Genomic DNA, 57,671 nt, shown 5'->3' with positions numbered 1-57,671 from the left:
CGGCTCAGCGCGGCAGGTCGATGGCGCCGGTCTGCACGAGCTGCACCTCGCGCACCTCGCGGCCCATGAGTCGGTGCGCCAGGCGCAGGAAATCGTCGGCCGAATCGCCGGTGGCCTCGTAGCGGTGCGCGGGGACGGCATCCGGTCCCGCGAGCAGGTCCTGAGAGACCAACTGGCGGTAGACGTCCTTCGCGGTCTCGCTGTCGCTGGAGACCAGGCTCACCTCGGGGCCCATCACGTAGCTGATGGCGCCCTCGAGGAACGGGTAGTGCGTGCACCCCAGAACAAGCGTGTCGACCTCCGCGTGGCGCAGCGGCGCGAGGTACTCCTCGGCGACGGCGAGCACTTCGGGGGAATCGGTGATGCCCGCCTCCACGAACTCCACGAAGCGCGGGCAGGCCTGCGCGAACACGGTCAGCCGCTCGTTCACCTCGAGCATGTCCTGGTACGCGCGGGAGCCGATGGTGCCGACCGTTCCGATGACGCCGATCCTGCCGTTCCGCGTCGTGGACATGGCGGTGCGGACGGCGGGACCGATGACCTCGACGACCGGCACGTCGTAGCGTTCCCGGGCGTCGCGGAGCACCGCGGCCGAGGCGGTGTTGCATGCGATGACGAGCATCTTCACGCCCTGGTCGACGAGAGTGTCGAGCACTTCGAGCGAATAGCGGCGGACCTCGGCGATGGGCCGAGGGCCGTAGGGCGAGCGGGCGGTGTCGCCGATGTAGAGGATCGACTCCCGCGGCAACTGCGCCGAGACCGCGCGGGCGACGGTGAGACCACCGACTCCCGAGTCGAAGATGCCGATCGGCGCGTCGTTCATAGGCGTCCAGCCTACCCGGCGGGCCGGCGGCCACCCGGTCCGCAATAGGCTGGCGCCATGACGCGCAGCACGGCCCTGCACACCGACCGCTACGAACTCACGATGCTCGATGCGGGCCTCCGCGATGGCACCGCGCATCGCCGCTGCGTGTTCGAGGTGTTCGGCCGACGCTTGTCCGGCGGGCGGAGGTTCGGCGTCGTGGCGGGCACGGGACGACTCCTCGACGCCATCCGTGACTTCCGCTTCGGCGACGAGGAGCTGCGGTTCCTGCGCGACAACCGGATCGTGGATGCCACGACCCTCGACTTCCTCGCCGACTACCGCTTCACGGGCTCGATCACCGGCTACCGCGAGGGCGAGATCTACTTCCCCGGCTCGCCGCTGCTCACCATCGAGGGCACGTTCGCCGAAGCCGTCATCCTCGAGACCCTGGCTCTCAGCGTCCTCAACGTCGACTCGGCCGTCGCCACGGCCGCAGCGCGGATGAGCGTCGCCGCGGGCGACCGGCCCCTGGCGGAGATGGGCTCGCGACGAGCCGGCGAGGAGTCGGCCGTGGCTGCCGCCCGTGCCGCGTACATCGCCGGATTCTCCGCGACCAGCAACCTCGAGGCGGGGCGCCGATGGGGCGTGCCGACCATGGGGACCGCGGCGCACGCGTGGACACTGCTGCACGACAGCGAAGAGGACGCCTTCCGTTCGCAGATCGAGGCCCTCGGCACGGGCACGACCCTGTTGATCGACACGTACGACATCGCCGAGGGCGTGCGCACGGCGGTGCGGGTCGCCGGAACCTCGCTCGGCGGGGTCCGCATCGATTCGGGGGATCTCCCGATCGTCGCCGGTGAGGTGCGGACGCTTCTCGACGACCTCGGCGCCCGCGACACGCGCATCACCGTCACGAGCGACCTCGACGAGTTCGCCATCGCTGCCCTCGCCGCTTCGCCCGTCGACAGCTACGGCGTCGGAACGTCCGTCGTGACCGGGTCGGGCACCCCGACCGCCGGTCTGGTCTTCAAGCTCGTCGCGCGCGCGGCGACCGACGGGTCCTGGGTGCCCGTGGCCAAGGCCTCGGCTCAGAAGGCGTCCCACGGCGGACGCAAAGCCGCGTTCCGCACCCTCGACGACGGCACCGCCACGTCCGAATTGATCGTGGTGAGCGACGGGTTCGAGGACCTCTCGACGGCGGCCGAACACCCGGACGCGCGAGCCCTGCAGGTACCGCTCATGGTCGCCGGAGAGGCGGATGCCGCGGCGCTCGGTCCCGAGGGCGTCGTCGCCGCTCGCGCCCACCACGCCCGCGTGCGCGCAGAGCTCCCGGTCCGTGCGCTCGCGTTGAGCCGGTCGGACCCGGCCTTGCCCACGGAATACGTCGAGGCCTGACGCGCCGGGCGCGGGCTGCGGGTGAAAGCGTCGCCGTGGCGGGCGAGGATCAGCCGCGGGAACCCGTAGGAGGCTCGCACCTTCCTTAGCGTGGGAACCTCGCCGGGTCGAGGCCGTGCCGCGCGCCGGCTCCCCGAGCGTGCCGCACCGAACGGAGAGCCCCATGACCGACGATGCCCCGTCGACACCGCGATCAGCGCCCACGCGTCGCGCCATCCTGACGACCGCGGCGTGGGTCGTTCCCCTCGTCGCCGCCACCTCGGTGCCCGCGTCGGCGCAGTCCGGGGGCAGCGTCCCGGTGTCGAAGCTGCGCATCAACCCCGGATACACGGTGCAGAACGCCTCGAAGTACGACCCCGCCACCGGAACGAACCGCGGCCCGCTCGTGGTCTACGTGTGCGCGAACTACGACCAGGACATCACGTGGTGGCCGAACCCGGACCCGAGCGTCGCGGTGCTGCCGTACACCGTGCAGGTCACGGGCCCGCTGGGATCGTCGACGCTCAGCGGCGCCCTCACGATCACGATCGGCGGCTACGCACAAGACCTGCGGTGGTACCCGGGCGAGAACGACTTCCCGGTGCCGGCCGGCACCTACACGTTCACGCTGGCTCTGTACGGAAGCGACGGGTCGACGTCGTCGACGACGTCGATCACCATCGCGTGAGCGCCGCGCGGATCAGGTGTTGAGCGACTCGTAGATCTCTTTGCACTGCGGGCACACGGGGAACTTCTCGGGATCACGACCCGGGGTCCACTTCTTGCCGCACAGCGCTCGCACCGGCTTGCCCGTCAGTGCGGATTCGAGGATCTTGTCCTTCTTGACGTAGTGCGAGAACCGCTCGTGATCGCCCGGCTCGATGTTCTCCTCGCGGATGAGCTCTTCGAGCTCACGATCCAGGGTCGCAAGACCCCCGCTGTCCGGACGGTCGAGAGGCGTACTCATGATGAGTCAGTGTAGACGCGGACGGTCCGGCGGGGGTGGATCCGGCCGTCAGGTCGCCTCGGCGAACTCCATCAGCCGGGTGCCGCGGCGTTCGAACTGCGCGGCCCCGATCGCGATCCCCGCGATCAGGACGACCCCGCCGGCCGCCAGCCCTGCCCAGAGCGCCAGGAACGCGTCCGCGGTGTCGGAGGCGACCGCTTGCCAGGCGAACCAGAGCGCGGGGGCTGCGGCGACGAGAGCCCCCGCCATCACGAGGCCTTGGGCCAGGACCCCGCCGGACCCCGTGCGCTGCGGCTGCTGGAACGGGCTGTCGCCCGGCCGCGAGACGGCGTAGGGGGCGACGACGGAGGAGATGCTGGACAGCCCGAGCCCCGACAGGAACAGGGCGGCACACACGCCGACGAGCGCCGGAGCGAATGCCCACCGTCCGTGGACCGCGATCGCGAGCGGGATCGCCACGGCCAGGAGAGGAAGGGCGATGAGCACGACCGGGACGAGCCGCCCGAGTCGATCCGGAAGACCGCGCACCCCGCTGGCGATGTGCATCCACAGCGCCGTCGAGTCGTACGCGAGGTCGTTGTGCGGCAGCCAGCCGAGGAACAGCGCGATGATCGGCGCGGGCAGCAGCACCGCGAGCTCGATCGGGACGCCGGCGACGATCAGCGGAAGGGTCGATAAGACCGCGGCGATCGGCACGACGACGACGTTCACGACGTAGCGACGATCGCGCAGCCAGTACGAGAGACTGCGCGCCGCGACGGCTCCTCCGGGGGTGCCCGGCAGGAGCGCGAACCATCCGAGGCCCGCGCGCTCGCGCACCGTGACCGGACGCGGTGTGGTGGTCAGCAGGATGCGGACGAGCGCGAACCACGCCGCCGCGAGCAGGGCGACGGTCGCCAGCGCCACGACGACGCTGCCGATCGCCGCACCGGTGCTCGGCGCCAAAGCGATGCTCCATGCGGCGCCCACGGGCGTCCAGGCGAGCACCTCGGCGGCGGACACCAACTGTGTCGGCACGGCGTCCCGCCACTCGAGAGACCCGAAGAAGATGCCGACCGGCACGACCACCACGAGGACGGCGACGAGGTAGACGCCGATGAGCTCACGCGATTGGCGCGGCCGGCGCACGAGGGCCCCGAGCGCCATGCTCACCCGCGCAAGGAGGACGCACGTGACGATCCCGAGCACGATCGAGGCCACGCTCGCCACGACGGACGCGCCCTGCGCTGTCCACGCCACCGCGAGGCTCACGGCGAGGACGAGGACGACCAGCACCGGCACGCTGAGCAGCCCCGCCAGCAACAGCGAGGCCGCGAGGGGACGCGGCTCTGCGCCGACGACGGCGAAGCGCCGCGGATCGAGCGGATCGACGGATGCCGTCACCGGCGGGGCGATCGCGAAACCGAGCGTGACCGCGGAACCGGCGAGCACGGTCACCACCGCCGTCGTCAGCCGGTTCGCGTCGGCGAGAGCGACGACGTTGATGACGGCGAAGACCGTTCCCGCGACCAGCACGAACAGCCCGACCGCACGACGGAGAACGTGATCCCGGTCGCCCCGGAGGGCGCCGAGCATCATCGCGAGTCTTAGGCGGAGAACGTGTGCAACCACTCGAGCCCCTCCACGTCGCCGAGGCCACCCGCGAGCTCGAGGAAACGTTCCTCGAGCGTCGAGCCACCGCGCACCTCGTCGATCGTGCCCTCGGCGAGGACCTGACCGGACACGATCACCGCGACGCGCGAACACACTCGCTCCACGAGTTCCATGCCGTGGCTGGAGAGGATCACCGTTCCGCCGTGGTCAACGTAGGCGCGCAGGATGTCGAGGATCACCGCGCTCGACACCGGGTCCACCGCCTCGAAGGGTTCGTCGAGGACGAGCAGGCGCGGCGAGTGGATCATGGCCCCCGCGAGCATCACCTTCTTGGTCATTCCCGCCGAGTAGTCGGACACCGGACGCCCGAGGGCCTCGACGAGGTCGAAGGCGCGAGCCAGATCCGCTGCGCGGCTTTCGACGACCGGTGCGGGCAGCCCTCGCAAGGCGCCGTAGTACGACAACAGCTGGCGGCCTGTCAGACGATCGAAGGTGCGCAGACGATCGGGCAGGACGCCGATGAGCTTCTTGGCCGCGCGGGACTGGCGTGCCGCGTCGATCCCGTTGATCTCGACCGTGCCGCCGTCGGAGCGCAGGAGTCCCGCGATGATGGAGAGGGTCGTGGTCTTCCCGGCGCCGTTGGGGCCGACGAGCCCGTAGAACGAGCCGGCGGGAACGGTCAGATCGATTCCATCGACCGCGCGCACCTCCCCGAACGTCTTCGTCACGCTGCGCAACCGCAGTGCCGGGACGTCGGCGTCGGCATCGGGCGCCTCGACGGCAACGGCCGACGATGCCGTGTCGGATCGGTCGTCGGAGACCTCGGGCTCAGCGATCACCGACTCCTCGGCCGCCGGCTCTTCGACGACCGGCTCATCGAGCGGTGCATCCGCCGGCGCCGCGTCCTGACTGATCGTCGAGTCGGAGTCATCCGTCTCGCGCAACCCGAAACCGATGCTCCCGGCACCCGGCTCGGCAGCGAGCTCGTCAGACACCTCGGCCGCCGAATCCTCAGACACCGGCTCGACCGCCGGCTCCGCGGCCACGGGCTCGGGCTCGGAGACCGCCGCTTCGTCGGGCGCGGACTCGGAGGCCACCGCTCCGTCCGTCGCAGCGTCAGCGCCGACCAACGGTGCATCGGCGACCGGCTCCGCGGCCACCGGCTCGTCGGACTCGGTCATCGATTCCGTCGGGGCCACGGAATCGCCGGAGTCGGTCGTCGGTTCCGCGACCACCGGCTCCTCGACGGCCACATCAGCGGGGGTGGGATCGGCGGCGACGGGGGCGGACACCGCGCCGAGCTGCACGACCGACGGAAGCGGCGGGCGCGGCGGGACGACCAGATCGTCGGGAAGCGGGGGCGGAGGACCCGGGACCACCGGCGGGGTCTCGACGCCGGCCGGCTTCGCCGCGGGGGTGCGGGGCGTGGCGGGCTTCTTCGCCGCGAGGGTGCGGGGCGTCGCCGGCTTCTTCGCCGCGGGGGTGCGCGGCGTCGCGGGCTTCTTCGCCGCCGCGGCCCGTGGCGCTGCCGGCTTCTTCTCGCCCGTCGTGCGCGGTGTCGCGGGTTTCTTGGCGGCGGTGGAGCGCGGCGCGGCAGGTTTCTTCTCTGCGGCCGCCCCGGGTGCGGCGGGCTTCTTCGCCGCCGTCGGCCGAGGGCTGCGCGGCGAGGACGTCGTGGAGGCACTGCGCGGAGACGACGCGCCACGTGGGGCCGATTTCGGTGTCGTCGGCGTGTCGTCGCCCTCGGACTCGTCCGCGACGGCCGCGGCAGAAGACGCGGGTCGACGCGGGGCGCGGGGCTTGCTGACGCGCGGCTTCGCCGTGGGAGCGGCGTCGACGCTCGCCGCGTCGTCCTCCGACGAAGCGGGGGCGGACTCGGGGGGCTGCGGCAGCGACGCTGTCATCACTACAAACTAGCAACCCGCTCCGACACGAACCCTGGGGCGGGCCCAGGGAACGAGATTCGACGTCATCACGAAACCACAACGACCAGAGCGAATAATGCACCTTCTCAGGCCGTCTGGCTAGCATGAATTCGACACGAAGGCGTGACTTTCCGGTGAACCGGAAATGACAACTCATCCCCCAGGAGCCTGCCTTGACCCTTCAGATCGTCATCCTCGCCGCGGGCATGGGCTCGCGACTCGGTCGCAGTCTGCCCAAACCTCTCACCGTTCTGGCCGACGGCCGGAGCATCATGCAGCAACAGCACGACAACGTCCACGCCGCGTTCGGACGCGACGCACGCATCACGACCGTGGTCGGCTACCGTGCCGAGACCGTCGTCGACGCCTTCCCCCGGGTCGACTACGTCTACAACGACCGCTACGACCAGACCAACACGTCCAAGAGCCTCCTGCGCGCGCTCGGCGCAACGGGGCGCGGCGGCGTGCTGTGGATGAACGGCGACGTCGTCTTCGACCCCCGGGTCCTCGGGCGCGCGGTCGAACTCATCGATGCCGACCGGTCGTTCGTCACCGTCAACACCGCCAAGGTGAGCGACGAAGAGGTCAAGTACACCGTCGATGCCGAGGGCTTCGTGAAAGACCTCTCGAAGGTGGTCACCGGCGGCCTCGGTGAGGCCGTGGGCATCAACTACGTCTCGTCCCGCGACAAGAAGACCCTCCAGCGTCACCTCCAGCGCGTCGACGACCAGGATTACTTCGAGCGCGGCATCGAGCTCGCGATCGCGACCGAGGGCATGCGCGTGGAGCCGCTCGACATCTCCGATCTGTACGCCGTCGAGGTCGACTTCGCGGAAGACCTCGAGCGCGCGAACCTGTTCGTCTGATTCGCGGCGCGAGTCAAGACCCCGCCGATCCGTACCGCGCGGGGCAGGATGTTCCCATGGCCGAGAAGGTGCACCGCATTCATTCCCTGCCCGACGACGCGCCCTGGAAGGGCGGGCTGCCGCCGGAGGGATCCGATGAGCATCCGCGCACGATCCGGATGCTCGACCGTGTGCTGGCGGTACAGCGCCCCGCGGTCCTCGCTCACTTGCGCAGCATCCGACTCCGGCATCCGGATGCCTCCACGCAGCAGATCCTCCGGATCCTCGAGCGGCGCTATCTCGCTGCGGTCACGACCGGTGGCGCCGCCGTGGGCGCGACCGCGGTCGTCCCCGGCATCGGCACGGGCGTCACTCTCGCGTTGAGCGGGGTCGAGACCGTCGGGTTCCTCGAGGCGACGGCACTGTTCGCCCAGTCCGTCGCGGAAGTGCACGGGGTGGCCGTCGACGACCCCGACCGCGCCCGAGCGCTCGTGCTGACCCTGATGCTCGGCAAGGAAGGGATCGACCTCGTCTCGCAGCTGGCCTCCCAGGCCGCCGGGCGCGGCGGCAGCCGTTCCACCTATTGGGGAGAGTTGGTCACCAAGACACTGCCGCGTGCGGCGGTCGGCCCGCTCGTGGACCGGCTGAAGACCACGTTCGCCCGACAGTTCGCCGCCCGCGGAGGTGCGTCCTGGCTCGGCAAGGCACTCCCCTTCGGTGTCGGTGCCGTGGTCGGCGGGGCCGGGAACAACATCCTCGGCCGACGCGTCCTGGTCAATTCGCGCCGCGCCTTCGGTGCGCCCCCGCTGATCCTGCCGCGCGACATCGAACCGCGCCCCGGAGCGGAGCGACTCGAGCGTCGCGCCGCCGGCGGAGTCCAGCGCGTGGGCGGGGCGATCGCCGGAGCGGTCGGGTCGGCGACCCGACGCACGGGGTCCGTGGCGCGAAAGGCACTCCCCCGGCGCAAGGAGCAGCCCGACGACGACACGTCGACCGAGGCATCCTGACCGCCCTTCTCATCGACTCCGTCCGGACGCAAGACCTGGGCGCAAGCGCGCGGATGGCGTTAGCCTCGCGACATGGGCGACCTCCTCGATCTCCTCGCCGTCTGGATGCCGCGTCAGCGCTGGTATGGGACGAAGGGCCGTGATCCACAACTGACCCTCGTTGCCGAGTGGAAGCTGGATGCCGCGGCATCCCGGCTGCTTCTCGTGCGCGACGACGCCGCCACTCCCCCCGTGGTGTATCAGGTGCCCGTGTCACGGCGCGACCCCGAGGGTGTGCTGCCCGGGAGCCTGATCGGTCCCGCGGATGAGGGACGGGTCTGGTCGGATGCCACGACCGACGGCGCCTTCACTGATCTGCTCTTCGGCTTGGTGTCCTCGGCCGGAAGCGATGCCCTCGCTCCGGAGGGGCTCGTCGGGATCCCCCTCGCGACCCCGTCGACCGTGCCGGAGGTGTCCGTTCCCGCGCGTGTGCTCAGCGGCGAACAGTCCAACACCTCGATCATCTTCCGGCCCAAGGGTGGGCGTCCGGTCATCTGCAAGCTCTTCCGACAGGTCAATGCCGGGATCAACCCCGACGTCGAGCTGCAGTCGGCGCTCGCCAGCGGCGGGGCCACCTTCGTCCCCGCGGCGATCGGCGAACTGCGCGGCACGTGGACCGCGACGAACGGGGAGAGCGTGACCGGGTCGCTGGCCTTCGCGCAAGAGTTCTTCGACGGCGTCGAGGATGCCTGGCGCGTCGCCCTGCAGGCGGCGCTCGCCGGCGACGACTTCACCGCGTCCGCTCGTGCCCTCGGCGAGAGCGTCGCCGGAATGCACGTCGCGCTGGCCGCGGAGTTCCCCACGGTGGCCCCCGATGCCGTGGTCCGCTCCACCATCGCCGCAGCCTGGGAGCGTCGGCTCACGATCGCGCTGGCCGAGGTGCCCGCGCTGACCCCCTACGCCGAGCGCATCCGCGCCGTGTACTCCGCGGCAGCGGCAGCGGAGTGGCCGCCGCTGCAGCGGGTGCACGGCGACCTTCACCTCGGTCAAGTGCTGCACACGCCCACGAACGGGTGGGTGCTGCTGGACTTCGAGGGCGAACCGCTGCGTCCGATCACGGAACGGCGGAGCCCCGACCTCGCGGTCCGCGACGTCGCCGGCATGCTCCGGTCGTTCGACTACGTCTCGGGCGCGGTGGCGGAAGACGATGGAGCCGCCGTCCGGGCGTGGGTCATCGCCGCGCAGGAGGCGTTCCTCGACGGATACGCCGCGACCGTGGGGACGGGACCGGCGGCGCCCGACACGCTCCTCGCGGCCTTCGAGCTCGACAAGGCCGTGTACGAGGCGATCTACGAGACGCGCAACCGCCCCGACTGGATCGGCATCCCGCTCGCGGCGATCGGACGGCTCGCGCCCCTCGAGCGCTGACGCCCGTTCACCCGGCGGACGAGGCGTTCCGGTCGTCCCACCGTTCCATGAGCACGCGCACGGCATCGTGGAAGCGACGGGTCGAGGATCCGGACGCCGTGTCGCCGAAGTAGTGCCGCACCCAGTGGTCCAGGCGCTCGACGGCCGCGGGGTCGTCGAGCACGCGATCCGCCCGCTCCACGATGTCGCCCGAGTCCGCGGCATCCAGCCATTCGCACGCGGCGAGGTAGCCCGTGTCGTCCACGAGCGCCTCGGGGTCGACCGGCCGGGTGATGAGCAGCGGTTTGCCCGCGGCCAACCGGTCGTAGACCATCGCCGAGATGTCGACGACGGCGACCTCGGCCGCCGCGAGCTGCCAGCCGAGGTCGGGTGCGGTGTCGTGCACGTGCTGCGCGGCGGGGTCCGCGGCGTTGGCGGCGGCGAGCGCCGCCACGATCCGCGCGTTCGCGGCGCCGTACGCCGGATCCACGACGCCGGACCGAGGGTGGGGGCGGTACACGACGCGGTGGCGACCCGTGGCCAGCAGCGCCGAGACCAGCGCCTCGCCGTGTGTCACGATCGAGCCGTAGTGGGCCGAGGGCCGGTCCCCCTCCCACGTCGGGGCGTACAGCACGACGCGGCGGTCGTCGGGGGTGTAGGGCAGCGCGCCGGAGTAGTGGTCGGCCTGGGGTCGGCCGATCGCGAAGGTGCGCCGGTCGAGGTCGTAGTCCCACAGGGTGCGGGACAGCCGTGCGCGTGCGGCATCCCCGGCGACGAAGGCGTAGTCGTACGCCTTGAACTGGTTCGTGGTCATGTACATCTTGTCGGACTCGCCGTGGTTGATGAACACGTGCCACCGGCGGCCGTATCGGAACATCTGGAAGTTGCGGGTGTTCTGGTTGACGTAGAACACGATCCGGACGTCCTGCTCGTCGAGCACCTGTTCGACGTCGCGCACGGTGGGGGCGTAGGCGACCGGGAGCGCGTCGTCGCGCAGCAGCGCATCGGCACCGCGGATGGCGCGCGAGATCACCACGACGGGCCACTCGCGCGCCAGCTCACGCAGCGGGGCGTACCACTGACGCATCTGGTACATGTTGACCGGACCGTCGGCGAAGTACACGGCGATGCGGAAGCGGTTCCGCGGAAGGGGTCCGCGCTCCGCGAGCATGCGGCGCAGATCGATGCGCGCGCGTCGGGTGGCGAGGGCCTTGCGCAGCAGCCCGACGGCGAGGACGGCGTCGCGGGCGAGAGGCATCGTTCCAGGGTACCGGCCAGGTCGGCGTGAAAAGATCGCCGGATGCACCTCGCGACCCCCGGCCGTCGAGACGCGCCCGTTCCCCCCGACGACGCCGGCGTGAGCTTCGTCATGCCCGTCCTCAACGAGGAGCGGTATCTGCGCCGTGCCGTGGCGTCGACGCTCGCGCAGGAGGTTCCGGGGCCGGTGGAGCTCGTCCTGGCGCTCGGACCGTCGACGGATGCCTCGCAGGCGATCGCCCGCGAGATCGCCGCCGCCGATGCCCGCGTGGTGCTCGTCGACAATCCGGCTGCCGACATCCCGGTCGGCTTGAACCTCGCGATCCGTGTCAGCCGGTATCCCACGATCGTGCGCGTCGACGCGCACTCGGAACTCCTGCCGGGGTACACGCGACGCGCTCTGGCGACCCTCGCGCGCACCCGCGCCGCGAACGTCGGCGGCGTGATGCGCGCCGACGGCCGGTCGCCGTTCCAGCGGGCGGTGGCGCGGGCGTACAACTCCCGCGTCGGTCTCGGCGGCGGCGCCTACCACGGCGGCACCGAGGAGGGCGAGGCGGAGTCGGCGTACCTGGGCGTGTTCCGGCGGGCCGTGCTCGAGGAGGTCGGGGCGTTCGACGAGTCGATCCGCCGCGGCGAGGACTGGGAGCTGAACCTGCGCATCCGCCGCGCCGGGTACCGGGTGTGGTTCGATCCCACGCTGTCGGTGGTCTACTGGCCGCGCGAGAGCTGGCCGCGGCTGGTACGGCAGTTCCGCGCCACCGGCGCGTGGCGCGGCGAGTTGGTGCGCCGCTACGGCCGACGCAACTCGCTGCGGTTCTTCGCTCCCCCGGCTCTCGTCGTCGCGGCGGTCGCCTCGATCGTCGTGGGCGTGCTGCAGGCGACCGGGGTGGTGCGCGGGCGACGGGCCGGCCTCGTCCACGCGCCGGTGACGGCGTACGCCGCGCTCGTCGGCGCGGTCGCGCTCGGCCGCGGCGGGGGTCGCGGCTGGCGGGACCGGGCGTGGATGGCGGCGGTGCTGCCGTCGATGCACGTGCCGTGGGGTGCGGGGTTCCTGTGGGCGATCGCGCGCGGCGCCCGCGACACGGTCGACACCTCGCGGCTGGACGGACGCAACACGCCCCTTCCCTGAGCCCGCGGCATCCCGTCTCAGTCGCGGTCGACGAAGCCCTGATCCAGGATGCGGGCGACGACCCGCTCGGCGGCCCGGCCGTCCTCGCGCGCGACGAACACCCGCCGGAACCGCTCGTACCTTTCGCGGAAGATGTGCGGATCGACGTCGGCGATCGCGCGTTCGAGCTCGTCCTGCGTCCGCACGACGGGACCGGGGGCCGCCTCGAGCAGGTCGAAGTAGAACCCGCGCAGCTGTCCGCGGTAGTGCTCGAGGTCGGGCACGAGGAAGTACATGGGCTTGCCGGTGATGCTGAAGTCGAACATGACCGACGAGTAGTCGGTGATGAGGGCATCGGCCGCCGCGAACAAACGCGCGGCATCCGGATACCCCGTGACGTCGATGACACGCGGGCCGCGCGCGTCCTCTCCCGGCAGGAGCGTGCGCGTGTGCCCGCGGACGAGCACGACCGCGTCGGCCGCCCTCGCCAAGGCGGAAGGGTCGACGAAGTCGACGATCTCGTCGCGGTCGTCGCGCCAGGTCGGGGCGTAGAGAAGCACTCGTTCCTCGGCGCCGATCCCCAGGCTCCGCCTCGTCGCCGCGCCGTCGTCGGCCTGCAGCGAGTCGTTGCGCGGATACCCCTCGACCCAGATGGGACGCCGCCGGAACGCGTACGCCCGCGAGAGCACCCGCGCGGCATACGGACTCTGGGCCAGGAGCACGTCCCAGCGCCGACTCTCGCGCAGCACGGCGAGCATGCGCCGCGGGTCGAATCCCGGCCGGTGCAGCGCCAATCGCTTGAGCGGCGTCCCGTGCCACGTCTGCAGCACCGTCTGACCCGGCGTCCGGACGAACCGACGACGCAGCCAGTCGTTGACCACCAGCAGCCGCGCGGCGGCGCGGGCCCGCCACCACTCGGGGCTGCCCTCGACCACCGCGACCGCCCCATCGGGCACCGGCACCGACAGGTCGACGACGCTCCAATAACGAGTGACGCCGGGGGCGACGCGGGCGAGCTGACGATCGATCGCGTACGGGTTGCACCCCGCCGTCCGGCCGTAGAAGCTCTCGAAGAACACCGCGTTCTCGAGTGGCTGGCGCGAGGTGGCGTACCGCCGTTCCAGTGCGGCCTGCCCCTCGCCCGATTCGTACGCCGGGTCCACGGGCGACCCGACCCGAAGCCGACCGCCGTCCCATGCCGCGCTGAGGCCTGGCAGGACGGTGCGGGCGAGGGATGCCGTGGGAGGCTCGGCATCCTCGGCCTCCCCCGGGTCGATGTGCAGTCGGTACTCCCCCGTCGGGAGCGGAAGCTCGGGCCCACCCCACCGGGCGGCGCGCAGCGGCAGCACCGCGCGCCAGGTGCGTCCGCGACCGTGCAGGCGCGCCGCGACCCGCGCGCGGGGACCCTCCAGCGACACGGCCGCAGGCCGGGGGCCCGTGCCGGAGATCTCCAGAACGGCGAGGCCGTCCTCCTGGGTGAAGCGGGCATCGGTCATGGCGTCCTCTTCCTTCGGCTCCCCGCGGAGCGGCCGTGGCGGCGCGCCTCGGCGTCCATCCGCGCGCGGACGGCCCGGTGCACGCGCTCGGCATTGCGCCCGTCACGGTGCGCGTGCACGGTCGCGCTGCGCCGACGAGACGCGTCACGCGCGACGGACGGATCGTGCAGGATGCCGTCGAGCCGATCGATCGTCTCGTCCCAGGTGCGGGCGGGGTCGTCACCGGCGACGTCGGCGTAACGTCCGTACAACCCGCGCCGCGCCGTGTACTCCTCGAGGTCGGGCGCGAAGAACGCGACCGGCAGCGGCACGAGCGCGGCGTCGAAGGCCAGCGACGAGTAGTCGGTGATGAGCGCGTCCAGCCCCGGGAGCAGCGGCGTGACGTCTGCGACGACGTCACTGCCGAGCAGCCGGATGCGCCCGCTCGACGGGCGGTAATCGCCGGCGCCGAGCGGGTGCGGACGTACCAGCAGGACGGCGTCGTGCCGCGACAGCACCTCGTCGATGCGGCCCCACTCGGTCGCCGTGGGAATCGCGGGGTCGGGCGCACCGTCACGCCACGTCGGCGCGTACAGCACGACGCGGCGTTCGTCGAGATCGAGGTGCAGCGCCGCCGAGATCGCGTCGCGGGCCGCCCGTCGGCGATCCGCCGCGGACCCGCGCGAGAGCACGTCGACACGGGGTTCGCCCGTGACCGGAACACGGGAGTCGTCGAGGCCGAACGCGGTCTCGAGCCGACCGCGGACGAGATGCGACGCAGCCGGGATCAGCGAGATCTGCCGCATCGTGCGCCGGTACAGCACGGCGAGCAGCCGGTTCACGGCCCGCGATCCCGGCAGGAGCGCGCTGCGCGTGGTCTCGGGTGAGTCCAGCCCGATCCGCTTGAGGGGGATGCCGTGCCACAACTGCACGACCAGCGCTCCCGAGACCGCATAGCGCTGCACGTCACCGAAACCGTGCGTGACGACGATGACGCGAGCGCGGGCGGTGCGCCAGAGACCGCGGAGCGAATCGCGCCGCACCCACGGGATGCCGCGCGCCTCGGCATCCGCCGCCTGGACGTCGTCCGCAACGAGCCAGGTCGTTCGCTCGCCCGCCGCCGCAGCGACCTGCCACAGCGCGAGGGCGCCGTCGGCCACGCCGACCGCGCAGCCGAAGACCCAGCGCTCGCGCGAACGCGGGGCCACCGCCGTCAGCAGTCGCCCCGCCACGTAGAGCGGAATGCGCTGGAGTTTTCGCGCATTTCCCGCACCGAACGAGAAAGACGCCACCCCGCGAGCCTATCGCGGGGTGGCGTCCGGACCCGGAGGTCAGTTCTGCATGGCGCCCAGCGTCACCTCGGTGGTGCTCTGCTTCCCCCCGCGCACGTAGGTCACCTTGGCCTCGGCACCCGCGGCGAGCGCGCGTACCTGCGCCGTCAGATCGACCGAGTTGGTGATGGGGATGCCGTTGAACTCGGTGATGACGTCACCCTTCTGCACTCCACCGGCCTGCGCTGCTCCGCCGGCCGAGACGTCGGCGACGTAGGCACCGGTCGTGGTGGCACCCTGGATCGAGGCGGCGTCCTGGACGCTCGCGCCCAGCAGACCGTGGGTCGCCGCACCGGAGTCGATGATCTCCTGCGACACGCGCTTGGCGATGTCGGAGGGGATCGAGAAGCCGACGCCGATGTTGCCGGACTGGCCCCCGCCGGGCGACGAACCGCCCGCGCTGGCGATCGCGACGTTGATGCCGATCAGCTTCCCCTCGTCGTCGACGAGCGCGCCTCCGGAGTTGCCCGGGTTGATGGCGGCATCCGTCTGGATGACGGCGATCTTGATCGTCTGGGTGGCCTGGGGGCTCTGCTGGCCCTGACCGAAGTCGAAGAAGAACGGGCTCTCGCCGCCGGGCTCGCTGCCCTGGTCGGAGTCCGAACCGTCCTTCGGCGCCGCGGACGAAGCGACCTGGATCGACCGATTCAGCGCGCTGACGATACCGGTGGTCACGGTGTTGGGCAGGCCCAGAGGCGCACCGATCGCGACGGTGTTGTCGCCCACGTTGAGCTTGGACGAGTCCGCCCACTCGACGGGGGTCATGTTCGACGCGTTCTCGAGCTTGATGACCGCGAGGTCGTACGTGGGGTCGGTGCCGACGAGCTTCGCCGCGAACACACGACCATCGGACGTGGTGACCGACAGCTGCGCGTCCCCGGTCTTGCCGTCGAGCGTCACGACGTGCGTGTTGGTCAGGACGTAGCCGTCGTCGCTGAGGACGACACCGGATCCGGTGCCCCCGGTCTGTCCGCCGCGAGCGCTGATCGTGACGACGCTCGGAACGACCTTCGCCGCCACGGCGGCGGTGGCGTTGACGTTGCTCGGGTCGTTGACCGTGATCGCGGTCGGGCCCGACGCCGTCGCGCCATCCGAGCCGCCCCAGAGGGCGAGACCGGCATAGGTGCCGCCCAGACCGGCGCCACCCCCGACGAGTGCGGCTGCGACGAGGAGAGCCGCGATCTTGGCCCCGGAGCCCTTCTTCCGCGACTTCGCGGTCGCGTCCGACTCGGGCAGGGTCAGTGTGGGCTGCGTGCCGAGCGCGCCTCCGGCGGCGGGGCCGAAAGCCTGCCCGGTGGGGGCAGTGGCACCACCGGGAGCAGCGGCGTACCCGTGGGCGTGCGGGGCGGGGTGCTGGGGCGTGCCGAGGTGGGGGGTCGCGGGCTGCGCGGCAGCAGGCCCCGCACCGGGCGGCGGCCATGCGGCGGCGGCTGCGGCGGGCGACGTGGTCGGCACCGGCGGCATCGCCGGTGCGGCTGCGGCGGGCGCCGAGTCGGAGGCGGCGGCTGCGGGCGTCGGAGCCTCCGTCGGCGTGGTGCCACCGGTGGCGGCGGTTGTCTCGTGCGACGTGGGGGCCGCGCCGTGCGCGGCTGCGTCGCTGTTCGTGCGGTGCTCGGTACCCTCGGGACGGTCGTCCGTGGTGTCGCTCATGTGATGCTCCTTCTTCCAGGCGAGTCCCACCATGACCCCCGATGCTGTGGGCTTCCTATGACGAGGGTGAGTCGCGTCTATGGGTGTCACAGGAACGGAATGCGAGGTCATGATCGCACCCCGGGCGAAGCCCTCCGCTACGCTTCCGCATCATGCACGACCTCCCCGGCGCGTGGCGCCGCACCGCTCTCGGCGCCGGTCTCATCGCTCCCGACGGCACCTCCGTTCCCACGATCTTCGCCGAGATGACCGCGCTGGCGGCGTCCACCGGGGCGATAAACCTCGGGCAGGGCTTTCCCGACGAAGACGGTCCCGAAGCCGTGCTCGAGGCGGCGCGGCGCGCGATCGCCGACGGCGTGAACCAGTACGCGCCCGGGCGCGGCTTCCCCGAACTCCTCGAGGCGATCGCGGAGCACCAGCGGCGCTTCTACGCAAGAGACCTCGATCCTGAGCGCGAGGTCCTCGTCACCGTGGGCGCCACCGAGGCGCTCGCTTCCACTCTCCTCGCCCTCATCGACGGCCCGGACGACGAAGTCGTCGTGTTCGAGCCGTACTACGACTCCTATGCGGCGTGCGTGTCCCTGGCCGGCGCGCGTCTGGTTCCGGTCCCCCTGCGCTGGCCCGACTTCCAACCCGACCTCGAGGTGCTGGCATCCGCGGTGTCCGACCGCACCCGAGTGATCCTCGTCAACGATCCGCACAACCCGACCGGCACGGTGTTCTCCCGCGCGGTGCTCGACGAGGTGGTGCGGTTGGCGCACCGGCACGACGCGATCATCGTCACCGACGAGGTGTACGAGCACCTCGTGTTCGACGGGCCGCACGTGCCGATCGCGACCCTCCCCGGTGCCGCCGAGCGGACCGTGTCGATCTCGTCGGCCGGCAAGACCTTCTCGCTGACCGGCTGGAAGACGGGATGGATCACCGGTCCCGCCGACCTCGTGTCGGCGATCCTCACGGTGAAACAGTTCCTGACCTACGTGGGCGGGTCGCCGTTCCAGCCCGCCATCGCGACGGGTCTGCGCCTTCCGGACGAGTTCTTCGCATCGGTCGCGGGCGAGATGAAGGCCAAAGCCGACCTGCTGGGCACCGGCCTCCGCGCGGCGGGGTTCGAGGTGAGCAGCCCCGGAGGGTCGTACTTCACGGTGGTGGATGCCGCCCCGCTCGGCGCCGTCAACGCCGACACGTTCTGCCGCGAACTGCCCGCGCGCGCCGGGGTCGTCGGCATCCCGCTGACCGCCTTCGCGTCGCCCGACCATCGCGCCGACTACGCCACTCTCGTGCGATTCGCCGCGTGCAAGCGCGTCGAGGTGCTGACCGAGGCCGTGAGCCGGCTCGCCGCACTGTCGCCCGCGTAGGGCCGGGGCACGTCGTCATCGGGCCGCGGGCGCGGCATGGCGTGGCGTGCCGGATGCGGCCGGACCGCTCTCAGCGCGGCGTGACGCGGAAGCGGCGGAGGTCGAGGGCCGGGTTCACCCGCCGCACGCGGGCGATCGCGCCGGGGTCGATGTGCGCGACGGCGACGTCGGTGGCCGTGCCGATCGTCGCCAAGGCGACGCCCTGCGGGTCGATCACCATCGAGTGACCGACGCCGAGCGGAGGCGGGTGGTCGGCGCCCGCGACGAAGAACGTGTTCTCGATCGCCCGCGCCTGCAGCAGGGTCTGCCAGTGGTGTTCCTTGAGCGGTCCGCGCACCCACTCCGCCGGCACGAGGGCGACGTCCACGCGCGCGTCGGCGAGCGTGCGAGCGACCTCGGGGAACCGCAGGTCGTAACAGGTCATCAGGCCGAAACGCAGCCCCCCGGCCTCGAACGTCTCGGGCGGAGCGATCTCGCCGGGCTCCACCCAGTCCGATTCCCGCTGCCCGAACGCGTCGTACAGATGCAGCTTCCGATACACGGCCCGGATGCCATCTCCCGCGACGGCCACGACCGCGTTGCGCACGCGTCGGCCGTCGTCGGCGCGCTCGACGAGTCCCGCGACCAGGATGACGTCGAGCTCGGCGGCGAGCGCGCTCAGGGCGGTCGTGAAGGGTCCGTCGAGGTCTTCGGCGTTCTCGGCGAGCGACGTGTCGAAGGGATCGACGAAGTAGCTGGAGTACTCCGGGAAGACGATCACCCGGGCTCCGCGGGCGGCGGCTCGGCGGACGAGGTCGTCGATGGCATCCAGGTTGGTCTGCTTCGATGCGGTCGGTGCGAACTGCGCCACCGCCACGCCCACGCTGCCGTACGTCATCCGCGTCCTTCCCCGTCGCGGGCCCGTCGGAGGAAGGCCGGGCCCACGACCCACAGTACGAGGATCACCACCACGAGCACGACCACGGCGACGACGGCGGCCTCCATGCCGACCACCACGTCGAAGACGAAGGCGACGACACCGGTGAGCAGCACCGCCAGCGCGGCGATCGCGGCGATCAGGACTCGGTGGCCGTAGCGCACCGCGGACGGCTTGACGCCGCGATGGAACACGGCGCGGTGCAGGGCCACCGGGGCGAGGGCGAGGATCGCGGTGAGAGCCGACAGCCCGACGAGGACGAGGTATCCGGCGCGCTGGGGTGCAGTGAGATCGGCGAACGCCGGCTGGAATGCGAGGGCGAGCAGGAAGCCGGTGAGGATCTGGGTACCGGTCTGCAGGACGCGGAGTTCCTGAAGGACGTCGGACCAGTTGCGGTCGGCGCGCTGCGCGGCGCTCTCGGGGCGGCCGTCCTGCAGGTCATCGCGGGAGTCGCCGGTGGGGGTCAGCATCCCCGCATCATTGCCCGTCTGGGGGCCGTCGGCAACGCCTTCCGCGGCCCGTCTGCGGCGCCGATTGGACACGCCCCAAAACCCATGCTAGATTTATCTCTTGTGCCGCGGGGTGGAGCAGCTCGGTAGCTCGCTGGGCTCATAACCCAGAGGTCGCAGGTTCAAATCCTGTCCCCGCAACAAATGAAGGCCCCGGATCTACGGATTCGGGGCCTTCGCCTTTCCCGCCGGTCCTTCCGTTCCTGCACATGTGGACCGGGCTCGACGGGACGTCGCGTCTGGAAGCTTCGGTCCTCGCCGGCTTCGGGCTGCAGAGCGTCGGAGGGGGCGCAGACCCGCAGTGGATGCGGCCGTTCCCGGGCGAGGTCAGCGCCGTGCTGTTCGCCGCACTCCCGGTGGGGTGGATGGGTAAGTGGCACCCGTCTCCGCATCCGCAGTGGGTGGCGCCCCTGCGCGGGCGGTGGTTCCTGGAAACTCAGGACGGCGAGCGGGTCGAGATGGGGCCGGGCGACCTGCACTTCGGGCAGGACCCGGCGGACAGGAGCGAGGTGGGGCACCTGTCGGGAACCGTCGGCGATGAGCCGTGCCTGCAGCTGATCATCCAGTTCACGGTCTCCCCGGCCGCGCCCACACCGCATCCCTTTGGCGGCTGACTCCTGGGCCCGATGCCGTCAACCCGTCTCCCTCGGATCCTGGAAGCCGATTGACTGAGCACATGGACCGACAGACGAGACTGACTCGATTATCGACGGACGCGTCCTCCAGCCGCCTCGGGAACCCTCCCCCGTCGACGTCGCCCCGCCGCGCGTCTACGACGACCGCCTACGGGCCGTCATCGCCCCCGAAGCCAGGCTGCTCTCGCTCAACTCGGACGCCACGTGGGCCGAAGGGCCGGTGTGGTGGGAGCGCGAGCGGATGCTCGTCTTCAGCGACGTGGTGGGCCGTCGCACCCTCGGCTGGCGGGAAGACGGCAGCGTCGTGGCCGTCGTCGACCCGTCGGCCTTCTCCAACGGCAACGCAGTGGATGCCGAGGGTCGCCTGTTGCACGCGGAGCACGGCCGCCGCGCGCTCAGCCGCACCGACGACCGCGGCACCCACGTGATGGTCGACGCGTACGACGGCAAGCCGTTGAACTCGCCGAACGACCTCGTCGTCGACTCCGCAGGCGCCGTGTGGTTCACCGACCCGTCCTACGGCATCTCCGATCCGCGCGAGGGGTATCCGGCCGAATCAGCCCTCGGCCACCAGAGCGTGTACCGCTCCCGCGAAGGACACGCCCTGCAGCGCATGATCGACCTCGACGCTCCGAACGGCCTGGGTTTCAGCCCCGACGAGACGACCCTCTACATCGCGGAATCCCACCAAGACGGACTGCCCAGCGTCGTCGCCTGCAGCTGGGACGGAGAGACCCTCGGCGCCCCACGGACGTTCGCGACGGTGGATGCCGGCATCCCGGACGGGTTCGCGATCGACCACCGCGGATGGCTGTGGATCAGCAGCGCGGCCGGTGTCGTGATCGTCGACGACGCGGGCGCACGCCTGGGTCTCATTCCCACGCCGCACCTGGTGAGCAACTGCACGTTCGATACCGGGGAACGGCGCCTGTTCCTCACCGGCGACAGTGACCTGTGGATGGTGGAGCTCGGATGAACGACGTCGAGATGGCTCGGATTCCGGCGGGACGGGTCCTGCGGGGCGATCAGCGCGGGGCGGAACGACGCGAGATCGAGGTCGACGCGTTCGAGATCGCGGTGTACCCGGTCACCGAGGAGCAGATGGCCGAGATCGTGGGGGTCACGGCGCAGAACCCGCGTCGGCCCGCTGTCCAGGTCAGCTGGCTGCGCGCGGTGCGATTCTGCAACGCCCTTTCCGAGTGGGAGGGACTCGACCCGGTCTACTCCTATGACGGTGAGGTCGTCGACTGGGACACCGACGCCGACGGGTTCCGCCTTCCGACCGAGGACGAATGGGAGTACGCCTGCCGCGCGGGATCGACCGGCTCGACCTACGGGCCGATCGCCGAGATCGCCTGGACTGCGGGCGACGGGCTCCGCGGCCCCGTCGAAGTCGGCGGACGCCTGCCCAACCTCCACGGTCTCTTCGACATTCTCGGGAACGTCTCGGAGTGGTGCTGGGATCTGTTCGACCCCGACACGGGAGACACCCGGGTCTTCCGGGGTGGGGGGTGGAGCGATGCCCGGGCTGTGGTGCGCGCCGCGGCTCGACGCGGCGCGAGTCCGCGCGCGGTGTTCGACGATGTCGGCCTGCGCGTGGCGCGAGGCGCGCTTACTCGCGCTCGCTGATGGCGATGCCGAGCTCGTCGATGAACGCCGCGATCGTGGCCAGTTCGTCGTCGGAGTACTTCTCGGCGACATCGCGCATCGCCGCGAGGTGCCCGCCGAAGTGGCGGAAGAACTCCTTCCGCGACTTGGGCGTGAGCGCGACCACGCGGGCGCGGCCGTCCGAGGGGTGGGGCCGTCGTTCGAGGTGCCCCGCGGCGGCGAGACGATCTAGGAGCTTGGTCGTGGATGCCGTGGAGATGCGCAAGTGCGAGGCGACGTCGTGTGGGCTCACCATCTCACCGCGCTGCTCGCGGATGATCAGCATGCGCAGAGTCGCCAAGTCACTGGCGTTCATGTCCATGTCGCCCTTCATTCCGCTGTTCATGCGGTCGAGAGCATCACTCAGGGCCCGGACCGATTCCAGGGCGCGAAGCACCCCGGTTCTCGTACCAGAGAACGGGTTACCGGCGGGCGCGGTGGACACCCCCGTGGCGCTCTGGATATAGTCGGCAGACATCGCTAGCTAAACTAGCAAATAGGAGGCACGATGAGCGAGACCGAGTATGTCGTCCTCCTGGACGACCGGGGCAACGAAATCGGCACCGCTCCCAAGGCGAGCGTGCACGGCACCGACACGGCGCTCCATCTGGCCTTTCCTGCCACGTCGTGAACGCCGCCGGCCAGGTTCTGGTGACGCGTCGAGCGCTGGAGAAGAAGACCTGGCCCGGCGTCTGGACGAACTCCTTCTGCGGCCACCCCGCCCCCTCCGAGCCCGTCCTGCAGGCCGTCCACCGTCGTGCCGCCTTCGAGGTGGGTCTGACGATCCGCGACGTCGAACTCGCCCTCCCTCTCTTCCGCTACCGCGCCGTCGATGCCAGCGGCATCGTCGAGCACGAGATCTGCCCGGTGTATGTCGCCCGCACCGACGAAGAACCGCGCGAGAACCCGGCAGAAGTCGCCGAGTCCCGCTGGGTCGATCCCGCCGACCTGGCTGCGGCACTCGAGGCGACACCCTGGGCCTTCAGCCCGTGGCTCGTCCTCCAGGCCCAGCAGCTTCACCTCTTCGCGCCCCCGGCTGCCATCAGGGCGGCGTCATGATCGCACTCTCCACGACGCCGACCGCGCGCGCCGCCATCGACGACGCGATCGACACCGTGATCGCGCGACTGGCCCGGCGACTCCACGGACACGGAGACGGCGCCCGCGCCCTGGCATCCGCCATCGCCCGTTCTGCCGAGGGAGGAAAGCGCTTCCGGCCGCTGCTCGTCGTCGCCGCATTCGACACGCTGCGCGGCCGCGAGAGCGACCGAACCGCCGTCTACCAGGTCGCCGCCGCGTTCGAACTGCTGCACACGGCCTTCGTCGTCCACGACGACGTCATCGACCACGACACCGAGCGGCGCGGCGTGGCCAATGTCGGCGGCGAGTTCCGCGCGCGCGGTCGCGAACGCGGAGCGGACGACGTCGGCGCCGCACTGCTCGGGGACGCCGCCGGTATCCTCGCCGGCGACCTGCTGCTGCACGAGGCGGGGCGTCTCGTCGCCCTCGCCGATCTGCCGTCCGGGGTCCGGGGGGAGTTGCTGCGTCTCGTCGAGGACGCCGTCTTGATCTCGGCCGCGGGCGAACTCGCCGACGTCGAGAACGCCGTGTCGGCGGACGAGGTCGATGCCGACACGATCCTGCGCACGACGCACGACAAGACCGCGGTCTACTCCTTCTCGGCGCCGCTCGAGGCCGGGGCTGTGCTCGCCGGCGCCGACCGTCCGGTGCGCGCCGCTCTCGAGCGGTTCGGGCAGCGGCTCGGGCTCGCCTATCAGCTCGTCGACGACCTGATCGGCGCGTTCGGGTCGTCCGAGGTGTCCGGCAAGGACGAGGGATGCGACCTGCGCGAGGCCAAGAAGACGCACCTGATCGTCCTGGCACGCGAAACCGAGTCCTGGCCCGAAGTGAACGAAGCGCTCTCCCAGGCTCACACGGGGCCCGTCGCCATCCGCGCGGCGCAGCGCGCGTTGAGCGCGTCCGGTGCGCGTGCGCGACTCGAAGGCCTTGTGCGTGAGACGCTCGACGAAGCCCGCGCGATCGTCACGGCCTCCACGCTCCCCGACGAGTGCCGCGACATGCTGCACGACCTCGTCGACGCCGTCCAGGGGCGCGTCCCGTGAGCGCAAGCGCCACCGGGCTCGAACTGTATTCGCGCACGGCCGACGACGCCGCCGCTGCGGTCATCAACCGATACTCGACGTCATTCGCTCTGGCCTGCCGTCTGCTCGGCCCGCGCCCCCGACCCCACGTGCGGAACATCTACGCCCTGGTGCGGGTCGCCGACGAGATCGTCGACGGCCCCGCGCACGACGCCGGGCTCTCCCCCGCCCAGGAACGTGCGGCGCTCGACGCGCTCGAGGTCGAGGTGCGGGATGCCATCGCCTCAGGCTTCAGCGCGAACCTCGTCGTGCATGCCTTCGCCCGCACGGCGCGCGAGTGCGGCATCGGCGACGACCTCATCGCCCCCTTCTTCGCCTCGATGCGGACCGACCTGGACACCGCCGCGCACGACGACGCCTCGCACGACGCGTACGTGTACGGATCGGCGGAGGTCGTGGGCCTCATGTGCCTCCAGGTGTTCCTCAACGCCGGGATGTCGGCTCCGGCACGGCCCGCCGCCGACCTCGTCGACGGTGCCCGGCGTCTGGGGGCGGCGTTCCAGGACGTCAACTTCTTGCGCGACCTCGACGACGACGCCGTCCGCCTCGGCCGCGACTACCTCGACGGCGCAGCGGGTGACGAGCGACGCATCGCGGTTCTCGACCGGATCGACGCCGACCTCGCCGCCGCCGCCGCCACGGTCCCGTTCCTGCCGCCGGACTGCCGTCGCGCGGTGACCGCTGCGCACGACCTGTTCGCCGAACTCTCGCGGCGCCTGCGTCGCACTCCCGCGGGCGCGCCGCGCGTCCGTGTACCCGACGGTGTGAAGGCGACGCTCGCCGCGCGCGCCTTCCTCGGACGCCCACCGAAAGGGGCCCACGCATGACCTCGCAACGCATCGTCGTCGTCGGAGGTGGCATCGCCGGTCTCGGCACCGCCGCCCTGCTCGCCGACCAGGGACACGACGTGCACCTGTTCGAGGGGCGCGATCAGCTCGGCGGGCGTGCCGGCTCCTGGGAGAGCGAAGGTTTCCGATTCGATACGGGGCCGAGCTGGTATCTCATGCCCGAAGTGTTCGACCACTTCTTCCGCCTGCTGGGCACCAGCGCCGCCGAGCAACTCGACCTCGTGCGCCTGGATCCCGCGTACCGCGTCTACGGCCCTCCCGGAAAGGGAGAGCCGATCGACGTCGTGTCCGGCCGCGACGCCGTACGCGCCCTGTTCGAGGAGCACGAGCCCGGATCGGGCGACAAGGTCGATGCCTACCTCGACTCCGCGAAGGACGCCTACGAGCTGTCGACGTCGAAGTTCCTCTACGACACCTACTCGTCGACCCAGGGCCTGCGCGACCCCGCTCTCGTCAAGCGGCTGCCGACACTCGTCCCGCTGCTGACCCAGACGCTGTGGAAGCGCGTCACCCGCGACTTCTCGAACCCGCGGCTGCAGCAGATCCTCGCCTACCCCTCGGTGTTCCTCGGCGGTTCGCCGTTCGAGGTGCCGAGCCTGTACCACCTCATGAGCCACCTCGATCTGGGCGACGGCGTGCTGTACCCCCGCGGCGGGTTCACCGAGATCATCGCCGCGATCGAGCGCCTGGCGCGCGAGCGCGGTGTGCAGATCGAGACCAGCGCCCCCGTCGAGTCGATCATCACCGACGGCGGCATCGCGCGCGGGGTGCGGCTGGCGGACGGTCGGGTCGTGTCCGCGGATGCCGTGGTGTCGGGCGCCGACCTCCACCACACCGAGACGCAGCTCCTCGAGGAGGGCGATCGCCAGTATCCCGAGACGTGGTGGAAGGACCGCGTGCCCAGCCCGGGTGCACTGCTGCTCCTGCTCGGGGTCACGGGCGAGCTCCCCCAGCTCACGCACCACACACTCCTCTTCACCGACGACTGGCACACGAACTTCGACGCGATCTTTGGCGAGAACAAGCGCATCCCGGATCCGGCCTCGATCTACGTGTGCCGCCCCAGCGCATCCGACGACACCGTGGCTCCCGAGGGCTTCGAGAACCTCTTCGTCCTCGTACCCGTGCCCGCGGACCCGGTCAGCGGTCGCGGCGGCGTCGACCGCTCCGGCGATGCCCGCATCGAAGCCGCGGCCGACCGGGTGATCGCGCAGATCGGCGAGTGGGCCGGCATCCCGGACTTCGCCGAGCGCATCGTGGTGCGCCGGACCATCGCGCCCGAGGACTTCGCCACGGACCTGCACGCGTGGCACGGCAACTCGCTCGGTCTGGCCCACACGCTCGGTCAGAGCGCGATCTTCCGCCCGAAGAACCGCTCCCGCAAGGTGTCGAACCTGTATTACGCGGGAACGTCCGTGCTGCCGGGCATCGGTCTTCCGATGTGCCTGATCTCGGCGGAGCTCGTGGTCAAGCGGATGACGGGCGACCGTACCGCGGGGCCCCTGAACGAGCCGGCCCGCGCGGCGGTCTGAGGTGCCCGGGATCTACCTGGGCGCGATCCTGTTCTCGCTGGCCGGCATGATCGCGATCGATCTGAAATACGGCCTCGCGCTGCGCACCGCCCCGGGGCGCACCGCTCTCGCGGTGGGCCTGGGAACGGCGTTCTTCCTCGCGTGGGATGCCGTCGGCATCCTCACCGGGGTGTTCGTCAAGGGCGACAGCCCGCTGTTCGTGGGCATCGACCTGGCGCCGCACCTCCCCCTGGAGGAGCTGTTCTTCCTCCTCTTCCTCAGCTATCTCGCGCTCGTGCTGTGGACGGTGTTCGAGCGAGCGCGACGCCGGCGGGATGCCGCGCACCGGACCCGCGACGACGTCGAGGAGTCCGCCCCGTGACGTACCCCGTCATCCTCCTGCCGTTCGTGGTCGTGACCGTCGTCGTGACTCTCCTCAGCGCCCGTCGGCCGGGCTTCCGCCGCCGCATGCGCGCGTCGGCGTGGACGGCTCTGGCGCTCGTGCTGCTCACGGCCGTCTTCGACAACGTCATGATCGCGGTCGACCTGTTCTCGTATCCGGCGGAACACCTCAGCGGCCTCCGGATCGGTCTGGCCCCGCTCGAGGACTTCGCCTATCCCGTCTGCGCGGCGTTTCTCATCCCCGCGATCTTCACGCTCGTCTCCGCTCGGAGGGAACCCGCATGACCACCCCCGCTGCTCTCACCCCCGGTCGCATCCTGCGCGAGCTCTTCGTGTCGTCGCGCCCGGTCAGCTGGATCAACACGGCGTTCCCCTTCGCCGCCGCCTACCTGCTCACGACGCGTCAGCTCGACGCGGTGCTCATCGTCGGCATCCTATTCTTCCTCGTGCCCTACAACCTCGCGATGTACGGCGTGAACGACGTCTTCGACTACGAATCCGATCTGAGGAACCCCCGCAAGGGCGGGACGCACGGCGCCGTCCTCGCCAAGCGCATGCACCCGATCACGCTGTGGGCCTCGGCGCTGTCGTGCCTGCCGTTCGTGGTGTTCCTCGTGGTCGTCGGGTCGCCGGTGTCGTGGCTCGTGCTGGCACTGAGCCTGTTCTTCGTCGTCTTCTACTCCGCACCGCCGCTGCGCTTGAAGGAGCGGCCGTTCGCCGACTCGATCACCAGCAGCATCCACTTCTTCTCGCCCGCGGTGTACGGCCTCGTCCTGGCCGGTGCCGTGTGGACGTGGCAGCTCGTCGTCGTGATCATCGCCTTCGCGCTGTGGGGCATCGCCTCGCACGCCTTCGGCGCCGTGCAGGACGTCGAAGCCGATCGCGCTGCCGACATCTCCTCGATCGCCACCGCGCGCGGCGCTCGGTGGACCGTGCGGTTCGCTCTGGTCTCCTACGCTCTCGCGGGCGTCGCGATGCTCGCCACCGCGTGGCCCGGCCCCCTCGCCGCGCTGCTCGTGCTCCCCTACCTCGTGGTCTGCTGGCCGTACCGGAACGTGACGGATGCCACCTCCGACTCTGCCACCGCCGGATGGAACCGCTTCCTCTGGCTCAACCAGATCGCCGGATTCGGCACGACGATGCTGCTGATCTGGTGGTGGTTCCTGACCGCCTGACCCCGCGGCCGGTTCTCGGCGGGTGGCTCGCGGCCGCAAACGACGAGAGACGCCGGCGTCCCGAGGGGCGGCGGCGTCTCTGCATCGGCAGCGGGGGTCAGCCCGCCGGAGTCGGCTCCGGCGTGGCGCCTCCGCCCTGTCCCTGGTCCTGCAGCTCGATGAGGCGCTGCACGGCCGCGGTCAGTCGCGCGTCCTGCGTGGCGAACCCGGCGAGGTCGCCGCTGGTGAGGGCTGCCTGGCGCGCCGTGAGCGCCGCCTGCGCCTCGGCCAGCGCCGCCGCGTAGTCGCCCGCGGGTGCGGTCGGAGCCGTCGTGCCTCCCCCGCCCGGGTCGGTCTGATCGGTGGGGGTCACCGCCTCGTCTCCGGTATCGGCACCGGAGTCACCGCCGAACAGGGCGTCCAGCGCTTCGCTCAGGGTGTTCTCGAACGCGATCTTGTCTCCGAAGGCCACCAGCACGCGCCGCAGCTGCGGGAGCTGCGTGCCACCGGAGGACTGCACGAACACGGGCTGCACGTAGAGCAGACCACCGCCGACGGGGAGCGTCAGCAGGTTGCCGTTGAGCACCTGCGATTGTCCCTGCTGCAGGATGTTGATCTGCGACGAGACCGCGGTGTCGGAGTCGAAGGTGTTCTGCACCTGACCCGGTCCGGGCACCGTCGTGGCCGCATCGATCACGAGCATGCGCAATCGTCCGTAGTCCTCGCGCTTCGTCCCCTGCTGGTCGCCCGCATTGGAGTCGACGGCCAGGTAGCCCGTGAGCACGTTGCGCGCCTGACCGCCCTGGGATGCCGGGATGAAACTCGTGAACATCGAGTACGTCGGGGCGTCCTGACTCGGCATCTTCATGGTCAGGTAGTACGGCGGCTGCAGGGTGTTGGGGTCCTGCGGGTCGTTCGGCGTGGTCCAGCGGTTGTCCTGCTGGAAGAACGAGCGGGCGTCGTCGACGTGGTAGACGCCGAGCATCGAACGCTGCACCTTCATCAGGTCGGTCGGGTAGCGCACATGGCTCATCAGGTCGGCCGACATCTCGCTCCACGGCTGGAGGCTGGTCGGGTACACCTTCTGCCACGCCTGCAGGACCGGGTCCTGGTCGTCCCACGCGTACAGCGTGACCTTGCCGTCGTAGGCGTCCACGGTCGCCTTGACCGAGTTGCGGATGTAGTTGATGTTGTCGAGCGAGTACGTCGGCGAGGGGGTGTTCGAGTCGGTGATCGCCCGCGAGAGCGACACGCTCGAGGAGTAGGGGTAGTTCGCGCTCGTCGTGTACCCGTCGATGACCCACTTGATGCGGCCGTCCACGACCGTCGGGTACGGGTCGCTGTCGAGCGTCAGGTACGGAGCGACCTTCTGCACGCGATCCTTGGGATTGCGGTCGTAGAGGATCTGCGAGTCCTGGTTCACGTAGTCCGAGAACAGGATCTGCTCGGACTGGAACTTCAGGGCGTAGATGAGGCGCGTGAAGACGTTGCCGACGCTGGGCCCGCCGTCACCGCGGAAGGTCGTGCGCGTCTCCGTGCCGCCGTCGGCGCCGATCGGGTAATCCAGCTCGATGTCCTCGCCGCCCTCGGGGCCGCCGACGATCGAGTACGGCGGCGACTGCTCGCCGAAGTAGACGCGGGGCTCGTAGTTGAGGTCGGTCAGGAACCCGGTGCCCGGGATCGCCTGCTCGAGGAAGACGGGGTCGCCGTCGTCGGTGCGCTCGTTGCCCGCCGCAGCCACCATGCCGTAGCCGTGGGTGTAGACCAGGGTGCTGTTCTGCCACGTCGCGGCGTCGCCGAGCTGACCGATGTTCAGCTCGCGCAGGGCCACGACGGCATCCTGGGTCTGACCCTTGATCTGGTAGCGGTCGACGTCGAGCGGATTGGCGAACTGGTAGTACGCGCGGTACTGCTCGAGCTGACGCACCGTGGGACCGATGATGGCGGGGTCCATGATGCGCAGCTGCGCGGTCGAGGCGGCGTCGTTGCGCAACTGGCCGGCCTGGGCCGTCGTCGTCGCTTCGAAGTTCTCTTTCTCGACGCCGTCGATGCCGTAGGCGGCCTTCGTGCTGTCGATGTTGCGCTGGTAGTACTGACTCTCGAGCGCGAGCTGGTTGGGTCGCACCTGGAAGGTCGTGACGGCCCACGGGATGGCCGCACCGACGACGATCGCCGAGACCACCAGCAGCGCGGTGGCGATCAGGGGGTAGCGCCAGCGGCCGATGATCGCGGTGACGAAGAACGCGACGGCCACGATGACGGCGGCGATGGCAAGGATCGTCTGACCGGGGATGACGGCGTTGACCCCGACGTACCCGGGACCGGTGATGCGGTCCTCCTGGCTGATCAGGGTCGTGTAGCGGTCGAGCCACAAGCTCCCGCCCTGCAGCAGCAGGTACAGGCCCGCCAGCACGGCGAGCTGGATGCGTGCGGCCTTGGAGATGCGCAGCTCGCGCTGCCCGACGCGCACGGAGCCGTACAAGTACGACACGACCGCCGTCAGCAGCAGGCAGACCAGGACGACGGCCGAAGCGAAGCCGAGGGCCGTGGTGTAGAACGGCAACGCGAAGAGGTAGAAGCCGGTGTCGATGCCGAACTGCGGGTCGGTCGTCGACGTGGTGACCCCGTTGAACCACAGCCAGGTCGTCTCCCACTGCGCGGACGCGGCGAACCCGGCGAAGAATCCGAAGAACACCGGGATGCCCCACATCGCGAGGCGCCGCAGCGGCTCCACGACCTCTTGGTAGCGGTCGAGCTGCGAGCTCAACCGCGCGTACACGGGCCGCAGGCGGTAAGCGAGCTGGATCGCGCCCCACACCGGCACCGCCATCGCGAGGAAGCCCACGGCGAACATCACCGTGCGTGCGATCCACTGCGTGGTCAGCACCTCGGTGAAGCCCAGCTGCGAGAACCACATCCAGTCGGCGTAGAGGTTCGCGAAGACGAAGAAGGCCACGACCAGCACGGCGATGACCGCCAGCGAGATCGAGATGATTCGTCGAGAACGATTCGGGGGCGTGGCCTGGTTCGGCGCTGAGGTCGTGGTCACCCGTCCATCCTAGGCGTCGCCCTCTGGGGGAAAGCCGTGGATGCTACGAACCCGCGACACTCGTCGCGTCGCACGTCGGCAGGGCATCGAGGTCTCCCTCGTCGCGGATGGTCTCCAGGACCTTCAGGGAATCCTGGAGGGTCGAGACCGAGAAGACCCGGATGCCGTCGGGCACGTGCCCGACCACCTCGCCGCAGTTCGCCCGAGGCGCGAGGAACCAGGTCGCACCGGCATCCCGGGCTCCGTAGAGCTTCTGACGGATGCCGCCGATGCCGCCGACGTTCCCGGCGGCGTCGATCGTGCCGGTGCCGGCGATGTGCTGCCCCCCGGTCAGATCGCCGGGCGACATCTTGTCGATGATGCCGAGCGCGAACATCATGCCGGCGCTCGGGCCGCCGACGTTGTTGATCTGGATCTTGACGTCGACGGGGAGGTCGAAACCGAGTGACAGCCCGACCCCGAGCAGCCACTGCTGCTGACCGTTGACGTCGCTGAGCCGCGGGGTGACCGACACCGAGCTCTCGGCACCGTTGCGGTCGATAGCCAGGCTGACGGGCGCGCCGGCACCCGTCTGGACGGCGGACCGGACCTCGTCGACGGTGGTCACGGGCGTCCCGTCGACAGAGGTGATGATGTCACCGAGCTCGAGCATGCCCGCCGCGGCGCCGGCGTCGTCGACGGTCCCGACGACGATGTCCTGCGGCACGTCGTAATCCAGCGCACGCAGCGCGGCGGCGGAGGCCTCGAGTTGCGAGTCGCTCATGAGCGCTGCGTTCTCGGTGTTGCGCTGCTCGGTGGATTGACCCGACGGGAAGATGCGGTCCACCGGCACGACCGCCCGTGACGGATCGAACCAGGCCAGTGCCAGTTCGAGCCAGCTGGGGGTGCGTTCGCGGTTGCCGTTCACCTGGACGGTCAACAGGTCGAGCTGGCCCGCCGAAGGAGTGTCCTCTTCGTTCGGGACCGTGATGAGGGGAACCTCCTCGCCGTCCGCGTTGGGCGAGGTGCCGAGGGTGTTCAGAACGGGCCCCGGCTGCTGGATCACGTACGGCGACGGCAGGAAGGTGAGCACGAACAGGATGAGGGTGGCCACGGCTAGGGACCACAGCCCGAACACCGTCGATCGGCTCCGGCGCCGCCGCGGGGCGGGCACGACGGAGACGTTCTCGTCGAACAGGGTCACGGGTCCTACCTTTGCCGGGTCGTTCGCGCGCGGCGTAAGCGGCGTGGAGCCGAGCCGAGGGAAGCGAGGAAACGTGCGACTAGCGTAGATCGCGTTCCCCCTGACCCGGCTGAAAGGCGGCTGAAGTGGCAGACGACGACCGGAGCCCCGAGGAGGAGTTCCAGGAGCTCATGCGGCGCCTGATGTCCGGCGACACCTCGGGCTTGGATCCCGAACAGCTCTCGCGCCTGTCCGGGATGCGGATCGACCCGGCGATGATGCAGGCGGTCATGAATCAGCTGCAGGGCGCCTTCTCGGGGGCGCAGGACGGCATCGACTGGAGCCTCGCCGAACGGCAGGCCCTGCACATCGCCAACCAGGACGGCCTCGGCGTCTCGGCGGGTCAGCGCACCGACCTGGATCAGGCGTTCTCGCTCTCCGCCCTGTGGCTGGGCGAGGCGACGACGATCGCCGACCTTCCCCATCCCCCGAAGGTCGTGACGCGCGGCGCGTGGGTCACCGCCACGCTCCCGGTCTGGCAGGAGCTGGCCGAACCCGTCGCCACCAGCATCGCGGACGCGCTCACCGACGCTCTCGGTCAGCAAGCCCCCGACGACATGCAGGAGATGATCGCGGGCGCCGGACGCCTGATGCGCACGGTCGGCGGCTCGCTCTTCGCTACGCAGCTCGGCCACGTCGTCGGTCGCCTCTCCACCGAGGTCGTCGGCGGTGGGGATGTCGGCATCCCCGTCATGCCCGACGGCGACGCGGCGATCCTGCCGCAGAACTTCGCCGACTTCGGCCGCGACCTCGAGATCCCCGAGGACCAGCTGGCGCTGTATCTCGCCACTCGCGAGCTGGCCCACGCGCGCCTGTTCCGGCACGCCCGGTGGCTCCGCCTGCACGTCATCTCGCAGGTGCGCGACTTCGCCCACGGCATCCGCGTCGACACCGACGCCCTCGAAGAGATGGCGGCACGGTTCGACCCCTCCCAGCCCGAAGAACTGCGCAGCGCCCTTGAGAGCGGGGCGCTGCTGCCGCAGCGGTCCGAGGAGCAGACCGCGGCGCTGACCCGGCTCGAGAACCTGCTCGCGACGATCGAGGGCTGGGTCGACGTCGTCACCGAGGACGCGACGTCACGGCTGCCCTCGGCAGCTCGCATCGCCGAGGCCGTCCGCCGCCGCCGCGCCGTGGGTGGGCCCGCCGAGCAGGCACTCGGCTCGCTCGTGGGGCTCGAGCTGCGCCCGCGTCGCATGCGCGAGGCCGCGGCGATGTGGCGCGCCGTCACCGACGCCGTCGGCGTCGCGGGTCGCGACGCCCTGTGGGACTACCCCGACCTCATGCCCTCCGCCCAGGACATCGACGACCCCGCGGGCCTCGTCGCCCGGCTCACGGCCACGTCGCGCGGCGAGTCGGCCCCGTCGGATGCCATGGACGATGCCCTCGCCCAGCTCATCGCCGAAGAGACCGCCGCCGACCGGGATGCCGCGCGCGGCGACTCGCCCGATGCGGCGCCGCCGTCGAACACGTCCGGAACCGACGACGACGAGGACCCGACCCCCGGGGACCAGCGACCGGTCTGAACCCTCCTCCCCAGGGGGTTGCGCACGCACGCTCCCTGGGGAGAACGGTCGCGGACCTCGTCGGCGGTCCATCATCGGGGCATGCTCCGACTCGATCCCTCCGCTCCCCCGCTCTGGCGCGACGACGCCACCGTGCAGTTCGGTTCCCCGGCACGCGCGTACCTCACCGATTCCGCTCCGTGGACCGATGCCGCACTCACGGCGCTCGAGGCCGGGACGTCACGGGCCGCGCTGCGTGCGGTGGTGCGTCTGCACGGCGGCGCCGATAGCGATGCCGACGATCTGCTCGGGCGGCTCGCACCGGCGCTCTCCCGACGACGCCGGACACCTCCCCTGATCGTCCAGGTCGCCGACGACCTTCCGGGATCGGCCGTCCGCGCCGTGCTCGCGGCGCTCCCCCCGCGCACGCGCCGCCTCGACTGGGCCGGGCGGGACAGCCACCCGGTCCCGGCCGGGGCGCGCGTCCTCCTGCTGGCCGCCCACCGCGTGGATCCGCGGCGTGCCGTCGAACTCGTGCGCCACGATGTCGTGCACCTGCCGCTCGTCCTCGATGGCACCTCCGCCGTCGTCGGCCCCCTCATCGCCCCCGGCCGCACCGCGTGCCTGGCGTGCCTGGATGCCGACCGCCGGCGTCAGGACTCGTCCTGGCCGCTGATCGCCGCGCAACTGCTGGCACGACCGCGACCCGCGATCGACCCGGCCCTCGCGGCCGAGGCCGGGCGGGCCGCTCGGCATCTGCTCAGCGGCCCGATCGACCCGGTGACCCGGTCGTTGCTCCTCCGCGTCGACTCGCTCCAGCGGGTCTGGCGAACGCATCAGCCGAGCGAAGACTGCCGCTGCCGATCTCTCGGAGGAAGCGCGACGGCGTCCGCTCGGACCGGCCGCGACCGCGTGACCAGCTCACCGACAGGGTTCGCGCGGCCCGCGTGACACCGACGTACGCGAGTCGTCGCTCCTCGTCCACGGCTTCGAACGTGGTCGCGTACGAGATCGGAAGCAGACCCTCGCTCACCCCGATGAGGTACACGTGGTCCCACTCCAGCCCCTTCGCCGCGTGCAGCGTGGCGAGGGTCACGGTGCGCGTCGCCGGCTCGTGCTGATCTTTCGCGCGCGCTTGGAGGTCATCCGTGAACGCCCGCAGATCGGTGCCCTCCGGGGCTTCCTCGGCGAGCCGCAGGAGCGCCGCCCGGGCCTCCCACGCGTCGCGCAGGGCCCCTCCCGCCGCGGGCGGGTCGTCGCTGAGCCCGATGCTGCGCAGAACGTCGCGCACCGTGGCGAGGAAACCCGTCTCCATCGGTGCCACGGACGCGGCGCGCAAAGCCATCAGGGCTTGACGGACCTCGGGCAGGTCGAAGAACTTCCGGCCGCCGAGCACCGTGGCCGCGATCGAGTGCTTCGCCAGTGCGCTGAGGAGCACGGCCGATTGCGCGTGGGAGCGGTAGAGCACGGCGATGCTGCGCGGATCGGCGCCACCACGCACGCTCGCCGCGATCGCTGCCGCCACTCCCTCGGCCTCGGCCTCTTCGTCCTCGAAAGCGCGGACGGTGGGAACCGGGGATTCGTCGGTCGCCGCCGCCACGAGCTCGAGGGCCCCCGCCCGCCCGCGCATGAGGTCGTTGGCGACCGCCAGCACGGCGGGGGTCGAGCGATAGTTGCGTTCGAGACGGACGACACGTGCGTCCTCGTACGCGCGCGCGAAGTCGAGCAGATAGCGCGAATCGGCCCCCGTGAACGAGTAGATGGTCTGGCTCGCGTCGCCGACCACGCACAGGTCGCGCCGGTCGCCGAGCCAGAGCTCCAGCAGCCGGTTCTGGAGCGGCGAGACGTCCTGGTACTCGTCGACCGTGAAATGCCGGTACTGCTCGTGGACGGCCGCAGCGACGCGGGGCTCGGCCTCGATCATTCCGGCGCACGTCAGCAGAACGTCTTCGAAGTCCATCTGCCGTCGCTCGTCCTTGAGCTTCTCGTACGCGCGCTGCAGCGCCACGACCTGATCGACGTTCAGTCTCCCGACGCCGCCGGGCCGGTCGGTCGCGTACTTCTCGATGGAACGCATCGTGACTTTGCGCCACTCGATCTCGCCCGCGACGTCCCGAAGGGTCGCGGTGTCCGGAGACAGCCCGACGCCGTCGGCGGCGTGGGCCAGCATCCGGACCTTGTTGTCGATGATCGTCGGTGCCTGATCGCCGGCCAGGCTCGGCCAGAAGAAGTTCACCTGGGCGAGCGCCGCCGCGTGGAACGTCCGCGCCGAGACCCCCGTCACACCGAGCGCCCGGAGGCGACCACGCATCTCTCCCGCGGCCTTCGCCGTGAACGTCACGGCCATCACGCGCTGCGGCGAGTACGCGCCGGTGTCCACTCCGTGCGCGATCCGGCGCGTGATGACGCGGGTCTTGCCGGTACCGGCGCCCGCGAGGACGCACACCGGCCCCCGCAACGCGCGAACGGCCTCGAGCTGGTGCTCGTCGAGACCGCTCAAGGGCTCCACGGTCACGAGCGCTCCCGGTACCAGTCGTCGATGAGCCGGTGGGCGATGGATGCCGCTCCGGGCAGCTGCACGGCGGTCTCGCCGCGCAGAGCCGCACCGATCTCGTCGCGGTCGAACCAGCGCACTTCGACGATCTCGTCGCCGTCGGCACGTGCCTCGCCGTCATCGATCGCCCGCGCACGGAACCCGAGCATCAGCGATCGTGGATACGGCCACACCTGCGATCCGCGGTACTCGATGGCCTCAAGGCGGACGCCGGACTCCTCGCACACCTCGCGCGCGACGGTGTCCTCCAGCGACTCCCCCGCCTCGGCGAACCCGGCGAAGCAGGAGTACCGGTTCCCGCCCCACGCCGCATTGGCACCGAGGAGCACACGATCGGGGTCGTCCGCGGACGAGATGAGGACGATGACCGCCGGATCGGTGCGGGGAAAGTGCTCCCGTCCGCAGTTCGGGCAGTGCCGCGACCAGCCGGCCTGGCGCAGCACGGTCGCCGTCCCGCACGCCGGGCAGAACGCTGCGTCGCGCAGCCAGCCCGCGAGCGCGACCGCGGTTCCCAGGATCTCGGCCTCCTCGGCGGGCAGATCGCCACCGACCGCGCGCAGCGGCGCCCAGAGGGCGTCGGGTGGGAGGACGATTCCGGTCTCGTCCTCGACGACGGCCAACAGCAGAGCGGCACCGTCGGACGCGCGCCCCAGGAACGCCCACTCACGAACCTGGCCGAGGGACGGGACGGAGACTGTGGTCAGTCGCGAATCCCGTACCGGCGCCGCGTCGGCGTGGACGACGAGGACGCGTGTGTCGGAGGCGGCCCGCGCACGATCGAGCAGTCCGTCGACGTCGCGCTCGGCACCGGAGCGGTCCAACGCGCCTCCCGGCCATCGATCGGGCAGCGGCGGAGCGGGCAGCGGCATCGAACACCTCTCTCAAGGGCGTGGCGCGGGGGGATCGGGCGAGCGACCGACCTACCCTGGGGGCATGGCACGCTCGCCCCTCACTCTAGCCGCGTCCGCGACGACGGCCCTGCCCCGCATCGGTGTGACGAGTGCCGCGCCTCTGACCGAGAACGCCGGCGGTCGATTCGATTCCGCGCTCATCTCGCTCGAGGACGGGCGCACCGTCGTGGTCCGGATGCCGGCCACCGAGGACACCGCCGCCGAACTCGCCGCCGAGTCCCGGGCGCTGCACGCTCTGACGGCCGGCGTTCGCGCGCTTCTGCCGTTCGCCGCGCCCGAGGTGATCGGCGAAGCCGGCTCGGGCGAGAACCGCATCCTGGTCGTCGACGTCATCGACGGCTACCGGATCGATCCCGTCGAGCTGCCGAAGGGCCCCGGCTACGCGCCCGCCATCGGCGGCGCCCTCGCCGCCGTCCACTCCCTTCCCGTCTCCGTCGTCCGCACGGACGGGCTGCCCGTGCGGTCCGCAGAGCAGGTGCGCGACGACGTCGCCCGCCTCCTCGACCGCGCGGACGCGACCGGGCGCGTGCCCGACGGGCTCATGATGCGGTGGCGGCGTGCCCTGCAGGAGCCCGACCTGTGGCGCTTCGAATCCGCGGTGGTGCTGGGTGGCGCGACGAGCTCCTCCGTGCTCCTCGTCGACGATGCCGACGGTGTGCCCCACGTGAGCGGAATGCTCGACTGGTCGGGGCTGAGCGTCGGTGACCCGGCCGTCGACCTGCGCTGGCTCGCCTCGGCGCCCACCGCGACCGACGACGTGTACGACGGCTACGCCGCGGCCGGCGAACGCTCCCCCGACCCGCTGCTGCGTGAACGAGCGCGGCTGTACGCCGAGCTGGAGTTCGCGAAGTGGCTGGTGCACGGTCACGACGAGGGCGAGGCCGAGGTCGTCGCCGACGCCGTGGCCCTGCTCGAGGCGCTCGCCGACGGCGTCCGCGGCGACCACATCGTGCCCTCGACCCGCTCCGACATCGACGACGCGCTCGCGCTCGTCGAACGTGTTCCGCCCACCGCGGCCTCGGCGGTCGACACCTCGATGCAGACCGACGCCTACGACCCCGAAGCGCTGTCGCTGTACCTCTCCGCGGAACGCGACCGCGAGGCGGCCGCCGCCGCGCTCGCCGAGGCCCTGGCTCAGGACCCCGTGACCGCGGAGGGGGCGTTCGGTGTCACCGACGCCGACGCCGACGAACCCGGGCCGACCGCTCCGATCGACCTCGAGGGATGGACGCCCGCGGCACCGGCTCCGGACTCCGCGGACCGTGCGGACGGATCGACGACCGACCAGCCGGCGACGACGCGCGACGCCGCTCAGGCGGCGGGCGCGGAGGGCGCCGCGCACGACGCGATCGACGACGAAGAGGATGCCGCACGCGCGAGCCGCGCGGCCCTCCGCCGCTGGGGCGTCGCCCGCGACGGGGCCTGAGCACGCGAGACACCCTGCGGGGCGCGACCCACGGACGCGTCGCGTCGTCGCGCCACGGCGTACCCGCTCAGCCGCGCAGAATCACTTCGTCGCCGACGTAGAACAGTGTGACGTCGATGAGGTCGAACGGCACGCCGTGCTTGACGTGGCACGCCTCTCGATACAGCTCGAGCTGGACCATGCGCGAGCGCCGTTCCGCCTCGGTGGTCGGCGGTCGGCCGGTCTTCCAGTCCACGATCTCGTACCGGTCGCCTCGGCGATACACGGCGTCGAGCTTGCAGATGACGACGTGCGGACGTCCGTCGAGCCGGGTGGTGACGAAGTCGATCTCGGTCTCGACCTCGATGGGCTGCAAGCCCGCCCACTCGGAGCGCTCGAACTTCTCGCGCAACACTCGCAGCTCTTCGGCATCGGCGGCGGACGCGCCGTCGTCATCGTCCTCCCACAGACCCGCATCATCGAGCCCGGTCCCGGAGCCCACGATCCCGGATCGCTTCTCAACCCAGGCGTGGAAGAGCGTGCCCAACCGGGTCTGCCGGTAGGGCCTCTCGGGCATCGGGCGCCGCAGTCCTTCCACCGCGCCCGAATAGTCGGCCACGAAGTCCTTGAACCGCGATGCGGGGATCCGGGTCGGCGCGGGCGTGTGCGTCGGCCGCAGTCGATCGGCTCTCTCGGCGAGCAGCAGTTCGAGATCGGCATCCGGCTGCTCCGCGGGCCGCGATCGCGCGGCGGAGACCTCCTCGACCGCGGCTCCGACCGCGGTACGGCGTGCACCGAGCGGATCGAGCGGCCAGTGCATCAGCCGTCGTTCCCCGTCGTACGGATCGTCACCGGCGTCGTCGACGGCGAGGTCGATACCGAGCGCCTCCGTCGCCTCGTCCAGGAACACGCTCGGCCGGCGCGGACGTTTCGTCCCCGACCAGCTCGATCCCGAGAGCACGAGGTGATCGCGTGCCCGGGTGAATGCGACGTATGCCAGCCGGCGGTCTTCGTCGAGCTGCCGCGCGCGGTTCGCGTCGATGAAGGCGTCGATCGCCGCCTTGAGATCCTGCTGGGTCTCGGCGCCACGCCAGCCGAGGACCGGGAGCCAGGCGGAGTCGCCGCGGAACTCGGAGGGGAGAATGCCGAACCCCAACCACCCCTTCGTGTCGCGGGGCAGCGACGGCAGCTCGTCGGTGACCAGGCGCACCACGGCGACGGCATCCCATTCGAGACCCTTGGAGCCGTGGATCGTCAACAGCTGGACGACGTCGTCCTCGGGGGGCTCGGTCCGCGGCGCGAACTCGTCCGCCTGCTCGGCGTGGTCGAGCCACGCGAGGAGGCTCGTCACCGACCCGGACTCGTCTGCGGCGAGGAAGCCGCGGATCTCGTCCACGAAGGCGCGCAGCTGCGCAGAGGCGATGCGCGCGGGGCCACGGGACTCGTTGGCCGCCAGCTCGACGTCCAGCCGCAGCTCGGTCTCGATGAGGCGGATCAGCTCGGGGATGGGGGCGCCGATGTTCCGGCGGAGCCCGGCGAACACAGCGCCCGCTTCGCGCAGACGTTCGCGTCCGTCCGCCGTGATGTCGGAGAGCCAGCCGTGCCCATCGGTCTGGCGCGCGACGAAGTCGAGCGCGTCCACGAGCGAGGCCCGATCGGCGCCAGGGGTCGAGCGCAACCGATCGACGACCTCGGGAGCCAGGGGATGCAACCCCACGTCGTGCGTGGCCAGGCGCCGGGCGAGTTGGGCCAGGGCGCGCAGGTCGGCCAGCCCGATCGACCAGCGCGGGCCCGACAGCAGCCGGATCAGCGCCGAACCGGCCTCGGGATCGCTGATGACCCGGAGCGCCGACACGACATCGACGACCTCGGGGGTGGTGAGGAGTCCCCCGAGCCCGAGGATGCGGTGCGGGATGCCGCGCCGCCCCAAGGCGTCGCCGAACCGCACCATGTGCTTCTTGCTGCGGAAGAGCACGGCTCCCGTCGTCTGCCGGCCCTCGGCGGCGCGCGCCGCGCGCACCCCGGCGAACCAGGCCGCCACGCGATCGGCCTCGGCATCGAGGTCGCGCTCGAAGAAGGCCTCGACGATGCCCTCCGGCGCTCCCGGTCGTGATCGCAGCTCCTCGACGGCGACCGGGGAGTGGGTGGCGAGGGGCGCCAGGACGGCGTTCGCGGCGGTCAGGACTCGGGCGCTGTTGCGCCAGCTCGTCAACAGCGAGAAGGTCTGGCATGCCCCCTCGGGCGCGAAGGCGGCGGGGAACCCGCCCAGGTTGCCCGCGCTCGCGCCGCGCCAGGCGTAGATGGCCTGGTGCGGATCGCCCACGGCCATGACCCCCGTCGAGGCGAACAGGGTCGACAGCAGGTCGGTCTGGACGACCGAGGTGTCCTGATACTCGTCGAGCAGCACCACCCGATACCGGGCGCGGAGTTCGTCGACGACCGCGGCATGCTCCTGGACGATGCGGAGCGCCCCCGCGACCTGATCGGCGAAGTCCATGACCCCCAGGCGCGCTTTCTCGCGATCGTAGGCGGCGGCCAGAGCCGCCAGCAGGCCGAGCGCCGATACCCGTGACGCCGCGTCGGCCACGTCTTTGTAGACGGTCACGCGCGCCGAGGTCGAGGGGCGTTCGACGATCCGGGCGAAGTCATCGGGGAACGCGGCCAGACGATCGAGGTCGACGAGGTTGTCGACGCCGTCACGGGCGATCCGCAGCGCCGCGTCCACGAGCGTGCGCGGAGACTCCTGGCGCTCCTCCAACCGCGGATCGTCGGAGGTGAACACCACGCGTCGCATGAGCAGCCAGGCAGCCGACTCGGACAGGACCGCCGATTCGGAGTCCCGGCCGATGCGCAGTCCGTGCTCGCGGACGATCGCGTCGGCGAAGCTGTTGTACGTCGAGACCGTGGGACGGTGCAGCAGGTGATCGTCGATGCCCGCGGCGTCGTCGGCGACTCCGTACTCGTGCGCGAGGTCGTCGAGGACTCTCCGCCGCTCGGCATCGGCGCGGGCGCCGTCGAGTGTCGCGAGGTCGGCGAACACGGACAATCGCCCCGCCCCGTGAAGCGCGGGCAGCACGGGGAGCAACCCTCGAGCCTCGAACTCCGACAGTCGGTGCAGCCGCCGATGGATCCGCTCGGCGAGTTCTCCCGCCGCCTTCCGCGTGAATGTGAGCCCGAGGACTTCATCGCGCCGCACGAGCCCGTTCGCCACGAGCCACACCACGCGCCCGGCCATCGTCTCGGTCTTTCCGCTTCCGGCACCGGCGACCACCAACGCCGGCGAGAGCGGCGCCTCGATGACCGCCGTTTGCTCCGCCGTGGGCGGAAACTGGCCGAGGGCGGCCGCGATCGTCGCGGCGGACAGCAACGCCGTCACGACGCGCTCACCGCCGAGACGGTGTGGATGCGGCACAGTCCGAACGAGAACTCGTCGCGACAGTGCACCTCGTACGGCGCCGCGAACCGGTGCCCGCGCATGACGCCGACCGCGTGCTGGACGCGACCCACGAACTGCTCGCGCGCCTCGTCGTCGAACGGCGCCTGGCGCGGTTCGGCGTAGTCCTTGGTCGTGGCAGTGGGACGCAGAACGAGGAGTTTCGCGCCACCGGACGGCATCCCGCTCACGTGCTCGATCGCTCCCGACGAGAAGGCGAGCTGGTAGGCCGCGAGCTGCGGGTTGTCGGCGACCTTCGCGTCGGTCTGCGGTTCGTTCTTCCCCGTCTTGAGATCGACGATGACGACCTCGCCCGCGGGGGTGATCTCGACCCGGTCGATGTCGCCGCTCAGCACGGCGCCGTGCTCCCCCGCGTCGTCAACGGGAATCGCGACCTCGAAGTGCCGCTCGGCCCCGACGAGACGCCCGCCGGCGTCGTCGAAGCGTCGCAGATAGGCGGCGAGTCGTCGCACGAGTTCACGAGCACGGACCCTCTCGGCGCGCTCGCGCCAGGCGGCGTCGAAGAGGAGCTCGCCCCAGCGTTCTTCGACCACGGCCCACAGGGCGTCCTCGGTTCCCGATGCCGCGGTCTCGAGCGCCGCGTGGATGATCGTGCCGATGCCCGCCGTGGTCCCGCTGCGATCTCCGCCGAGGTCGCCGATCACCCAGTCGAGTTCGCATTGCTCGAGCGCGTGCAGACGCGAGGGCGACACCCGCACGTCTTCGCGGGCGAGGTCGCGCAACGGTGCCGTCGAGGTCGGCGCAGCCACGCCGTACCACTGCTCGGGGGCGGCTCCCGCGACCTCAGCGGCGGCGAGCAGCGCGAGCTGTCCCGCGGCGTGACGGCGTTCCCGACCGGACGAGCGCGACGCGGTGAGCGTCCGGCGGTGTCGAGCCACGAGACCCCTCAGCGACAGCGGGTGCTCGGGTACCGACGACGCCGGCTCGGGCGTCGGGAGCATCTCGAACAGCACGCTCGGGCCCGTGTCGTCGTCGTCCACGGCGGTGACGATGAGGCTCGAGTGCGCGCGGGAAAGCGCGCGCACGAACAGTCGGAGCTCGTCGTGCATGGCCGACCGACGACGATCGAGCATGCCCGCCGGGGGAAGGTCGGGGAACTGCACGGCATCGGCGAGGCGCCACGTCTCGAGGAGCCCTCCGCGCAACCGCGTGTTGGGCCACACTCCCTCTTGCACCCCGGCGACGACGACGGTGTCGAAGGCCGTGCCGGCCGCCGCAGCCGGGGTCAGCACACGGACAGCGTCGATGACGGCCGGCTGCTCGATCCGGTCTTCGGCGACATCGCTGTCGATCACCGACCGGAGGAACACCGCCGCCTCTCCGTCGGGCTCGCGCTCGGTGAAGCGTTTGGCGGCCTGGAACAGCGCCACGATGGCGTCCAGGTCGCGATCGGCCTGTTCGGCGAGAGCGCCGTGTCCACGCGCGGCCTCGCGCCACTGCCGCGAAAGACCGCTGCGTTCCCACGCGGTCCACAGCAGCTCGTGCGGGGTCGCCCGCGCATCGGCCTGCGCCCGCAGGGCCGCGAGGGTCTCGCCGAGCCGCGTCGCGCGACGCGCTTCGCGCGTGTCGATCGTGGCGAACTCGAGGGGGTGACGTAGACCCGAGGCCAACAGCTCGGCGGCGGACCGGGTGCCCCCCGCGGCGAGCTCCTCTTGGCGCAGCGCCGCGCGCAACCGTCGCAGCTCGATCGGATCGAGACCGCCATACGTTCCGAGGAGCGCGTCGACGACGGCCTCGGGCGCCCAGGCGGCGGGATCGCGCATGCCGAGTTCGACCAGGGCGACGAGGTCGCGCACGGTGCGCTGCACCCCGAGAGCGAGGCCCGGACCGCTCGCGCGCGCCGGCACTTCGCGAGCGGCGAGTTCGGCCTCCAACGACGCGACTTGCCGCGAATCGTGCGCGATCACCGCGCACGACCCCCACGGGATGCCGTCGAGGACGTGGCGCTCCCGCAGCAGACGGGCGATGGCGTCCGCCTCTTCGGCCGGAGAGCGGAGGAGGAACGTACGCACCGACCCCTCGGCCGCCGCGCCCGCCGGCGGACGGCGATGAGCCACGACACCGGCGGCCCCGATCCGCGCGGCGACACTGCGCACGAGATCGATCTGCTCGGCCGTCCCGCGGTGCGGCTCGCCCAGCGCCGCCAGCGTGCCGAGCTCGGCCGCGAGCCGCGCGAAGTTCTCGGGGGTCGCCCCGCGGAACGCGCCGGATCCGACGTCGGGGTCGCCGAACGCGACCACTCCCATGCCGAGATCCCGGCACGCGCGCAACAGATCGATGCCGCCGGACGTGAGCTCTTGCGCGTCGTCGACGAGGATGCAGCGTACCGGGGCGAAGCGTCCGAGCAGGGCGCGATCCGCGGCGGCCTCGTGCAGGACGGCGACGGCCTCGCGGGTGAGGTCGGCGGCGTCCCGGTGGGTGCCGCGCATCTCGGCGCGGACGGCACGGTATTCGGCGGCGAACGAACCGAGGGCGGCCCACACCGGGACGTCGTTCTGGCGCGCGAGATCGGCGAGGTCGTCGGGCGCGATCGCGAGATCGGTGCACTCGGCGAGGAAGGCGCGCAGGTCGCCGCGGAACCCCCGTGTCGCGCGAATGGACGGGCCGAGCCACTCCGGCCACCGCGACCGTCCCTCGGCCTCGTCGATCGCGTCGCCCTCGAGGAGCTCGCGGATGATCTGGTCTTCGTCGCCACCGGTGAGCAGTTGCGGGGGCTCGGCGCCGCGGCGCACCTCGGCGCCGCGAACGATCTGGAAGGCGAAGGATGCCACCGAGCGCGCGAGGGCACCCGAGGTCGCACGGCCGACGGCCAGGGCGAGCGGGTCGCGCAGGGCGGTTGCCGCCGGACGCGTGGGCGTCAGCACGAGGACGTGATCGGGGTCGACGCCCGCGGCGACGAGGGCCCGGACGCGGGCGAGCAGGGTCGAGGTCTTGCCCGACCCGGGAGCCCCGACCACCGCGCCGCTGGCCGACGGCGCCCAGTCGACGACCACACGCTGCTCGGCATCCAACTCGTCGGTGCCGAGGGCGCGCACGGCACCCGCCGGGACGACGCCCGCGGCGTCGTCGACGGCCGCGACGGGTGCGCCCGCCCCCTCGCGGGAGAGGGTCGCGGCATCCGGCTTCTGCATGTCGTCCACGCTAGCCGCGGCCTCCGACACGCGCCGGACGACCCGCGCCGTTCGCCGTCCGCGAAGCCGCTCCCCGCACGCGGCTCCGGCTGTCCGCGCTGTCGTAGAGTCGGAGCATCGCGCCGGGACGATCGAGAGCCCCGGGCGGAAAGGACGCAACGTGGAGATCCGCATCGGCATCACCAACACCGGCCGCGAGCTGAACTTCGAGACCAGCGAGGGCTCGGACGCGGTGAAGGCGTCGATCGCCGCGGCCTTCGACCAGGCCGCGAGCCACGTGTCGTTCGTCGACGTGAAGGGCAACTCCTACATCGTCCCCACCGCGAACATCGCGTTCATCGAGCTGGGCACCGAAGAGGCCCGCCGAGTCGGCTTCGTCGCCTGAGGCCACGGCCGTGCAGATCCTGCTCGGGCTGATCATCGGCGCGGTGGTCGGCCTCGCCGTCCACTTCGCCCTCCCGCACCGCGACCTGCGCGGCACGGCCCTGGCGCCGTTCGTCGGCGCGGCGGCCGCGGGCGTCTCGTGGACGGTGCTCACCTGGGCGGGCGTGGGCGCGGACTCCTTCGTTCCGTGGCTGGTCGCGGTCATCGCGCCAACGGTCACGACCTTCGCGCTCGTGCCTCTTCTCACGCGCGCCCGACTGCACAGCGACGCGACCGAACGCGCGCGACACGGCATCTGAACGAGGGCGAACCCCGCATCGGTGTCGCCGCGCACGCACGGCGATCGGTGGGATCAGGCCGCGAGCCCCATGGCATCCATGCGACGGGCGTGAGCGCCCATGAGCTCGGTGAACACCGGCTCGACCGTGGCCTCTTCGGTGCGGTCCAGGCGCGGGTGGGCGAGCGCGGCGCGGGCGACGAGCAGGGTGTCCCCCACCAGACGGCGACCCCAGAGGGCGAGCAGCCACCGCCACTCCTCGTCGCTCGAGATCGCGGCACCCAGGATCTCGACGATGGCCTGTCGGTCATCGTCGGCCTGCAGGATGCGGGCCACGCGCCGACCCGTGTCGCCGTAGCTCGACGACAGCGCGAGGTAGAAGTCGTCCAGCATCCCGGCCGTGATGTGCACCGAGAGCATGGTCTCTTGCGGGCGCACGCCGTGCGTGTTGCGCCGGAACGCGTCGAGGGACTCGCGGAAGGGCAGCATGAGCTGCGTCGGATCCGTTCCCCGCTCGCGGATCAGGGCGACGATCTCCTGGTGCTTGATGAGCGCGGCTCCGGCGGCGCGCGAGAGCGATTCCTTCTCTGCGAGCTCGGGCGTGGATGCGATGAGTTCGCTCAGCGTCTCGAAGAACCCCAGCTGCAGGTAGGCCGCCTGACCGAGGAAGGTCTCGATGTCGGGCGCGAGTTCGGCGAAGTCGACGCGCATGGCGTCGCCGAGGTCGCCACGGGAGCGCAATTGCAGCGTGCGACCGACCGGTCGACGACGACGGAACCACTCGAACACGCTCTACAGCCTAGGCGTCGGACCCTCGAAACACCCGCCGGGTAGAGTGGACTCGCCCCGGCGATGGATCGGGGCCCCGCGCCTGTGGACGAGTGGAGGGCGTGGATCCGACTCCCCAGGCGGTCTCTCACCGCCGGAACAGGCACGCTCATGACGACTTTCGCCGAGCTCGGCGTCGACCAGGACATCGTCGACGCCCTGGCATCCAAGGGCATCGTGGATGCCTTCCCGATCCAGGAACAGACCATCCCCCTCGGCCTTCCGGGCCAGGACATCATCGGCCAGGCCAAGACCGGAACCGGAAAGACCTTCGGCTTCGGCATCCCGGTCGTCCAGCGCCTCGGCCTGAACCCCGAGCCCGGAGTGAAGGCGCTCATCGTCGTGCCCACGCGCGAGCTCGCCGTCCAGGTCTACGAGGACATGGACATGCTGACCCAGAACCGCGCGACCAGCGTCGTGGCGATCTACGGCGGCAAGGCCTACGAGGGTCAGATCGATCAGCTCAAGGCCGGCGCGCAGATCGTCGTGGGAACGCCCGGACGCCTCATCGACCTCAGCAACCAGCGTCTGCTCGACCTGTCGGGCGCCGTCGAGGTCGTCCTCGACGAGGCCGACAAGATGCTCGACCTCGGCTTCCTCGCCGACATCGAGAAGATCTTCCAGAAGGTCCCCGCCGTCCGCCACACGCAGCTGTTCTCGGCGACCATGCCGGGACCCATCGTGGCCCTCGCTCGCCGGTTCATGTCGAACCCGATCCACATGCGGGCGAACGACCCCGACGAGGGTCTGACGCAGGCCAACATCAAGCACCTCGTGTACCGCGCGCACTCGCTCGACAAGGACGAAGTCATCGCTCGCATCCTGCAGGCCGAGGGCCGCGGCAAGAGCGTCATCTTCACGCGCACCAAGCGTGCCGCCCAGAAGCTCGTCGACGAGCTGGGCGACCGCGGCTTCAACGCCGCCGCGGTGCACGGCGACATGAGCCAGGAGGCGCGCGAGCGCTCGATGGCCGCGTTCAAGGCCGGCAAGCGCGACGTGCTCATCGCGACCGACGTCGCCGCCCGCGGTATCGACGTCAACGACGTCACGCACGTCATCAACCACACGATCCCCGACGACGAGAAGACCTACCTGCACCGCGCGGGCCGAACGGGTCGCGCGGGCAAGACCGGCATCGCGGTGACGTTCGTCGACTGGGACGACCTGCACAAGTGGGCGCTCATCAACCGGGCACTCGAGTTCGGTCAGCCCGAGCCGATCGAGACGTACTCGTCGAGCCCGCACCTCTACACCGATCTCGACATCCCCGAAGGCACGAAGGGGCGTCTGGTCACGGCTCCCAAGGCCGCCGCGGCTCCGAAGGTCGAGAAGGCCGAGAAGACCGGAACCGCGGATGCCGCGGGCGAAGACGGCCCGCGCCGTCGCCGTCGCCGCCGTGGGGGGTCGTCCGACTCCCCCGCCGCGAGCGAGGGCGCCGCGGCCGCGACGCCGCGCGCCGAGGGCGCCGGCACGCACGACGGTGGAGGCAGCGAGCACCACGACGGCAACTCCGCTCCGCGTCGCCGTCGCCGCCGCCGCAGCGGCGGGTCGGGCGCGAACGCCGCTCCCGTGGCCTGAGCCCAGAGAATCGTCCGGCGCCGACCCCTTCGAGGGGCGGCGCCGTTCTCGTTCCTCGTGCGGACGTCCGTCAGGGGAAGACGGGCGACGCCCCGCTGCCGGCCGCGATCAGACGCGCGACCATCTCGTCGTCGGTAGTGTTCTCGCCCGGCACGTTGGGCTTGCCGAGGCCGTGGTAGTCGCTGGACCCGGTGACCAGGAGGTCGCGCTCAGTGGCGAGCCGCGCCAGGGTGGCCGTGGCATCCGGGAGGTTCTCTCGGTGCCGGAGCTCGAAGCCGGCGAGGCCCGCCGCGAGCATGGCCTCCAGCACCGGGTGCGGCAGGAGCGCGCGCCCGGCCGGATGGGCCACGATCGGCACTCCCCCCGCGTCGACGACCAGCTCGACCGCCGTCACGGGGTCGGGGGCGTACAGCGCGACGTAGTACTCGTTCGCGGGGTGCAGGATGCCGGCGAAGGCCTCGGTGCGGTCGGCGACGATGCCGCGGGCCACGAGCGCGTCCGCGATGTGCGGGCGGCCGACGGTAGCGCCGTCGGTCGTCTGGGCGACGATGTCGCTCCACGCGATGTCGAAGTCGCGCGAGATCCTCTCGGCCATGATCTGCGCGCGGTCCAGCCGCGAGGAACGGATGCGATCGGTCATGGCCCGCAGCGCCCCGTCGTCGGGGTCGACGAGGTAGGCGAGCAGATGGACGCTGCGCCACTCGTGCCGCGCCGAGAGCTCCATGCCGGGGAGGAACGTCATCCCGAGCGACGACGCGGCCTCGGCGGCTTCGGCCCAGCCCGACGTGGTGTCGTGGTCGGTCAGGGCGACGGTGCGCAGCCCGTGGCGGTGGGCGGCCGCCATGACGAGGGCGGGTGACTCGGTGCCGTCGGAGTGGGTCGAGTGGAGATGAAGGTCACTGGGTCCTTCGAATCGACGATCGCGCGGCACCCGTCGAGCGTACCGCCCGCCTGCGTGGCGCCGCGGTCGTGGAGCCGTCGGCCAGGCGGCATCCGTGGATCTCCCAGGCGCCTCGCCTAGGGTCGGATCCGTGCGTCGGCTGTTCGGGATCGTGTTCGCGCTCGCGTGCGCTGCGGCGGCCGTGGCGCTCACCTGGCCGAGCGCGTTCGGCATCGAGCGGACCTTCCCGCTCGCTCAGGTCATCTCGTTCCGCCTCCCTCTCGCGGCCGGCTTCGCTGCCGCCGCGCTGGTGGCGCTCCTGTTCGCCCTGATCCGTCCGGTACGCGCGCTCGCCCTGACGTGCGCCGTGATCCTCGTCGCCGCCGCGGGCGTGAACGGGGCCCTCGTCTTCCAGCGCGGCTCGGGGACCGACGCGCTCCCCGAGAAGACCGACACGAGCCTGCGGGTCATGACGTGGAACACCGCGGGCGAGGCGACGTCGGCCGAGTCCATCGCGCAGTTCGCCGTGGGCATGAAGGCCGACGTGGTGACGCTCCCCGAGACGACGATCGACACCGGCGCCCGCGTCGCCGAGATCATGCGCGATCTGGGCCAGCCGATGTGGGCGCACCACGCCGAGTACGGCGAGTACGGCATCACGGGCTGGGATGCCACGTCGACCACCGTCCTGATCCGACCCGAGCTGGGCGACTACAGCGTCATCCAGTCCTCGCTCGACGGTTCGAGCAACACCTCGACCGTGCCGAGCGCCGTGGCGATGCCCGTCTCCGGGAACGGCCCCATCATCGTCGCCGCCCATGCCGTCGCCCCGCGGCAGGAGTACATGGCGGAGTGGAAGTCGGACCTGCAGTGGCTCGCCGACCAGTGCGCGACCGACAACGTCATCCTCGCCGGCGACTTCAACGCGACCCTCGACCACATGACCGGTCTCGGCGTCGACGGCGGCACACTGGGGCGCTGTCACGACGCCGCGTCCGAGAGCGGCAACGGCGGCGTCGGGACATGGCCGACCGACGTGCCGGCGCTCCTCGGCGCACCGATCGACCACGTCATGGCCACCCCCGACTGGACCGTCACCGGATCGGTCGTCATGCGCTCGCTCGACGGGTCGGGCACCGACCACCGCCCCATCGTGGTGCAACTGGAGCGCACCGCCGGCTGAGCCGTGCGCCCGACGGCCGGTGGTGGGACACTGGAGAGATGGACTCCCCCGCCGAACGCGACACGATCGCCCCCGCAGAGCAGAAGCCCGTCGAGACCACGACGAACCGCAAGGCCCCGTTCCCGCGCGGCTTCCTCGACACGATTTCGACCGGCTGGGCCGAACGCCCCGAGACGCTCCCGTCGCCTCGCGAGCAGTCCGCGTGGACGGCCCGTCGCCGCGATCGCGTGTCGCAGGCGTTCCCCGGTGAGCGCCTCGTCGTGCCCGCGGGTTCGCTCAAGGAGCGCAGCAACGACACCGATTATCCGTTCCGCGCCCACTCCGCGTTCGCGCACCTCACCGGATGGGAAGCGGATGCCGAGCCCGATTCGGTGCTCGTCTTCGAGCCGCGCGAGAACGGCCACGACGCGGTGCTGTACTTCCGCGAGCGCGCCGACCGCACGACCACGGAGTTCTACGCGGATGCCACGATCGGCGAGTTCTGGATCGGCCCACGGCCCGCGCTCGCGGGTGTCGCCGCCGACCTCGGCCTCGCGACAGCACACATCGACGAGTTCTCCCCCGCCGACGACGACCGCGTGGTCGGCGTGGACGACGATCTCACGCGCTTCGTCTCCGAGCTGCGGCTGGTCAAGGACGACTTCGAGCTCTCCCAGCTGGCCCTCGCCGTCCAGGTCACGGCATCCGGATTCGACGACATCGTCGCCGAACTCCCCCTGATCATCGAGCACCCGCGCGGAGAGCGCGTGGTGGAGGGGGTCTTCCACCGCCGCGCGCGCGCGGACGGCAACGCCGTCGGGTACGACACGATCGCCGCCTCGGGTCCGCACGCCTGTTACCTGCACTGGACGCGCAACGACGGCGCCGTCGTCCCGGGCGACCTGATCCTCATCGACGCCGGTGTCGAGGTCGACAGCCTGTACACCGCCGACATCACCCGGACCCTCCCCGTGTCGGGTCGCTTCACCGACGTCCAGCGTCGCGTGTACGAAGCGGTGCGCGAGGCCGCCGACGCCGCCTTCGCGGCCGCACGGCCCGGTGTGCCGTTCCGTCGCGTCCACGAGGCCGCGATGGAGGTCATCGCCGCACGCGTGGCCGAGTGGGGGCTGCTCCCCGTCACGGCCGCTGATGCCCTGGATGCCGAGCGCGGCGGCCAGCACCGTCGGTACATGGTGCACGGCACCAGCCACCACCTCGGCATCGACGTGCACGACTGCGCGCAGGCCCGTCGCGAGATGTACTACGACGGTCAGCTCGAGCCGGGCATGGTGTTCACGATCGAACCCGGGCTGTACTTCCAGATCGACGACCTCACGGTCCCCGAGGAGTACCGCGGCATCGGCGTGCGCATCGAGGACGACATCGTGATGACCGCGGACGGACCGGTGAACCTGTCCGCGGGGATCCCGCGGACGGCCGACGAGGTCGAGGAGTGGATCGCGCGGCTCGCCCGGTGACGTTCACTCCGCCCGCGTCGTTCACGACGCGCCCGACCCTGCGCGGCTCGTTCGGCATGTCGGCATCCACCCACTGGACCGCGACGGCGACCGCGCAATCGGTCCTGGAACGCGGGGGCAACGCGTTCGACGCCGCCGTGGCGGCCGCCTTTGTGCTGCACGTCGCCGAGCCGCACCTCAACGGTCCGGGCGGCGATCTCGTCGCCCTGGTGCGTCCGGCCGGAGCTTCCGAGCCGACGGTGCTGATGGGGCAGGGCCCTGCTCCCGCGGGCGCGTCGATCGACGCGTTCCGGGAGCGCGGACTCGATCTCGTCCCGGGTGCCGGCGGCCTCGCAGCTGCGGTGCCCGGAGGCGTCGACGCGTGGCTCCTGCTGCTGCGCGACCACGGCACCTGGGACGTCGCGGACGTCCTGGACTACGCCATCGGCTACGCCCGCGACGGGCATCCGCTCGTCCCGGGCGCCGCCGCGACGATCGGACGCGTGGCGGAGCTCTTCCGCGAGCATTGGCCCACTTCGGCCGATCTGTGGATGCCGGACGGCTCGGCGCCCGCACCGCACACGGTGGTCCGCAATCCCGCGTATGCGGCGGTGCTGGAAGAACTGGTCGGCGCCGGCTCCGGCGCGGATGACCGCGTCGAGCGAATCGAGGCGGCGCGGAAGAAATGGGCGTCCGAGGTATTGCCGCGGGCCGCGGAGTTCCTCCGCACCCCCCACCGGCACTCGGACGGCGGCGACCACCCCGGTGTCCTCGACACGCACGACCTCGCGTCGTGGCGCGCGGGCTTCGAACCCGCGGTGTCGGTACCGTTCCGCGGCTGGCAGGTCTTCAAGGCCGGAGTGTGGACGCAGGGACCCGCCCTGCTGCAGGCGCTGCGCCTCCTCGACCCGTTCGACGACGCGCGACTCGACCCCTCGTCGTCGCTCGGCGCGCACACGCTCCTCGAGGTGCAGAAGCTCGTCTACGCCGACCGCGACGCGTGGTTCGGCGACACCCCGGACGCCGTCGACGTCGAGGCGCTGCTCGCGGACGACTATGTCGCCGCTCGACGATCTCTCCTCGACGACGGCGCCAGTGCGGCGCTCCGCCCGGGAGCACCCGAGGGGCGGGCTCCGTTCCTCCCCGACGTCCGCCCCGCGACGGGCGACGGCACCGGCGCGACCGGTGAGCCCACGGTCGATCGCCGCGGTCAGACGCGCGGAGACACGTGCCACCTGGACGTCATCGACCGGTGGGGCAACACGGTCTCGGCCACGCCCTCGGGCGGCTGGCTGCAGTCCTCGCCCACGATCCCCGACCTGGGGTTCTGCCTTGGCACGCGTCTGCAGATGACGTGGCTCGTCGCCGGGCATCCGGCATCCCTCGTTCCGGGGCGGCGTCCGCGCACCACCCTCACGCCGACGATTCTCACCCGAGGCGACGAGATCACGGCGCTCGGTTCCCCCGGCGGCGATCAGCAGGACCAGTGGCAATTGCCCATGCTGCTGCGCATGCTCGTGGGCGGATACGAACCGCAGCAAGCCATCGATGCGCCGACCCTGCATACGACGGCGGTGACCGACTCGTTCTGGCCGCGCTCGTGGACTCCCGCGGGGGCGGTGGTCGAGGATCGGCTCGGCGAGACTCTCATCGCCGATCTCGAACGGCGGGGGCATCGGGTGCGCAGGGCCGGCGATTGGGCTCTGGGCCGGGTGAGCGCCGTCGGGCGGGATGCCGCGGGCGTGCTCTGGGCGGCGGCCAATCCGCGCGGGATGCAGGGCTACGCCGCCGGGCGCTGAGGCCGGCTGTCCACAGGGTGAAAAAGCGCCCGGCGCGGTTTCTCTACGATCCCGCGCATGTCGTACTCGATGGATCCCCCACACCTGCTCGGCATCGCCGAGCGCATGCGCCGGTCGTTCGACGAGGTGCACGAGGGCACGATCGCCCTGCAGCGGGCGGTGGATGCCGTTGCGCGAACCCTCGCGCGGGTGGTGCCGGCGCACTCGGCGTTCGTCGAGGTGGCCCAGACGCGCGTCGACCTCGCGCACCGCATCGTCGCGCGCGGACGAGCCACGGTGTCCGCGCTGCAGACCGCCGTGCTGGCGTACCTCTCGGCCGACGACGAGATGGCCGTCACGACCGACGCGCGCGCCGCGGCCGTCGGGGGCGGCGACGGCAACCCGTTCGACCCGGTCGTCTTCGGGAAGAGGCGGCTGTGAGCGTCGGCGTGACGGTGCCCGACCCGCCCGCCGATCCGGCGCGGATACGGTCCGCCGTCGAGACGCTCCGGCAGAGGTCGACTTCGTTCGAGACCGCGGGGCAGGACGCCCTGTTCGCGTGGAGCCTCGCGCCCGGTCTGTATCGCGCCCCCGAGGCCGACCTCCTGCATCGGGCTCTCGGCACGACAGGGCCGGCCGCCCACGAGATCACCGCCGGGCTCGTGTCCGCGGGGCGCGCCCTCGAGCACTACGCGGACGATCTCGATCGACTCTCGCACGACAGGAATCTCCTCCTCACGGCGCAGGCCCTCGCCGCGCCACCGCGCTCGGTCTGGCAGACCGGCTCCGAGACGGCCGCGCACGCGATGAACGAACTGGCTCGGGCCGAGGCAGAACACGATGTCGCCCGCGACGTCGCCCGACTCGCCGAAGCGTACGAAGACGCCACCCACCGGTGCGCGGTGGCCCTGCGCGCGATCCCGGACATCTCCTGGTCGTCGCTCGCCGCGTGGAGCGGGCCCGAGCACCCCGGCGCTGTCCCCTCATCGACGGATGCCGCGGGACTCGTCCTGCTCGACCGGCTCGCCGTCGCACGAGACCCCGGCCGGCTGATGTCCGTGCATCCCGAGTGGAGCCACCTCCTCCACGGGACGGCTCCCGAAGAGATCGCGCGGTGGTGGTCGAGTCTCGATCCGACGGTGGCGGCGCATCTCGTCACCGCCGTCCCCGCCCTCGTCGGCACCCTCGACGGCGTGACGGCGAACGACCGCGTGGCCGCGAACCGCCTGCGCGCGGAGGACCATCTGCGCGCGCTGCGAGCGCAACGCCAGGCCCTGCACGAGCTACGGATCCCCCACCGACGCTCGACGGCGACCGAGGTGCTCGACCGTCGAGCGGAACGCACGCGTCTCGAGCGCGAGATCGCCTACTTCGAGCAGGTGCGGGACGGGACGAAGCTGCTGTACGCGTGGGATCCCGACCGGGGTTCGCTGATCGAGATGGCCGGCGACCCGTCCACGGCGAAAGCGGCCCTGTTCGTCGTGCCGGGAACCAACACCGACGCCGACGCGTTCATGACCGAGCATCCCGTGACGGATTTCGCGGAGTGGCAGGTCGGCTCGTCCGGGGCGTCGGTGGTCGCCTTCACCGTGATGACCGGGCCGATGCCTCAACTCGACTCCCTCCTCGAGAACGGTCCCCAGTGGAACCGCTTCGCGGAAGAGCGCGGCCCCGAATACGCACGGTTCCTCCGGGGCGTGGATGCCGCCCACCCGGGGCTGTGGACCATGAGCTACGAACACTCGTATGGCGGCGGTGTCGGCAGCGAGGCAGAGAAGCACGGTGGCACGGTCGACACCCGGTTCCTCGCGGCGAGCGTCGGTGCCATCGGCCCGTACGAGCCGCACGCCGGAACCGAGTACTACGCCACCCAGGCCGTCGACGACGTCAACCGCTACTACGCCGGTCTCGGCGCCGGCGGGATGGGTTTCACCGTCGCCCCCGAGACGATCCCGGGCGTCCACCTCGTCGATCCGGGGCTCCCCGGCCCGAACATGCCCTCGATCGTCGCCTACGGCGCGACGACCAACCCGGCCTATCTGCCCCGCCTGATCGCGGACAGCGTCAGTCACCACACGGCGCTCATGAGCGGCGACGAGAGCGTCAACGGAAAGGTCCTGAGGACAGTCCGCGATGCTCTTCTATCCATAGGAGAAGACGAATGAGGTTTCGCGTCGTTGCGCTGACGATGACGTTGATGCTTGCGACGATGTCGGCAGGGTGCGCCCCAACTCGGCCAAGCTACAGCGAAGTTCGCGATGAGGCCGTCGCAGTCCTTGAGCAGGTGACGGACCTGATGCCGTACGGCTCCACTCCGCACCCAAGGCCCGAGATGAAGCCGTATGGGTGCGGGAGTGACCTACTGTCCGGCAAGGGAAGCGATAGCGCCTTCTACACCGGGTACTGGGAGGTCCAGGTCACGGAAGAGACGAACGTGTCGGGGTTCATCGACGCCCTCCCGGCAAAGCTCGGAGATCAGTGGGAGGTCGAAGACCTCGGCATCCCCGTTTCGTTCGCGCAAGTGCACCTCATTCGCAAGTCTCCATATCTGAGTCTTACGGTGGAGGAGTCGGATCGGGACGGCAAGAAGGGCATCGACCTGCTCGTGATGTCACGATGCGGGGTGCTCTCCGACGCCGACGACGACCAGGGTTGAGGCTGCGGAGAAATCCCCCACAGCCCTAGACCACCTTCAGCCCGCGCACGAACTCCGCCACGACCGGCGCGAGCCCGGCCCCGATGTCGTCCGCCGGTCGCCGCTTCCCCTTGACCTCGAAGGAGTGGTTCGCATCGGGCACCCAGTGCACGTGCGCGTCGTGACAGGTCGAGACCACCTCCTCGAACTGCACGCGCGGGTGGATGAAGGGGTCGTTCTCGCCCTCGACGAACAGTTGCGGCACCGTGATCGCCGGCAGGTGCTCGGCGCGGGGCTTGTCGGGTCGGCCCGGCGCGTGCAACGGATACCCGAGGTACACAAGTGCCAGAGGAGAGAGCGCACCCTCCGCCGTGGCGACGGATGCCATCCGGCCCCCGTACGACTTCCCGGCGGCAACGAACGGACCCGCGCCCGCACCCACCAGCCACGCCTGCACCCCCGCCCAGGTGGCGACCGCCTGGGCGGCGGGTCCCGGCATCCGTCGGCCGGCCTCGACGTACGGGAACACGAAACGCAGCACCGAGACACCGGCATCCCCGAGACCGGCGGCGAGGCCCTCGAGGAAGGGATGTGTCATGCCCGCTCCGGCGCCGTGCGCGAGAGCGACGGTCGCGCGGGCGTGCGGTGCGAGGGACCACAGGCCCGACACCTCCGTCTCGCCCGCCGGGAGGGCGACGGGGATGCGGACGGGGTCGGCGATCACCGGTCGTCGCGCTGCGCGTCCGATTCGGGGGCGCCGTCCGAGGAGGGCTCGGGATCTGCGGCGGGCGCCACCGGGGGCGCGATGCGCTCACCGTAGCGCGGGGGCTCGTCGTCCGCTAGACGCGACGGCACGGGCGGACGCGGCGGCACGGCCGGCGCGGGCGCACCCGGCGTCTGCACGCGTTCGCCGTACTGCGGCGGTGCCGCGTCGGTCGGGGTGGCCGGGCGAGCGACGACCGTACGCGCGGCAGCCGCCGGGCCGAGGACGTCACGGGCCTTGGTCAGGCTCGCCGCGGCGACGCACACGTCGTAGTGATCGGCGGTCACCTGCATGACCGACGCGAAGTCACGGCGACGGCGCACGATCGAGTACGTGCCCAGGCTCAGCAGCATGCCCAGCGCCATGCCCACCAGGAGCACGCCGATGAACGCCGAGATCTCGACGGTCGGGGTCCCCAGCACGAAGATGAACGCGAAGAGCAGGCCGAGCATCAGACCGTTCAACGCACCCGAACGCGCGGCGGTGGCGTACCCCAGTCGACCGGTGATCCGCTCGATGGAGCGGAGTCCGCTGCCGACGATCGCGATGTCACGCGCCGGAACCTCGCCGGCGATGAGCGAGGACACGGCCTTCTGAGCCTTCTCGTACGTCGGGAACGACGCGACCTTCTCGCCGACCTCGTCTCGACCCGCGCCCATCGAACCCGCGAACATGCTCATTTCACCATCTTGTCACGCGCCCCTGTGCGCCCGGTCGGGTCCGGCGCGGGTTCGCGGACTACGCTGGGACGGTGAGCACGCAGAGGGTTTTCGTCGCCCGCTTGGCGGGCTGCACGGTGTTCGATCCCGCGGGCGACCGCCTCGGGAAGGTGC

At 71.2% G+C, this 57,671-nt stretch carries 50 protein-coding genes, 1 tRNA gene and 1 pseudogene (1 of these 52 only partly in view); 31 read left to right on the top strand and 21 right to left on the bottom strand.

The genetic code is table 11. The features are described from left to right. Positions 1-4: 4 nt before the first annotated feature. Positions 5-823 (bottom strand): glutamate racemase, encoded by an 819-nt coding sequence (gene murI / locus AC3E6M_RS07465; RefSeq protein WP_490529482.1) that lies wholly within the window; start codon positions 821-823, stop codon positions 5-7. Positions 824-880: 57 nt separating this feature from the next. Between murI and AC3E6M_RS07460 the strand changes: the two genes are divergently transcribed. After that, positions 881-2,203 (top strand): nicotinate phosphoribosyltransferase, encoded by a 1,323-nt coding sequence (locus AC3E6M_RS07460; protein WP_490529481.1) that lies wholly within the window; start codon positions 881-883, stop codon positions 2,201-2,203. 163 nt (positions 2,204-2,366) lie between these two features. Further along, a complete protein-coding gene (locus tag AC3E6M_RS07455; protein ID WP_138175131.1) occupies positions 2,367-2,870 on the top strand; it encodes a hypothetical protein in 504 nt (167 codons plus the stop codon). A 12-nt stretch (positions 2,871-2,882) separates the two neighbouring features. Here the strand turns inward: AC3E6M_RS07455 and AC3E6M_RS07450 are convergent, their stop codons facing one another. From AC3E6M_RS07450 to AC3E6M_RS07440, 3 genes are read right to left on the bottom strand one after another with little or no spacing between them, the layout of a single operon-like run. After that, on the bottom strand, positions 2,883-3,149 hold the full coding sequence (locus AC3E6M_RS07450) for a DUF3039 domain-containing protein (RefSeq protein ID WP_076490174.1): 267 nt from the start codon (positions 3,147-3,149) through the stop codon (positions 2,883-2,885). A gap of 48 nt (positions 3,150-3,197) precedes the next feature. Beyond that, positions 3,198-4,724: a hypothetical protein gene (locus tag AC3E6M_RS07445; protein ID WP_490529480.1), complete on the bottom strand. Its 1,527-nt coding sequence runs from the start codon at positions 4,722-4,724 to the stop codon at positions 3,198-3,200. An 11-nt stretch (positions 4,725-4,735) separates the two neighbouring features. Further along, entirely contained in the window at positions 4,736-6,121 is a 1,386-nt protein-coding gene (locus tag AC3E6M_RS07440) for an ABC transporter ATP-binding protein (RefSeq protein ID WP_490529479.1), read from the bottom strand. Positions 6,122-6,167: 46 nt separating this feature from the next. Between AC3E6M_RS07440 and AC3E6M_RS07435 the strand changes: the two genes are divergently transcribed. The 4 genes from AC3E6M_RS07435 (at position 6,168) to AC3E6M_RS07420 (ending at position 9,926) form a co-directional block, all read left to right on the top strand. After that, entirely contained in the window at positions 6,168-6,659 is a 492-nt protein-coding gene (locus AC3E6M_RS07435) for a hypothetical protein (protein ID WP_490529478.1), read from the top strand. A 181-nt stretch (positions 6,660-6,840) separates the two neighbouring features. Next, a complete protein-coding gene (locus AC3E6M_RS07430; RefSeq protein WP_138177733.1) occupies positions 6,841-7,533 on the top strand; it encodes a phosphocholine cytidylyltransferase family protein in 693 nt (230 codons plus the stop codon). Between the two features lie 56 nt (positions 7,534-7,589). Continuing rightward, positions 7,590-8,519 carry a hypothetical protein gene (locus AC3E6M_RS07425; RefSeq protein ID WP_138177735.1) on the top strand — a complete coding sequence of 310 codons (930 nt, stop codon included), beginning with the start codon at positions 7,590-7,592 and terminating at the stop codon, positions 8,517-8,519. A 72-nt stretch (positions 8,520-8,591) separates the two neighbouring features. Next, entirely contained in the window at positions 8,592-9,926 is a 1,335-nt protein-coding gene (locus tag AC3E6M_RS07420) for a maltokinase N-terminal cap-like domain-containing protein (protein WP_490529477.1), read from the top strand. Positions 9,927-9,933: 7 nt separating this feature from the next. Here AC3E6M_RS07420 and AC3E6M_RS07415 read toward each other — a convergent pair whose 3' ends face one another. Beyond that, on the bottom strand, positions 9,934-11,163 hold the full coding sequence (locus tag AC3E6M_RS07415) for a hypothetical protein (RefSeq protein ID WP_490529476.1): 1,230 nt from the start codon (positions 11,161-11,163) through the stop codon (positions 9,934-9,936). 42 nt (positions 11,164-11,205) lie between these two features. On the opposite strand from AC3E6M_RS07415, the gene AC3E6M_RS07410 reads away from it, so the two are divergent. Then, the gene (locus tag AC3E6M_RS07410) at positions 11,206-12,291 is read left to right on the top strand and encodes a glycosyltransferase family 2 protein (RefSeq protein ID WP_490529475.1); all 1,086 of its coding nucleotides are present in this window, start codon (positions 11,206-11,208) and stop codon (positions 12,289-12,291) included. A 17-nt stretch (positions 12,292-12,308) separates the two neighbouring features. Here AC3E6M_RS07410 and AC3E6M_RS07405 read toward each other — a convergent pair whose 3' ends face one another. The 3 genes from AC3E6M_RS07405 to AC3E6M_RS07395 are packed head-to-tail and all read right to left on the bottom strand — an operon-like array spanning position 12,309 to position 16,726. Continuing rightward, the gene (locus AC3E6M_RS07405) at positions 12,309-13,766 is read right to left on the bottom strand and encodes a CDP-glycerol glycerophosphotransferase family protein (protein ID WP_490529474.1); all 1,458 of its coding nucleotides are present in this window, start codon (positions 13,764-13,766) and stop codon (positions 12,309-12,311) included. Then, positions 13,763-15,037, bottom strand: coding sequence for a CDP-glycerol glycerophosphotransferase family protein (locus tag AC3E6M_RS07400; RefSeq protein ID WP_490529473.1), 1,275 nt, complete (start codon positions 15,035-15,037; stop codon positions 13,763-13,765). Before AC3E6M_RS07400 ends, AC3E6M_RS07405 begins: the two co-directional genes overlap by 4 nt. A gap of 39 nt (positions 15,038-15,076) precedes the next feature. Then, the gene (locus tag AC3E6M_RS07395) at positions 15,077-16,726 is read right to left on the bottom strand and encodes a S1C family serine protease (RefSeq protein ID WP_490529472.1); all 1,650 of its coding nucleotides are present in this window, start codon (positions 16,724-16,726) and stop codon (positions 15,077-15,079) included. Between the two features lie 152 nt (positions 16,727-16,878). Between AC3E6M_RS07395 and AC3E6M_RS07390 the strand changes: the two genes are divergently transcribed. Beyond that, positions 16,879-18,084, top strand: a complete 1,206-nt coding sequence (locus tag AC3E6M_RS07390) for an aminotransferase class I/II-fold pyridoxal phosphate-dependent enzyme (protein ID WP_490529471.1) — start codon at positions 16,879-16,881, stop codon at positions 18,082-18,084. 70 nt (positions 18,085-18,154) lie between these two features. Here AC3E6M_RS07390 and AC3E6M_RS07385 read toward each other — a convergent pair whose 3' ends face one another. Together AC3E6M_RS07385 and AC3E6M_RS07380 are read right to left on the bottom strand one after the other, a co-directional pair. Continuing rightward, a complete protein-coding gene (locus AC3E6M_RS07385) occupies positions 18,155-18,961 on the bottom strand; it encodes a carbon-nitrogen hydrolase family protein (RefSeq protein WP_490529470.1) in 807 nt (268 codons plus the stop codon). Continuing rightward, entirely contained in the window at positions 18,958-19,470 is a 513-nt protein-coding gene (locus AC3E6M_RS07380; protein WP_490529469.1) for a DUF6328 family protein, read from the bottom strand. The genes AC3E6M_RS07385 and AC3E6M_RS07380 overlap by 4 nt, the downstream gene beginning before the upstream one ends. Positions 19,471-19,576: 106 nt before the next feature. Here AC3E6M_RS07380 and AC3E6M_RS07375 point away from each other — a divergent pair. The 4 genes from AC3E6M_RS07375 to AC3E6M_RS07360 all read left to right on the top strand — a co-directional run bounded on the left by AC3E6M_RS07375 (position 19,577) and on the right by AC3E6M_RS07360 (position 21,773). Next, positions 19,577-19,650 (top strand) — tRNA-Met (locus AC3E6M_RS07375). A 68-nt stretch (positions 19,651-19,718) separates the two neighbouring features. After that, entirely contained in the window at positions 19,719-20,123 is a 405-nt protein-coding gene (locus tag AC3E6M_RS07370; RefSeq protein ID WP_490529468.1) for a hypothetical protein, read from the top strand. 88 nt (positions 20,124-20,211) lie between these two features. Then, positions 20,212-21,120 carry an SMP-30/gluconolactonase/LRE family protein gene (locus tag AC3E6M_RS07365; protein ID WP_490529642.1) on the top strand — a complete coding sequence of 303 codons (909 nt, stop codon included), beginning with the start codon at positions 20,212-20,214 and terminating at the stop codon, positions 21,118-21,120. After that, a complete protein-coding gene (locus AC3E6M_RS07360) occupies positions 21,117-21,773 on the top strand; it encodes a formylglycine-generating enzyme family protein (RefSeq protein WP_138172810.1) in 657 nt (218 codons plus the stop codon). The genes AC3E6M_RS07365 and AC3E6M_RS07360 overlap by 4 nt, the downstream gene beginning before the upstream one ends. Here the strand turns inward: AC3E6M_RS07360 and AC3E6M_RS07355 are convergent. Beyond that, positions 21,757-22,269 carry a MarR family winged helix-turn-helix transcriptional regulator gene (locus AC3E6M_RS07355; protein ID WP_138172811.1) on the bottom strand — a complete coding sequence of 171 codons (513 nt, stop codon included), beginning with the start codon at positions 22,267-22,269 and terminating at the stop codon, positions 21,757-21,759. The two genes, AC3E6M_RS07360 and AC3E6M_RS07355, sit on opposite strands and share 17 nt — an antisense overlap. A gap of 30 nt (positions 22,270-22,299) precedes the next feature. Between AC3E6M_RS07355 and idi the strand changes: the two are divergent. The 7 genes and pseudogenes from idi to AC3E6M_RS07320 all read left to right on the top strand — a co-directional run bounded on the left by idi (position 22,300) and on the right by AC3E6M_RS07320 (position 27,889). Then, positions 22,300-22,850 (top strand): annotated as a pseudogene (gene idi / locus AC3E6M_RS07350) (isopentenyl-diphosphate Delta-isomerase). Further along, on the top strand, positions 22,847-23,914 hold the full coding sequence (locus tag AC3E6M_RS07345) for a polyprenyl synthetase family protein (protein ID WP_490529467.1): 1,068 nt from the start codon (positions 22,847-22,849) through the stop codon (positions 23,912-23,914). The pseudogene idi and the gene AC3E6M_RS07345 overlap by 4 nt, the downstream one beginning before the upstream one ends. Further along, on the top strand, positions 23,911-24,780 hold the full coding sequence (locus AC3E6M_RS07340) for a phytoene/squalene synthase family protein (protein ID WP_138172814.1): 870 nt from the start codon (positions 23,911-23,913) through the stop codon (positions 24,778-24,780). Before AC3E6M_RS07345 ends, AC3E6M_RS07340 begins: the two co-directional genes overlap by 4 nt. Next, positions 24,777-26,333, top strand: a complete 1,557-nt coding sequence (gene crtI / locus AC3E6M_RS07335) for a phytoene desaturase family protein (protein WP_490529465.1) — start codon at positions 24,777-24,779, stop codon at positions 26,331-26,333. The genes AC3E6M_RS07340 and crtI overlap by 4 nt, the downstream gene beginning before the upstream one ends. Position 26,334: 1 nt before the next feature. Continuing rightward, entirely contained in the window at positions 26,335-26,694 is a 360-nt protein-coding gene (locus AC3E6M_RS07330) for a lycopene cyclase domain-containing protein (protein ID WP_490529464.1), read from the top strand. Next, positions 26,691-26,999, top strand: a complete 309-nt coding sequence (locus tag AC3E6M_RS07325) for a lycopene cyclase domain-containing protein (RefSeq protein WP_138172817.1) — start codon at positions 26,691-26,693, stop codon at positions 26,997-26,999. The genes AC3E6M_RS07330 and AC3E6M_RS07325 overlap by 4 nt, the downstream gene beginning before the upstream one ends. Continuing rightward, positions 26,996-27,889: a prenyltransferase gene (locus AC3E6M_RS07320; RefSeq protein WP_138172818.1), complete on the top strand. Its 894-nt coding sequence runs from the start codon at positions 26,996-26,998 to the stop codon at positions 27,887-27,889. The genes AC3E6M_RS07325 and AC3E6M_RS07320 overlap by 4 nt, the downstream gene beginning before the upstream one ends. 97 nt (positions 27,890-27,986) lie before the next feature. On the opposite strand, the gene AC3E6M_RS07315 is transcribed toward AC3E6M_RS07320, so the two are convergent. After that, positions 27,987-30,917: a UPF0182 family membrane protein gene (locus AC3E6M_RS07315; RefSeq protein ID WP_138172819.1), complete on the bottom strand. Its 2,931-nt coding sequence runs from the start codon at positions 30,915-30,917 to the stop codon at positions 27,987-27,989. 43 nt (positions 30,918-30,960) lie between these two features. After that, complete coding sequence (locus AC3E6M_RS07310; RefSeq protein ID WP_490529463.1) at positions 30,961-32,100, bottom strand: YlbL family protein; 1,140 nt, start codon at positions 32,098-32,100, stop codon at positions 30,961-30,963. A gap of 125 nt (positions 32,101-32,225) precedes the next feature. Between AC3E6M_RS07310 and AC3E6M_RS07305 the strand changes: the two genes are divergently transcribed. Further along, positions 32,226-33,662: a zinc-dependent metalloprotease gene (locus tag AC3E6M_RS07305; protein ID WP_490529462.1), complete on the top strand. Its 1,437-nt coding sequence runs from the start codon at positions 32,226-32,228 to the stop codon at positions 33,660-33,662. Positions 33,663-34,401: 739 nt separating this feature from the next. Here AC3E6M_RS07305 and AC3E6M_RS07300 read toward each other — a convergent pair. Further along, positions 34,402-36,156: an ATP-dependent helicase gene (locus tag AC3E6M_RS07300; protein ID WP_138172821.1), complete on the bottom strand. Its 1,755-nt coding sequence runs from the start codon at positions 36,154-36,156 to the stop codon at positions 34,402-34,404. Continuing rightward, positions 36,153-37,064, bottom strand: a complete 912-nt coding sequence (nudC, locus tag AC3E6M_RS07295) for an NAD(+) diphosphatase (RefSeq protein ID WP_490529461.1) — start codon at positions 37,062-37,064, stop codon at positions 36,153-36,155. Before nudC ends, AC3E6M_RS07300 begins: the two co-directional genes overlap by 4 nt. Before the next feature lie 64 nt (positions 37,065-37,128). On the opposite strand from nudC, the gene AC3E6M_RS07290 reads away from it, so the two are divergent. Beyond that, positions 37,129-38,532, top strand: coding sequence for a phosphotransferase (locus tag AC3E6M_RS07290; protein WP_490529460.1), 1,404 nt, complete (start codon positions 37,129-37,131; stop codon positions 38,530-38,532). Positions 38,533-38,599: 67 nt separating this feature from the next. On the opposite strand, the gene AC3E6M_RS07285 is transcribed toward AC3E6M_RS07290, so the two are convergent. Both AC3E6M_RS07285 and AC3E6M_RS07280 read right to left on the bottom strand, forming a co-directional pair. Beyond that, positions 38,600-41,923: an ATP-dependent helicase gene (locus tag AC3E6M_RS07285; RefSeq protein WP_490529459.1), complete on the bottom strand. Its 3,324-nt coding sequence runs from the start codon at positions 41,921-41,923 to the stop codon at positions 38,600-38,602. After that, positions 41,884-45,096, bottom strand: a complete 3,213-nt coding sequence (locus AC3E6M_RS07280; protein ID WP_490529458.1) for an ATP-dependent helicase — start codon at positions 45,094-45,096, stop codon at positions 41,884-41,886. Before AC3E6M_RS07280 ends, AC3E6M_RS07285 begins: the two co-directional genes overlap by 40 nt. Before the next feature lie 160 nt (positions 45,097-45,256). On the opposite strand from AC3E6M_RS07280, the gene AC3E6M_RS07275 reads away from it, so the two are divergent. Then, entirely contained in the window at positions 45,257-45,481 is a 225-nt protein-coding gene (locus tag AC3E6M_RS07275; protein WP_138172825.1) for a DUF3107 domain-containing protein, read from the top strand. 10 nt (positions 45,482-45,491) lie between these two features. Then, positions 45,492-45,779, top strand: a complete 288-nt coding sequence (locus tag AC3E6M_RS07270; protein WP_138172826.1) for a hypothetical protein — start codon at positions 45,492-45,494, stop codon at positions 45,777-45,779. Between the two features lie 53 nt (positions 45,780-45,832). On the opposite strand, the gene AC3E6M_RS07265 is transcribed toward AC3E6M_RS07270, so the two are convergent. After that, complete coding sequence (locus AC3E6M_RS07265) at positions 45,833-46,546, bottom strand: ferritin-like fold-containing protein (RefSeq protein ID WP_138172827.1); 714 nt, start codon at positions 46,544-46,546, stop codon at positions 45,833-45,835. Between the two features lie 150 nt (positions 46,547-46,696). On the opposite strand from AC3E6M_RS07265, the gene AC3E6M_RS07260 reads away from it, so the two are divergent. Then, positions 46,697-48,163: a DEAD/DEAH box helicase gene (locus AC3E6M_RS07260; protein WP_230005803.1), complete on the top strand. Its 1,467-nt coding sequence runs from the start codon at positions 46,697-46,699 to the stop codon at positions 48,161-48,163. Positions 48,164-48,233: 70 nt separating this feature from the next. Here AC3E6M_RS07260 and AC3E6M_RS07255 read toward each other — a convergent pair whose 3' ends face one another. Beyond that, a complete protein-coding gene (locus tag AC3E6M_RS07255) occupies positions 48,234-49,094 on the bottom strand; it encodes a PHP domain-containing protein (protein ID WP_171024164.1) in 861 nt (286 codons plus the stop codon). A 100-nt stretch (positions 49,095-49,194) separates the two neighbouring features. On the opposite strand from AC3E6M_RS07255, the gene AC3E6M_RS07250 reads away from it, so the two are divergent. Genes AC3E6M_RS07250 through AC3E6M_RS07225 form a run of 6 tightly spaced genes read left to right on the top strand, consistent with a single transcriptional unit; the run spans position 49,195 to position 56,096 of the window. Further along, a complete protein-coding gene (locus tag AC3E6M_RS07250; protein ID WP_490529456.1) occupies positions 49,195-50,226 on the top strand; it encodes an endonuclease/exonuclease/phosphatase family protein in 1,032 nt (343 codons plus the stop codon). A gap of 38 nt (positions 50,227-50,264) precedes the next feature. Continuing rightward, positions 50,265-51,683, top strand: a complete 1,419-nt coding sequence (locus AC3E6M_RS07245; RefSeq protein WP_490529455.1) for an aminopeptidase P family protein — start codon at positions 50,265-50,267, stop codon at positions 51,681-51,683. After that, complete coding sequence (locus AC3E6M_RS07240; protein ID WP_490529641.1) at positions 51,680-53,461, top strand: gamma-glutamyltransferase family protein; 1,782 nt, start codon at positions 51,680-51,682, stop codon at positions 53,459-53,461. The genes AC3E6M_RS07245 and AC3E6M_RS07240 overlap by 4 nt, the downstream gene beginning before the upstream one ends. Before the next feature lie 57 nt (positions 53,462-53,518). Next, on the top strand, positions 53,519-53,881 hold the full coding sequence (locus AC3E6M_RS07235) for a DUF6507 family protein (protein WP_138172832.1): 363 nt from the start codon (positions 53,519-53,521) through the stop codon (positions 53,879-53,881). Beyond that, positions 53,878-55,605 carry a hypothetical protein gene (locus AC3E6M_RS07230; protein WP_490529454.1) on the top strand — a complete coding sequence of 576 codons (1,728 nt, stop codon included), beginning with the start codon at positions 53,878-53,880 and terminating at the stop codon, positions 55,603-55,605. Before AC3E6M_RS07235 ends, AC3E6M_RS07230 begins: the two co-directional genes overlap by 4 nt. After that, positions 55,602-56,096 carry a hypothetical protein gene (locus AC3E6M_RS07225; RefSeq protein WP_490529453.1) on the top strand — a complete coding sequence of 165 codons (495 nt, stop codon included), beginning with the start codon at positions 55,602-55,604 and terminating at the stop codon, positions 56,094-56,096. Before AC3E6M_RS07230 ends, AC3E6M_RS07225 begins: the two co-directional genes overlap by 4 nt. A gap of 25 nt (positions 56,097-56,121) precedes the next feature. Here AC3E6M_RS07225 and AC3E6M_RS07220 read toward each other — a convergent pair whose 3' ends face one another. Next, positions 56,122-56,799, bottom strand: a complete 678-nt coding sequence (locus tag AC3E6M_RS07220; RefSeq protein WP_252370888.1) for an alpha/beta hydrolase family protein — start codon at positions 56,797-56,799, stop codon at positions 56,122-56,124. Then, a complete protein-coding gene (locus AC3E6M_RS07215; protein WP_490529452.1) occupies positions 56,796-57,518 on the bottom strand; it encodes a YflT domain-containing protein in 723 nt (240 codons plus the stop codon). The genes AC3E6M_RS07220 and AC3E6M_RS07215 overlap by 4 nt, the downstream gene beginning before the upstream one ends. Before the next feature lie 71 nt (positions 57,519-57,589). Between AC3E6M_RS07215 and AC3E6M_RS07210 the strand changes: the two genes are divergently transcribed. Continuing rightward, positions 57,590-57,671 carry the beginning of a magnesium transporter MgtE N-terminal domain-containing protein gene (locus AC3E6M_RS07210; protein WP_138172836.1) on the top strand. Its footprint extends 1,238 nt past the window's final position, so only the first 82 of its 1,320 coding nucleotides appear in the window; its start codon is at positions 57,590-57,592; its stop codon lies beyond the right edge, outside the window.

The sequence above is a fragment of the Microbacterium sp. SCPM-O-B-15248 (M128) genome (assembly GCF_058214835.1).
This window is presented reverse-complemented; position numbering and strand designations above follow the sequence as displayed.

What these genes read in the sequence shown, in the direction of transcription:
- murI (WP_490529482.1), bottom strand. Translation starts at nt 823, where the DNA reads ATGAACGACGCGCCGATCGGCATCTTCGACTCGGGAGTCGGTGGTCTC.
- AC3E6M_RS07460 (WP_490529481.1), top strand. Translation starts at nt 881, where the DNA reads ATGACGCGCAGCACGGCCCTGCACACCGACCGCTACGAACTCACGATG.
- AC3E6M_RS07455 (WP_138175131.1), top strand. Translation starts at nt 2,367, where the DNA reads ATGACCGACGATGCCCCGTCGACACCGCGATCAGCGCCCACGCGTCGC.
- AC3E6M_RS07450 (WP_076490174.1), bottom strand. Translation starts at nt 3,149, where the DNA reads ATGAGTACGCCTCTCGACCGTCCGGACAGCGGGGGTCTTGCGACCCTG.
- AC3E6M_RS07445 (WP_490529480.1), bottom strand. Translation starts at nt 4,724, where the DNA reads ATGCTCGGCGCCCTCCGGGGCGACCGGGATCACGTTCTCCGTCGTGCG.
- AC3E6M_RS07425 (WP_138177735.1), top strand. Translation starts at nt 7,590, where the DNA reads ATGGCCGAGAAGGTGCACCGCATTCATTCCCTGCCCGACGACGCGCCC.
- AC3E6M_RS07420 (WP_490529477.1), top strand. Translation starts at nt 8,592, where the DNA reads ATGGGCGACCTCCTCGATCTCCTCGCCGTCTGGATGCCGCGTCAGCGC.
- AC3E6M_RS07415 (WP_490529476.1), bottom strand. Translation starts at nt 11,163, where the DNA reads ATGCCTCTCGCCCGCGACGCCGTCCTCGCCGTCGGGCTGCTGCGCAAG.
- AC3E6M_RS07410 (WP_490529475.1), top strand. Translation starts at nt 11,206, where the DNA reads ATGCACCTCGCGACCCCCGGCCGTCGAGACGCGCCCGTTCCCCCCGAC.
- AC3E6M_RS07405 (WP_490529474.1), bottom strand. Translation starts at nt 13,766, where the DNA reads ATGACCGATGCCCGCTTCACCCAGGAGGACGGCCTCGCCGTTCTGGAG.
- AC3E6M_RS07395 (WP_490529472.1), bottom strand. Translation starts at nt 16,726, where the DNA reads ATGAGCGACACCACGGACGACCGTCCCGAGGGTACCGAGCACCGCACG.
- AC3E6M_RS07390 (WP_490529471.1), top strand. Translation starts at nt 16,879, where the DNA reads ATGCACGACCTCCCCGGCGCGTGGCGCCGCACCGCTCTCGGCGCCGGT.
- AC3E6M_RS07385 (WP_490529470.1), bottom strand. Translation starts at nt 18,961, where the DNA reads ATGACGTACGGCAGCGTGGGCGTGGCGGTGGCGCAGTTCGCACCGACC.
- AC3E6M_RS07380 (WP_490529469.1), bottom strand. Translation starts at nt 19,470, where the DNA reads ATGCTGACCCCCACCGGCGACTCCCGCGATGACCTGCAGGACGGCCGC.
- AC3E6M_RS07370 (WP_490529468.1), top strand. Translation starts at nt 19,719, where the DNA reads ATGTGGACCGGGCTCGACGGGACGTCGCGTCTGGAAGCTTCGGTCCTC.
- AC3E6M_RS07360 (WP_138172810.1), top strand. Translation starts at nt 21,117, where the DNA reads ATGAACGACGTCGAGATGGCTCGGATTCCGGCGGGACGGGTCCTGCGG.
- AC3E6M_RS07355 (WP_138172811.1), bottom strand. Translation starts at nt 22,269, where the DNA reads ATGTCTGCCGACTATATCCAGAGCGCCACGGGGGTGTCCACCGCGCCC.
- AC3E6M_RS07345 (WP_490529467.1), top strand. Translation starts at nt 22,847, where the DNA reads ATGATCGCACTCTCCACGACGCCGACCGCGCGCGCCGCCATCGACGAC.
- crtI (WP_490529465.1), top strand. Translation starts at nt 24,777, where the DNA reads ATGACCTCGCAACGCATCGTCGTCGTCGGAGGTGGCATCGCCGGTCTC.
- AC3E6M_RS07320 (WP_138172818.1), top strand. Translation starts at nt 26,996, where the DNA reads ATGACCACCCCCGCTGCTCTCACCCCCGGTCGCATCCTGCGCGAGCTC.
- nudC (WP_490529461.1), bottom strand. Translation starts at nt 37,064, where the DNA reads ATGCCGCTGCCCGCTCCGCCGCTGCCCGATCGATGGCCGGGAGGCGCG.
- AC3E6M_RS07290 (WP_490529460.1), top strand. Translation starts at nt 37,129, where the DNA reads ATGGCACGCTCGCCCCTCACTCTAGCCGCGTCCGCGACGACGGCCCTG.
- AC3E6M_RS07280 (WP_490529458.1), bottom strand. Translation starts at nt 45,096, where the DNA reads ATGCAGAAGCCGGATGCCGCGACCCTCTCCCGCGAGGGGGCGGGCGCA.
- AC3E6M_RS07260 (WP_230005803.1), top strand. Translation starts at nt 46,697, where the DNA reads ATGACGACTTTCGCCGAGCTCGGCGTCGACCAGGACATCGTCGACGCC.
- AC3E6M_RS07245 (WP_490529455.1), top strand. Translation starts at nt 50,265, where the DNA reads ATGGACTCCCCCGCCGAACGCGACACGATCGCCCCCGCAGAGCAGAAG.
- AC3E6M_RS07235 (WP_138172832.1), top strand. Translation starts at nt 53,519, where the DNA reads ATGTCGTACTCGATGGATCCCCCACACCTGCTCGGCATCGCCGAGCGC.
- AC3E6M_RS07225 (WP_490529453.1), top strand. Translation starts at nt 55,602, where the DNA reads ATGAGGTTTCGCGTCGTTGCGCTGACGATGACGTTGATGCTTGCGACG.
- AC3E6M_RS07215 (WP_490529452.1), bottom strand. Translation starts at nt 57,518, where the DNA reads ATGAGCATGTTCGCGGGTTCGATGGGCGCGGGTCGAGACGAGGTCGGC.